Origin of the sequence: Ketobacter sp. MCCC 1A13808 (assembly GCF_009746715.1) — a bacterium.
In the GTDB taxonomy this organism is placed as follows: Bacteria; Pseudomonadota; Gammaproteobacteria; order Pseudomonadales; family Ketobacteraceae; genus Ketobacter.
In genome coordinates, this window is the sequence record NZ_VRKW01000006.1 from 173,014 (window position 1) to 230,684 (window position 57,671).

Genomic DNA, 57,671 nt, shown 5'->3' on the forward strand with positions numbered 1-57,671 from the left:
TCAAAAAGATTCCGTTCATCGATACCATTGACCTGCGTTACAACCATCACCTGAAGCAGCCTAAACCCACTTCAAAAGCCGTCATGTTTTGCCTTATGGATGTATCAGGCTCCATGAATCAGGCCATGAAAGACATGGCAAAACGTTTTTTTATTTTGCTGTATATGTTTCTGAAGCGGAATTATGAGCGCATTGAGGTGGTCTTTATCCGGCATCACACCAGCGCCAAGGAAGTGGATGAGGAAGAGTTCTTTTACAGCCGCGAAACCGGCGGCACCATCGTTTCCAGTGCGCTGAAGATGATGAAAGACATAATGCAGGAGCGTTACCCTGCAGACGAGTGGAACATCTACGGTGCCCAGGCATCGGATGGAGATAACTGGAACGACGATTCGCCTACATGCAGGGAAATACTGCTTAAGGACATATTGCCGCAAGTCCAGTATTACTCCTACATCGAAATCAACCCCCGCCGGCATCAGGCTTTGTGGCGTGAATATGAAACCATTGAAGCCACCTGCGAACATTTTGCCATGCAGCAAATCAGCGATCCGGGCGACATCTACCCGGTGTTCCGCGAACTGTTCCAGCGTAAGCAGGTGCAGCGAGCCAGTTAACACGGAAGGATGTCTATGACTGAACAAAACCCCATATCGACAGGGTCCGACTGGACGTTTGAACTGGTTCAGGAATACGATCGGGAAATCGGACGTATCGCTGAAGGATTCGGCCTCGACACCTACCCCAACCAGATCGAAATCATATCGGCTGAGCAGATGCTGGATGCCTATTCGTCAGTCGGTATGCCAGTGGGTTACAACCATTGGTCCTATGGTAAGCACTTTGTTTCCAACGAGCAGCATTACCGCCGGGGACAAATGGGTCTGGCCTATGAAATCGTTATCAACTCCGACCCCTGCATCGCCTATCTGATGGAAGAAAACACCATGACCATGCAGGCTCTGGTGATCGCCCATGCCTGCTATGGTCACAACTCTTTCTTCAAAGGTAATTACCTTTTTAAAACCTGGACCGACGCGACCTCTATCATTGACTATCTGGTGTTTGCCAAAAACTACATCATGAAATGTGAGGAACGCTACGGTGTCGATGAAGTGGAAGCGGTACTGGATTCTTGCCATGCGTTAATGAACTATGGTGTCGATCGGTATAAACGCCCTTATCCCATTTCCGCCGAAAAAGAACGTCAGCGGCAGCAGGAACGCGAGGAATACTTACAAAAGCAAGTCAACGAATTATGGAAAACCATCCCTTTAATGGGGGGCAAAAAGAGCAAACTCAGCACCAAGCGCTTCCCCGAGGAACCCCAGGAAAACTTACTTTACTTCATTGAAAAAAATGCCCCGCTGCTGGAGCCCTGGCAACGGGAAATCGTGCGCATAGTCAGAAAAATTGCTCAGTACTTTTATCCCCAGCGCCAAACCCAGGTTATGAACGAGGGCTGGGCCACATTCTGGCATTACACCCTGCTCAACAAGCTCTATGAGGAAGGTCGGGTCACAGACGGGTTTATGCTCGAATTCTTACAATCCCATACGTCTGTCGTATTCCAACCGTCATTTGATAGCCGCATGTACAGCGGCATTAACCCCTATGCACTGGGGTTTAATATGATGCAGGATATTCGACGTATTTGTGAGAATCCGACACAGGAAGATAAAAAGTGGTTCCCGGATATCGCTGGCAGTGACTGGAATAAAACCCTGCATTTCGCGATGCAGAATTTCAAAGATGAAAGCTTTGTACAGCAATTTATGTCACCCCGGATCATCCGCGAGTTTAAATTTTTCTCCATTCTTGATGATGACAAGGAACGCGACCTGGAAATTACCGCCATCCACGATGATCCCGGCTACCGGGATATCCGCGAATCCCTGTCAAAGCAATACAATCTGTCCATGAACGAGCCCAATATTCAGGTTTATAACGTCAATGTACGCGGCGATCGCTCTTTAACCCTGCGCCACGTACGGCACAACCGGCGCCCCCTGGACGAAGAGTCGGCACAGGAAGTGTTGAAACACCTGCGACGCCTCTGGAAGTTTGATGTCGTCATTGAATCTGTTCAGGGCGATGAAGTTATGGAAACCTTCAAATGTGGCAGTGAAGGCATTGAAGTCAATTCCATACACGATGACGAGCCCGGCCTGATCCAAAAAGTCTGAGCCAACACTCGAACTCCGGCAAAATGCAAAAGCACCGACTTATTGAATAGTGTCGGTGCTTTTTTTGGGTTACTCCCGATACCAGCTGCCGTCATCGCGCTTACGAATCCAGGTTTTAGAATACCAATGGTAACGGCCCTGCTGGCCTGCTACCGGCATCGTACAGTTATAACGGGAGCGCCCTACCGGGATGGCCGTATCCGACTGAATAGTGAATTCTTTGTCTGCGGTTTTAACGACGTTAATTTCACCCTGGTCACTGGCAAAGCAGGTCAGAGCGCCGTTAACCGCCGTCAAGGTGAGCTTAAGTTGCGGCTTCGCCGGCTTGCTCCAAACTATTGGCTCACTGCTCTCTTTTGCTATCGGCAATGGCAGGCTAGCGGCCTTTAATCTGAATGCCTTTTCATCAACATAGTGTTCATTGAAGGGGAACCGCGGGGCAATACCCGAGTTCAACAGCGCTTTATCCACCGCCCCAGACTGTTGACCGAAACCCAGAAAACCCCACTCCTGGATTTTTTTCAGCAACCGCTCGTTGACCTCGCCATAGGGGTAAGCGAAATATTTCCAATTCGCGCCGGTCTCTTCCGCTATACGCGCCTCTGATTGTTTGAGCTCACCTTCAATACGGGCGAGCCACTCCGATTCGGACTCCCCTTCCAATTTACGTAGCAGGTGCAAATGGCTTTGGGTGTGATTGGCTAACTGCGCACCTTGCTTTTGTAACTCCCGCAACTGATCCCAACTCATAAATCCACGCAGCTTTTGATCAACCGGATCGGTGCTGACAAATAGAGTAAACGGGTAGCCGAATTCGTTTAAAATCGGGGCTGCATTTTGATAAACATCCAGATAAGCGTCATCGATGGTGATCACTACCGTTTTATCCGGCAGCGCTTTGTCCTGTTGTAAAAATGCCACTAACCTGGCCAGCGGCCAGACATTGAAACCGTCTTCTTTCAAAATTTCCATATGACGCCGAAACGCCTTCGGGGTAACACGGGTCGATGCCGGTGCACTATCCGAAACGTGATGATATTGCAGAATTACCCCGTGCCGGACGTCACCTTGCGCCTGCACCGGGCCGCTATTCACCGCAATTAACAACCCGTTCACCAGAACCAACAAAGCAGATAAACATTGCATGACCATATAGTCGCCTGTTTTTGGGATTGGTATCATGGCAGTGTAACCTAAATTTCTGGTTCCTAATTCGACTCAACAACAATGATAATTAAGGTGTACCCATGCAATTTGATATTGAGAAAATAAACGAGCTGACTACCGGTTCCATTCCCCTGGCGAAATTCGCCGGCGCAGAGGTAATTGAGTTTGAACGGGGCTATGTGAAAATGAAGCTACCCTATGAACAAAATTGCAATCACATTGGCATGATGTACGCTGGCTCTTTGTTTACCATCGCTGAGCTACCGGGCGGCTCCCTGTTCTTCAGTGCCTTTGATGTCGCCAAGTGCTACCCGATTGTCACCGAGATGAGCATCAAGTTCCTGAAGCCTGCGAAAACCGCTGTCACGGTGGAATCCCGCATCAGCGAAGAAGAAATTGAGCGCATTAATCGCGAAGTAGAAGAAAAAGGAAAGTCCGTTTATATACTGGAACAGGAAATTAAAGATGAAAACGGAGAAATCTGCGCTGTGACCACTGCCCGCTACCAGGCACGGGCCCACGGACGATAAGGTTCATCACCCACACGGACCAAACCGGTGTTAGCGGCGACGCAGCTTGATAGCAGAGTTGCCGCCCGTTTGATTAAAGCGGTTAGCGATGGTATTGGGCACTTAGCTCATGCACCGCATCCACAAACACCTTGGCGTGATCCGGGTCTGCATCCAATGCGATACCGTGCCCCAGGTTAAATACGTGGCCTTCTCCAGAACCGAAGCTTTCCAGTATTCGTGCCACCTCCTTACGGATGCTATCAGGGGAGGCGTACAGTACCGACGGGTCCATGTTGCCCTGCAGTGCAATCTTGTCGCCGACTCTCTGCCTGATATCGCCCAGCTCAACAGTCCAGTCCAGCCCGGCCGCAGCGCAGCCAGTATCCGCGATCGCTTCTATCCACTGGCCACCGTTTTTGGTGAACAGAATGGAGGGCACCGCGCGACCGTCGTGCTCTTTTAGCAAACCGTCGACAATTTTTTTCATATAACGCAGGGAAAACGCCTGGTAATGCTGGCTACTCAACACACCACCCCAGGTATCAAAAATCTGCACGGCCTGGGCGCCGGCCAGAATTTGCTGATTCAGATAATCAATAACGCTGTCTGCCAGCTTCGCCAGTAATGCGTGCAGCACATCCGGCTGCGAGTACATCATGCGTTTGATGGTGCGAAAGTCTTTGCTGGAGCCCCCTTCAACCATATAAGTTGCCAACGTCCACGGGCTGCCCGAAAATCCAATCAAAGGCACGCGCCCAGACAATGCAGAACGGATGGTGCGCACCGCATTCATCACGTAGCCCAATTCGTTGGAAGCGTCAGGCACCGTCAATTGCTCGACATCCTGCTCGCTGCGAATGGTTTTGCGAAAACGGGGGCCCTCCCCTTCTTCAAAATACAACCCCAATCCCATCGCATCCGGGATGGTCAGGATGTCCGAAAACAAAATGGCCGCATCCAGCTCGAATCGCTCAAGCGGTTGCAGCGTGACTTCACAGGCCAATTCCGCATTTTTACACAGCGACAGAAAATCCCCTGCGTGGGCTCGTGTTGCCTTATATTCCGGAAGATAACGACCGGCCTGTCGCATCATCCAGACCGGAGTGACATCCACCGGTTGTTTCATCAGGGCTCGCAAAAATCGATCGTTTTTCAGTTCAGACATGTAATCCCTTTATTTTATTATGGTATTGCCGATTGCTGCGGACTTACACGTCCAGATAATCCAGTATACCCTCGGCGGCTTTGCGACCTTCCCAGATTGCCGTGACCACCAGATCTGATCCACGAACCATATCACCCCCGGCAAACACTTTAGGATTACTGGTCTGGAACGGAAATTCGGCTTGCTCAAGCGCCACTACGCGACCGCTGTCATCAATATTTACTCCCGACTGATCGAACCAGGGCTGGGGACTGGGACGAAACCCGAAGGCAATGATCACCGCATCGGCCGGCAGTATTTGTTCTGAGCCAGGAATCGGTTCGGGGCTACGACGGCCGCGGGCATCGGGTTCTCCGAGCCGGGTTTCAATGACTTTAACCCCCTGTACCCGATGATTATCCCCAATGATTGCAATTGGCTGGCGATTAAACAGGAACTCCACCCCTTCTTCACGGGCGTTCGTCACCTCCCGGCGGGAACCGGGCATATTGGCTTCATCGCGACGGTAAGCACAGGTTACCTGCTCAGCGCCTTGCCGAATTGAAGTACGGTTACAATCCATCGCGGTATCACCGCCGCCTAACACCACCACTTTTTTACCCGACATATCAATAAAGTCCGCCGGGTCTTTTTCGAACCCCATATTGCGGTTCACATTAGACACCAGGTAGGTCAGCGCTTCATGCACACCTTCCAGATCTTCGCCGGGAAAGCCGCCTTTCATATAAGTATAAGTACCCATCCCCATAAACACGGCATCGTATTCTTTCAGCAGGTCGTCCATGCCGATGTCTTTGCCAATTTCCGTATTTAGGCGAAATTCAATACCCATGCCTTCGAATACTTCGCGACGCAACTGAATCACCGGCTTTTCCAGTTTGAACTCAGGAATGCCAAAGGTGAGCAAGCCGCCGATTTCCGGATTACGGTCAAACACCACCGGTTTTACACCATTGCGCACCAACACATCGGCACAACCCAGCCCGGCAGGACCTGCCCCTATGATCGCCACTTTTTTGTCCGTCGCAATGACACTCGACATATCCGGCCGCCAACCCATAGCCAGCGCAGTATCGGTGATGTATTTTTCCACCGAGCCAATCGTCACCGCACCAAAACCGTCGTTGAGCGTACAGGCGCCCTCACATAAGCGATCCTGGGGGCACACACGGCCACAGACTTCCGGCAAGGTATTGGTCTGATGGCTTAATTCCGCGGCCTCCAGAATATTCCCTTCCGAGATCAGCTTGAGCCAGTTCGGGATAAAGTTATGAACCGGGCATTTCCATTCGCAATAGGGATTCCCGCACTCAAGACAACGGTGCGCCTGGGACGCCGATTGCTCCGGTTGAAACGGATTATAGATCTCAACATATTGAGAACGCCTTACCCCGATCTCCTTTTTGGCAGGATCTTGCCGGGATACATCCAGAAACTGGAAGTGGTTATTCAAACGCTCTGCCATTTTAAACCTCACTGCTAAAGACGAAGTCGGGAGCTCCGACCATGCATGACTGCAGGACTGACCAGGTTCCGGCCGTACTGCAGTTGTGCATGTTTGATTATTCGGGACGGTGCCGGATGCTGTTTAGTAGACGCTGGATACTGGCTGCTTTGGGCTTCACCAACCAGAACTGGCCTACATAATCATCAAACCGGTCGAGGATTTGCTTGCCCCAGTCACTCCCGGTTTCAGCTACAAACTCTTCGATGACACTCACAAGATGGGTTCGGTAACCTTCCATGTCTTCGCTGTGAATACGCTGAATCTCAACTAATTCATGGTTATATTTGTCGACAAAGGTTTTGTCTTCATCCAACACATAAGCAAAGCCACCGGTCATCCCGGCGCCAAAGTTATAGCCGGTTTCGCCCAATACGGTGATCAGACCGCCGGTCATATATTCACAACCATGATCCCCGACACCTTCTACAACCGCGTGTGCTCCGGAGTTACGTACGCCGAAACGCTCCCCTGCCTGGCCGGAAGCAAACAGTTTGCCACCGGTGGCCCCATAAAGACAGGTGTTACCAATAATGGAGGTTTCCTCGCTGCGGAACGGGCTGCCTTTAGGCGGATGAACAACCAACTTACCGCCGGTCATGCCTTTGCCGACATAATCATTGGCATCCCCTTCCAGGTACATGTACAGACCACCGGCATTCCACACGCCGAAACTCTGCCCCGCCGTGCCCTTGAACCGAATAGTGATCGGGCTATCAGCCATGCCCTGGTTACCATGACGCTTGGCAATTTCACCGGATAACCGAGCACCGATAGAGCGGTCACAGTTGGTGATACCGAAATCAAATTCACCACCACTTTTTGCATCGATCGCCGGTAGCATCGTGTCAACCATGCGCTCGGCCAACTCGCCCTTATCAAACGGAGCGTTACTGGCAACGGCACAGATTTGCGGTTTGTCATCGGAAACGTGACTGCTGGACAGAATGGGTGACAAATCCAGGTTTTTCTGTTTGTCGGTGATGCCTTCGAGCATTTCAAGCAGGTCGGTGCGGCCGACCAGTTCGGCCATAGTCCGCACGCCGAGGCGCGCCATCCACTCGCGGGTTTCCTGCGCCACAAAGCGGAAGAAATTCATCACCATTTCAGGTGCACCGATGAAAAACTCTTCGCGTAATTTATCCTGCTGCGTGGCGACACCGGTTGCGCAGTTATTGAGGTGGCATATACGCAGGTATTTACAGCCTAAAGCAATCATCGGAATGGTGCCAAAGCCGAAGCTTTCAGCACCCAGGATAGCCGCTTTCACCACATCCAGCCCATTTTTCAGACCGCCGTCGGTTTGCAGCCGGATTTTGTCGCGCAGATCGTTGCCACGCAGTGTTTGGTGCGCTTCACTTAAACCCAGCTCCCAAGGCGAGCCGGCGTAACGGATCGACGTGAGCGGGCTGGCGGCAGTACCGCCATCGTAACCGGATATGGTAATCAAATCCGCATAGGCCTTGGCTACACCCGCTGCGATGGTACCTACGCCGGGCTCAGACACTAGCTTAACGGACACCAGCGCCTGGGGATTAACCTGTTTCAAATCGAAAATCAGCTGCGCCAAATCTTCAATTGAATAGATATCGTGGTGCGGTGGCGGCGAAATCAATGTCACTCCCGGCACCGAGTAACGCAGGCGGGCAATCAGTTCATTCACTTTGCCACCGGGTAATTGCCCCCCTTCACCCGGCTTGGCCCCTTGCGCGACTTTGATTTGCAGCACTTCCGCATTCACCAAATAATGCGGAGTCACACCAAAGCGGCCGGAAGCAACCTGCTTGATCTTGGAAACGCGCTCGGTACCGAAGCGTGCGGGATCTTCACCGCCTTCACCGGAGTTACTGCGCCCACCCAAGCGGTTCATGGCCGTGGCAATGGCTTCGTGAGCTTCCGGGCTCAACGCACCGAGAGACATGCCGGCAGAATCGAAGCGCGGTAATATGGATTCCATCGGCTCTACTTCGTCCAAAGCAATTGCGCCGGCGGCACTGGTTTTCAAACCCAACAGATCACGAATCGCTGCAACCGGCCGGTCCTGAGTCAGAACGGCGTATTCACGATAAGCTTCGTAGTCGCCGGATTGAACCGCTTTATGTAACGCGCCTATCACATCCGGATTGAAGGCGTGGTATTCGCCGCCGTGGACGTACTTAAGAATACCGCCCTGTGCAATCGGTTTGCGCGCTTTCCAGGCGTCCAGCGACAACAGCTTGGCGTCATTCTCAAAGTCGGTAAATCCCGCACCCTGGATGCGACTCTGCACCCCGAGAAAACAGGTATCGACGACGTCCATGGCAATACCGACCGCTTCAAACAATTGCGCACCACGATAAGACGCCACGGTTGAAATCCCCATTTTCGAAAGGATTTTCAGCAGTCCTTTATCGATCGCCTTGCGAAAATTCTTCTGCGCGTCGATTGGATCCATCAGGATCTCGCCGGTACGCACCAAGTCACAGATCACATCAAAAGCAAGATAGGGGTAAACCGCTGTCGCGCCGAATCCGATCAGGCAGGCGAAGTGATGAGGGTCGCGGGCGCCCGCCGTTTCCACAATGATATTGGAATCGCAACGTAAACCTTTGCCGGTCAGGTGGTGATGTACCGCGCCGGTCGCCATAAGCGCGGGCAACGGGAGTTTTTTCTCATCGATGTCACGGTCGCTCAACACCAGAATAACTTTACCGGAGCGCACGGCTTCTTCCGCTTGCGTGCAGATATTTTCAACCGCTTGTCGCAAGCTGATCGCTGCATCGTAGTTCAGAGACAAACGCTGCACCTGGTATCCTTCACGGGTGATCGACAGCAGTTGCTGAAACTTACTGTGCGACAACACCGGCGAGGTCAATATGGCCCGGTCTGCATGCTCCGCCGTTTGCTCAAACACATTGCGCTCTGCACCCACGCAGGTTTCCAGAGACATCACCACAGCTTCCCTTAAGGGGTCAATTGGCGGGTTGGTTACCTGGGCAAATTGCTGCCGGAAGAAATCGTATAACGGCCGAACCTTGGCCGACAACACCGCCATTGGCGTGTCATCGCCCATGGAACCCACTGCTTCCTGACCACTTTCCGCCATCGGTCGAATAACCTGATCACGCTCTTCAAATGTAACCTGGAATAATTTCTGATAGGTCTTTATGGCTGCCGGATCGAGCTGCTCAATGGAACGGGTCTCGTCGGTTAACGTGTCCTGAATACGGATCACATTTTCTTTCAGCCATTGCTTGTAGGGCTGCGCCGACTTTAATCGCTGATCCACTTCATCGGTGTGCAACAGCTCTCCGGTTTCCGTGTCCACCACCAGGATCTGTCCCGGCCCGACCCGGCCTTTGGCTACCACATCATCCGGCTTGTAGGAGTAGACACCGATCTCCGACGCCAGCGTAATAAAGCCGTTTTTGGTGATCACCCAACGGGCTGGTCGCAGACCGTTGCGATCCAGCATACAGATTGCGTGACGGCCGTCGGTCATTACCAGACCGGCCGGACCATCCCAAGGCTCCATGTGCATGGAATTGTATTCATAGAACGCGCGTAAATCCGCATCCATGGTTTCCACGTTCTGCCAGGCAGGCGGCACCATGCAGCGCACCGCACGATAGATATCCATGCCACCGGCCAATAACAATTCCAGCATATTATCGAGACTGGAGGAGTCAGAACCGGTACGGTTTACCAGGGGCAGGATTTCATCCAGATTCGGTAACAGATCAGATACAAATTTGGGAGTACGCGCAACCGACCAGTTGCGGTTGCCCATGATGGTGTTGATTTCACCATTGTGCGCCAAATAGCGGAACGGCTGCGCCAAAGGCCAGCGCGGCAGGGTATTGGTTGAAAAACGCTGGTGGAACACGCAAATCGCAGTGCCCATTTCTGGGTTTGCCAGATCTTTATAAAAGGAAGGCAGATCCGCCGGCATCACCAGCCCTTTATAGGATACGACCGTGGCAGACAAGCTGGGGATATAAAAATCCTCGTCTTCCTGCAAGCGGGCTTCTGCACGACGACGTGCAAAGAAGAGCCGGCGATTAATCTCGGTATCCGAGATTCCGTCGGAATTCAGGAACAACTGCTCTATTAAAGGCAGGCTCTCCATCGCGATGCGTCCGCACACGCTGCTATCGAACGGCACTTTTCTCCAACCCACGACCTCCAGGCTTTGCCTGGAAACTTCGTCTTCCAGCACAGTCCGGGCGTGCTGCGCCTTAGCGGTATCCTGAGATAGGAACGTCATTCCCACCGCGAATTGCTTGCTCAGATCCTTACCAAAGGCTTCTTTTGCAACCGCGCGATAAAACTTATCCGGCATCTGCAGCAACAGCCCGCAGCCGTCGCCGGTTTTGCCATCGGCAGCAATTCCGCCGCGGTGAGTCATGCACGTGAGTGCCTCAATCGCAGTCTGCAATAATTCGTGGCTGGCTATGCCCTTCATTTGTGCAATTAAGCCAAAGCCACAGTTGTCTTTAAACTGGTCAGGATGGTAGAGCCCACCACTCTGTATTTTCATCACAAGCGAAAGCCCTTTTTCCAGTGAATTCAATAGGTTATTTGAGAATCTCGCGCCTGATATACGCAATCCAGGCAAAAATGGACAGCCATTTTACATGCGAACCCTCAATTGGACAAACGTATCTCCCTCTTCTGGTGCACGTAGCACGTCCAAAGAGAGGCACACCAGTAAAATACACGCAAAAAACAGTCCAGAAATGAATGAGTTAGGAATGACTCACTGGTTTTTTATTTCCTCTTGAATTGCCTCGGCTTTTCGGATCCAGGGCCCCTGCTTTTGCAGCGCTTGTGGTAATTTTGTGACAGCTGCACTTGCAGCGTCGTGATTCGGGTAACTTGCCTGCACCACCACATACCAGGGAGCACCATGACGCGCCATGCGATAATAAGCAAGATTCTTTACGCCAGAGTAGCGATTGACAAAGGTTTCGACCGTCTTCCACTCTTTGGCACCCAACAGCTGTATCACATAATCGCCTTTTGGAAGCGTGCCCAACCAAGCAGACCGATCACTCACACCCGCTACTGTTTTACCGACAACCCCGGCGCGTTCCGCCGGTTCGGGCACAGGCTGCTCGACAGGAGCACGCTGTTCTGGAGTCGGATCGATAACGCTCTCGGTTTCGTCCGGCTTATCCATAACCACCACCGGTTCAACCAGGCTCACCTGATCCTGGGCTTCCCGCTGATCTGCATCGGATGAAGCATCCGTCTCCGCACCGGCTTGCTGCGGTTCCGTTGCCGGCGCCTCTGTGATTTGCCCTGGGGCCAATACGACTGCGGGCGGGTCGCCAACGTCCGCAAAACCGGGTTGGACCTGCTCGGCGCGATCCGCCAAGTCCACTTTATCAGGCTCGGGCTGCTTGCTGCCGCGCATCAATATCAACAGCACAAGCACAACCGCCATGATTGCAAGCGCAGCCAGATGCATTTTGGGCAATCCGGATAGGGTCGCGGGCTTGGGCACCGGCGTTGGCATCGTCGCTGCCAATAAGTCACGCGCCATTTCATTAATTTGCTGGATATTACCCAACGTTTGATTGTGAATGTGCAGCAGCTGCTCATCATTAAAACGCACTTGACCGAGCCCGGCAGTGCGCAGTCGATAGGCCAAATATTCGCTGGTTTCTTCCGGCGTAAGCGGATACAGGGTCAGTTGAAAATTATCAGGCACCTGACTAATCAGTTCATATAGATAGCCGGCAGATTCAAGCTCAATTGCGTCCACCACCAAAAGAAATTTGACCGGAAGGCCAGCGGTGATCGCTAACAGTTCGCGAATAAGCAGACAGCTTTCCGGGCTTAGGTGTTGAGCCTGACGCACGACAGCCAACAATGTTTTTGACTCACTGTCAGCAGCTTGAGCCGTGGCCGTTAAAACCTGCTGCCGGTTTTCAAGTGTCAATTCCTGAGGACACCGCCAGGCAGTCGAAAGTGCTGATGATATGTCTTGCGGGCGATTCAGCACATTGGACTGAATCAACGCCAGATCAAACAATTCCGGATCCAGCATGGCAATCATGCGATTCACAAGAAAGTGTTTGCCCACACCGGCATCGCCATCCAGCACCAACAAGGCTGGGCCATAGCGTAATAAGTGCTGCAATTGCTCCAGTGTATCCTGGCGGCCTCCTCCGGGGAAAAACAGCCCGTCAATGCGGGCATCATCGAACGGATCCAGCACTGGCTGCGCTTCGGAGGATTCCGGCTGAGCAGTCTGCCCGTGAGTATCGGACAGGTTTTTATTCGTATCAGGCTGTGCAGTCATCCAATGTGGCCCGGAGATTGGTTTGATCAAAATTGGTCGTCACTACTGCATCCCCCAGGGCCTGCAATAACACCAGGCGAATCCGCGCATCAATATTTTTTTTGTCCACGGCCATTCGCTCTAAATAATCATTCTCTGTCATATTTGGGGGCCCGGCAACTGGCAAACCGGCCGCTTCAATAATTGCTTGGGTGCGATCAATATCAGCTTGGCTCAGATAGCCCTCTTTCTGGGATAACACTGCCGCCATAACCATACCCGCGCCCACAGCCTCACCGTGCAACCATTGCCCATACCCCTGATCCGCTTCAATCGCGTGACCGAAAGTATGCCCCAGATTCAGGATCGCCCGGACACCGCCTTCGCGCTCGTCTGCCGCGACCACTTCCGCTTTAATTTCACAAGACCGCTTGATCGCATACCCCAGGGCTTCGCTTTGATGCCCCCGCAGCAGACTCATATTACGTTCAATCCAATCCAAAAACTGGGTATCCCGGATTAATCCGTATTTTATGACTTCGGCCAGACCAGCCGAGAGTTCCCGCTCCGGCAGCGTCGAAAGGCAATCGGTATCGGCAATCACGGCCTTCGGCTGATGAAACGCACCGATCATATTTTTACCCAACGGGTGATTAACCCCGGTTTTGCCGCCGACCGACGAATCCACTTGAGAAAGCAGGGTTGTGGGTATTTGTATGAAATCAACACCGCGCTGATAGCTGGCTGCCGCGTATCCGGTAATATCACCCACCACCCCACCACCCAATGCGATTAATGTGGTGCTGCGGCTGTGCTTCCGCTCCAGCAAAGCAGTATAGATTTGGTTGAGGGTATCGAGGGTTTTGTATTGTTCACCGTCGGGCAATACCAGGCTTGATGCCTCGTATCCGTGCAATGCCGACTGGACTTTTTCGAGATACAGCGGTGCGATGGTGGTGTTGGTGACAACCAGCACTTGCTTGCCTGCAAGCTTGGGCAGCAATGCCCCGAGTTGAGCCAACAACCCACCGCCAATATAGATCGGATAACTGCGTTCACCCAATGCAACACTCAGGGTTTCCATCATAACTCCTCTTGCCAAATATTGGCCTATTGTAGCTACTAAGGAGTATCGGGTACACAGGTGAGAAGCGTTAGGGCTGGGTAATCAGGCGCGCAATTTCGCTGGCCACGTCCTTGATATTGGAAGCGTCGGTGTCCACCACATAATCAGCCACTTCCTGATAGAGCGGTTCACGGGTTTTCATTAATTCAGTGAGCACTTTACGCGGTTCAGCATGTTGCAACAGGGGCCGCTTACGATCCTTTGCCGTGCGCGTGAGCTGTTGTTCGATGGAGGTTTTGAGATAAACGACAATGCCCCGGGCAGAAACAACCCGGCGATTTTCCTCCCGGGTAACCGCTCCGCCACCGGTCGCTAATACGATTCCGTCCCGCAAGGTGAGTTGATCGATAACAGCCTGCTCGCGACGGCGAAAACCTTCTTCACCTTCAACGTCAAAAATCCAGGGGATATCCGCGCCGGTGCGGGCCTCGATTTCGTGATCTGAATCGACGAATTCGTAGCTGAGTAATTGGGCAAGCTGACGCCCGATGGTGCTTTTACCTGCACCCATCGGGCCTACTAAAATGACATTTCCGTGTTTTGACATTTACTTCTTATTGAGCAGAGAGTACATCGTTCATTATACGTGGAGTAATGAACACCAGTAGTTCCGCTTTTTGATTGGATTTAGTGGTCCGGCGGAACAAACGTCCCAGCACCGGAAGATCACCCAGGAACGGTGTTTTCACAACCGCTTCCACGTCTTCAGAGCGGAACACCCCACCTAATACCACGGTTTGCCCGTTATCTACAATAATACTGGTCTCAATTTCATTGGTATCAATGGAAGGTACACCGTTAAAAATCTCCCCCACTGAATCCTGGTTGACCTTAAGATCCATAATAATGCGGCCATCAGGCGTGATCTGAGGTGTTACTTCCAGAGACAATACCGCTTCTTTAAAGGAAGTGGAGGTTGCACCACTGGACGACGCCTCCTGATAAGGCACTTCGGTACCGGATTGGATTTTAGCAGTTTGCTGATCCGCAGTTAATACCTTGGGCGTCGATACTATATCGGCACGGCCATCGGATTCCAGCGCGGACAGCTCCAGATCAACCAAACCGTGATCGACGTCAAAATAACCCAGCGCAATCCGGCTGGCTTCACTGGAAACCACACCCAGATCCAATGCCAATGCACTGTCACCGATTTCGATGGCACCGTTATCCAGGGAATCACTGATACCGGCAGCGCTTCCGTTAACTACGGCGCCAGTAGACGATGTGGGTGGGTTGGTGTATTGAGATACGCCCCACTTCACACCCAACTCTTCCGCCGCATCCGATCGTGCAATCACCAAGCGAGCCTCGATCATTACCTGTTTAACCGGAATATCCAGTTGCTCAAGCATGAAGCGAACTTCATCTATATTGTCTGACGTATCCTGAATCAGCATCACATTGGTACGCTCATCCACAGTGATGGTCCCCCGCTCACTCATAAATCCGGATTGCGTGACCAGGTCGGCAACTTCTTTTGCTTTGGCGTAATTTACAGTCAGGTATTCGGTCCGTAACGGGGCCAGTTCCTTCACTTGTTTCTGGGATTCCAGCTCCAATTTTTCACGGGCTGCGATTTCATCTGCCGGGGCGACCAGCATAACGTTACCGACTTTACGCTTGTCCAGGCCTTTTGTTTTCAGTATCAAGTCCAGCGCTTGATCCCAGGGCACGTTTTGCAGACGCAGGGTGATGCGACCACGAACAGTATCACTGGCGACCAGGTTGAGTTCGGTAAAGTCCGCAATCAGCTGAAGCACAGACCGCACTTCAATATCCTGGAAGTTAAGCGATAATTTTTCGCCGGTGTACTGAAATTTCTCTTTACGTTTGCGATCCAGCTCAGCACCGGTAATGGGCTTAACACTGATCGTGAATGTCTGATCCGTCTGATACGCCATGTACTCGTATTCACCTGTCGGCGTTACTGCAATCCGGGCGTTACCGGACGATGAGCTGGCATCGATCAGTTTTACCGGCGTCGCGAAATCGACCACATCCAAACGACGTTGCAGGTTTTCCGGTAGTGTTACGCCACCGAAAACGGCGACAATTTTTCCACCCTGCTCGCTCAAATCCACAGGTGCATTGGGATTACTCAGGGTCACCACCACCTGACCTTCACCTTGGTCGCCGCGACGAAAATCGATTTCCTGAACGCCGTTTTCCGCCGCCGAACTTTTGCCGGCAGTGGATTGAGGCGCCATCATGGTAGAAGAAGCGGAGCTTTCACCACTACCGATGCGTACCAGGAGGTTGTTGCCAGAGACTTCGGTCGAATAGCCGGTCAGCGAGGTCATGCTCACGATCAGACGTGTGCGTTCGCCCGCTCCCATCACGGTCAGGCTGCGTACATTACCGCTACCCAGCGTGTGGTATTTCTCGGACATACCATTGCTGACTCCGTTCAGATCGAGCGCGATTCGCGCCGGTGAGTCAGTGGTGTATCCGGTGGGAGAAGGAGGTGCGCTATCAAATTTCAATTTGATCTCAATAGCATCACCAGGCAGCGCTGCAGACTCAACGCCGGTTAATTTGGCAGCCCACACGGGAGAGGATAATAGGGTCACCAGTAAACCCCAACACAACTTGAATTTCATTGCAGGTACCTGATTCCTTGTTTTTGTTCGTTTAAATTGGCGCAAACTATTCATTCACTTTCTCCCACGCATCAGTCATCACGCAATACCAGAGTGCGTGGACGCTCAACCCAACCGTCTTGACCGTCGGATACAATTTCAATTAAGTCTATTTTGTTCGAGTTAACAGCAGTTATCTTTCCGAAATTACGGCCAACGTGGTTTCCCTCTTTCACTCTGTGCAGTCCCATATCCGGTGTTTTGACCAGGGCGAAAAGCGTGCCGCCAGGCCGCATCAGCGTGCCCACCATCTGCAGTGAATCGACTCCGTATTGTTCGAGAACTTCTTTCGGCCGATTGAAATCAGGTTTTACATTGCTTCGTTTTTGCGGCAGCGCCGCCAATTCCACTTCAATTGGTTTTTCGAAAGGGCTTCGCAACGCAGCGGCACTGTAGGCAAAGGCTTTATATACCTTGAATTCCGGTGGCGGCTTAATCCGACCTTTAGGCCCGTTCTGAATTTCTGTCATCTTGGCCTTGATATCGTCATATTGCCCGTTTCCACCACAGCCCGAGACACAAAGCAACGTCATCAAAATTACGGTAAAACTTACGCTCTTCATATCAATTTTCCTTATAGCGATAAGTTTTGGCACGAATGCTCATGGTCAATTCATGATTCTGAGACTTACCGTCCGGCTTTATCTCAAAGTCATGCAACGTCACGATCCGTGGCAGCGATGCGACCGCACTAACAAAGGCACCGAAAGAGTGGAAACCGCCTTTTACTTCTATATCTATTGGTAACTCGACATAGAATTCCTTACTGGTTTCCGGCGCTAATTTTATGGTGTTGAACGTCAACCCGGCACTCAGTCCGGTATGGGAAATATCTTCCAGCAACCCAGGCACTTCAGTATCGCTGGGTAGTTGCCGCAGCAGGGCTCCGAAGGTACTTTCCATTTCCGTCATTTGTTCTTTATATGCATCCAGATTCGACGCTTGATAGGCTTTCTTTTCGTATTCCTGCATTAGCTGGGTTTCTTTTGCCGCTGTTGAATCCAGCTTGGCCAGCGAATCCGACAACAGGAAGTGATACACCAGAAAACCAGCGACGACACAAGCAGCCAACCACATTGCCAGCTTAACGGGAAACGGCCAGCCGCCGATGTTTTCCGGGTCGAGATTATTGAGTGATTCTATAAATTCTTTCGCGTCCATCCTATCAACCTTCCTTCTCACTAGCAGGTTTCTGGCGCTTAACTGTCAGGTCGAACTCATTAGCGGCCTGATCTTTGCTGCCAGATTGAACCTTCGACAAGTTGGGCGACTCAAATAAATCCGACGCATCCAGATTCCGCATCAGATTGGAAACGCGGTTGTTACTCTCTGCATAACCGGTCATGGAAATAACGTCCCCGTTGGAACGAAGGAGGCCGTAGAACACCCCGTCGGGAACGGTACGGGCCAGTTCGTCGAACACTTTTACCGCTTCTGGACGGTTGCCCTGCAAATCCTGGATAACCTGCATCCGTTCAATCAGAGACTCCCGCTTCTTCTCGAGTTCTTTTATTTCTTTGATCTGATCTTCTAGCTTCTTGGTTTCGTTCTGGATAAACTGGTTGCGTTGGGCCTGATACTCGGTCCGCGATTCCACATTCATATTGACCAGATAGACCGCGCCTGCTCCGATCAGCAGCGCACCCGCCAGCACAATAAAAAATTGTCGTTTCAGCTCCTGACGCCGCTCTTCGCGCCAGGGCAAAAGGTTAATCTTTGTCATCCGTCAAAACTCCGTAACGCCAGGCCGCAAGCGATCATCAACGATGGCGCGTCGGCGCTAAGTAACGATGCATTTACTTTCGAAGACAGCGCCATATCTACGAAGGGGTTGGCAATAGAGGTGGTGGTACCCACTTTGTCCTGCACCAACTCTCCTAAACCAATAATAGACGCTGTTCCGCCCGCGAGCAGAATATGATCCACATCGTTATATTGACTGGACGAAAAGAAGAACTGTAAAGATCGCGTTACCTGCTGAACTACCGCCTCTTTGAAGGGGTCAAGCACCTCGGTTTCATAATCATCCGGCAAGCCGCCCTGCTTTTTAGCAAGCCCGGCCTCTTCGAACGACAAACCATAGCGGCGCTGAATTTCCTCTGTCAGCTGCTTACCACCAAATAATTGTTCACGGGTATAGATAGTGCGGCCGTCGTGCAGCACGCTAAGAGTTGTCATCGTGGAACCGATATCAACGATCGCTACGGTTTGTTCTTCGCCACCGTCGATCTGATCCGCTACCAGACTGAATGCCCGCTCCATTGCATAAGCTTCCACATCCACTACTTTGGCGGTAAGACCGGCAATATCCAGGACATCGACCCGCAATTCGACGTTTTCGTTGCGACAAGCTGCCAATAACACTTCAACCTGGTCTGCAGAGCCCTCTACTGGCGCCTGCACCTCGAAATCGATTGCAACTTCATCAAGCGGATAAGGAATGTATTGATCCGCCTCGACTTTGATCTGGGATTCCATTTCATCATCTGATAAAGTGCCATCCATCTCGATGACTTTGGTAATGACGGACGATCCGGCGACTGCAACTGCGGCACCCTTAATCCCGGATTTCGCTCTGGCCACCACCCTGGCGATGGCCTCACCGACACCTTCAACGTCATTAATATTCTTTTCCACCACCGCATTTGCAGGTAGTGGCTCGACCGAATAGGCCTCTACTTTGTATCGATTTCCGCTACGACTGAGTTCAAGCAACTTCACAGAAGTTGAGCTGATATCGATACCTAATTTTGCGGTTGAAGCCTTCTTATTGAGGAAGGGCAGCATATCTTCCTGTCCTGTTTTGTCGTTCTACTGAAATTGTGAATTTTGTGCAGTTCTGCACACTTACAAAAACAATATGTCTAATTACATTAAATACCACAATATTAGAACGCGCAATTAGATCGCCCTAGATTATCGTCGTATAATTCACACTCTGAACAAAATTTTACCAATTTTAAAAACCCACTTTGACAAAGTTTGCGTCCAAAACATGCTGAAATCTCATCCAATCGTTCGCGTTACGCTATGGCTACTTTTACTGGCTTTTAGTGCAGGAATACTGATTTTTTCAGCAACCCTGCTTTACCTCGGCCCTAAACTGCCACCGGTTGAACAGATCCTTGAAATACAATTACAGACGCCTTTACGGATTTATTCCAGTGAACAGAAGCTAATTGCTGAATTTGGTGAGAAAAAACGTTCACCACTTCAATATTCAGAGATTCCTGAAGACTTTATTCAGGCAGTGCTGGCAGCTGAAGACGCTCGTTTCTTCAGTCATCACGGGGTTGATCTCAAAGGACTGGCGCGTGCGTCGTTGGAGCTGATTTCCACCGGCTCTATCAAAACCGGTGGCAGCACTATCACCATGCAGGTAGCCAAAAACTACTTTCTCACCCGCGAACGCACGTTTCTAAGAAAATTCAATGAGATACTTCTGGCCCTGGACATCGAACGCAAGCTGTCCAAAGAACAGATCCTGCAGCTGTATGTGAATAAAATTTACCTGGGTCACCGCGCCTACGGCATCCAGGCCGCGGCCCAGGTTTACTACGGAAAACCCGTGCAAGAGCTGAGTCTGGCACAGTTGGCCACCATTGCCGGACTCCCTAAGGCCCCCTCCGCTTTTAATCCGGTCACCAACCCATCCCGGGCCCACACTCGCCGCAACTGGATCTTGTCGCGCATGCTGGAGCTGGGCTATATCGATAAATCCGCCAAGGAGCAAGCCCAGGCCGAGCCCACCACGGCGGAGCTGCATGGCATTCCGGTGGAAGTCGAAGCACCGCACTTTGCTGAAATGGTAAGAAGGGACATGGTGGCGCGATTCGGGGAAAAAGCCGATACCGAAGGCTACCGGGTCTACACCAGCCTGAAAGCCGACTTTCAGAAAGCGGCCCACGAAGCCACGATCAAAGGCTTGATCGAATACGACCGTCGTCACGGCTATCGTGGCGAAGAAGCCAAACTGGAAATCAATCCTGAACTGGATACGCCGGAAACCCTGCAATCCCAATTGCGGAAGTTCCGAACGATCGACATCCTTGAGCCCGGCGTGGTGACCGCAATCGAAGAACAGTCTGCCACGGTACTCATCAAGTCTGGCGAAAGCGTAAACGTCCCCTTTGAGGGCATGAAATGGGCACGAAGTTATATCGACAATTTAGACCGCGGACCGGCCCCGAAAAAGCCGGAGGATGTGCTCGAGATCGGCGATGTCATTCGCATCATCAATGAGAAAGTGGAACAGAAAGACAGCAAGACGGGCAAAGTAACGACCGTGGGTGACTGGAGCCTGGCGCAGAAACCCATTGCCCAAAGCGCCATGGTCTCCATCGATCCTCACAACGGCGCCATTCTGGCGTTGATCGGCGGCTTCGATTTCCAAACCAGCAAATTTAACCGCGCGATTCAGGGGGGGCGCCAAGCCGGCTCCAGCTTTAAGCCTTTTATTTACAGTGCGGCTCTGGATTACGGCATGACGCCAGCCACCATTATCAATGATGCGCCGGTGGTATTTAAGGATTCCAGCCTGGAAAGCACCTGGCGGCCCGAGAATTCCGGCGGACGCTTCTATGGCCCGACCCGGCTCAGAAAAGCACTGTATCTGTCTCGCAACCTGGTCTCAATCCGGGTGTTGCGCCAAATGGGCGTGAAAAAGACCATCCGTTACGCCACTCAATTCGGTTTTAAAGCCAGCAAGCTGCCCAACAACCTGTCGTTGGCGCTGGGCAGTGCCGCTTTGACCCCTTGGGAAATTGCCACCGGCTATTCTGTTCTGGCGAACGGAGGCTTTATGATCGAACCCTGGTATATCGACTATATAGAAGATGAAGCCGGTAACCGGGTGTTTGAGAGCAATCCGGTTTTGGTTTGCAACGAACAATGCCAGCAAGAATTGGAATACGATCAGCTGCAAGCGCAATCCGATTCGGAGCTACCGGTTTCAGATCAAGCGGAGCCCAACAATACCGGAACGGCAGCGCAACCTGAGCCGCCAAAAGACAAACTGGACGCATTCGACGAAGACGCCCCGGAAGAGGCGACGACGCCTGAGCCCAAGCCGGTCCGCTACGCAGAACGCGTGCAGGATGAGCGGGTCAATTTTCTGATCACCAGTATGATGCAGGATGTGGTTAAACGGGGAACCGGTACCCGGGCGCGATCATTAAACCGGAATGACATTGCCGGTAAGACCGGTACCACCAATGACCAGAAAGACGCTTGGTTTTCGGGCTTCAATCGCGACGTTGTCGCCACCGTCTGGGTTGGCTTCGACCAGCCAAAAACACTGGGGCACAGAGAATATGGAGGCACAGCGGCTCTACCTATCTGGATTGATTATATGGCTGTGGCGTTGAAAGACTACCCGCAGTCTCCAATTCGAATTCCAGACGGCATCACGACTGTACGCATCGATCCGGAAACAGGAAAACGAGCCATTCCAGGGCAGGCCAATGGGATATTTGAATATTTCCGCGATGAAAATGCACCGGAGCAAAGTGCCGAGGAAGAGGTGCCAAATCCACACATGGAACAAGGCGAGTTGCCAGAACAACTATTCTGACAGCACGGACCACTCCAAACCAACGCCAATAAAAAGGCCGCTATTGATTACTCAATAGCGGCCTTTTTTAGCCTGCGTCTGAATCAATACTTTATATCGTCCAGTGTCATCAGCGGGTAATGAGCAGGATAAGGCCGGGTAGCAACACCGCTATCCACAGCCGCTTGCGCCACTGCCGCTGAAACCACCCCCAATAAACGCGGGTCCATCGGTTTCGGGATAATGTAATTGCGCCCGAACTCCAGCTCCACGCCATCATAGGCATCCCGAACCACCTGAGGCACTGGTTCTTTTGCCAATTGACTAATGGCGTGTACCGCTGCGATTTTCATTTTCTCGTTGATACGCGTAGCGCGAACATCCAAAGCTCCCCGGAAGATATAGGGGAAACCCAATACGTTATTCACCTGATTTGGATAATCGCTACGCCCGGTCGCCACAATAACATCGTCACGTATCTCGTAAGCCAGTTCCGGGCGAATTTCAGGGTCCGGATTAGCCAAAGCAAAGACAACCGGATTCGGCGCCATCAGTTGCAGCATGCCGGCTGTCAGCAGATTCGCACTGGATACACCGATAAACACGTCAGCTCCCGCTAACGCGTCTTCCAGAGTGCGCTTTTCTGTATCATGAGCAAAAGCGGCTTTGTATTGATTCAGATCGGTGCGCCCGGAGTGAATCACCCCGTTGCGGTCCAGCACATAAATATTCTCTTTTTTGGCACCCATTTCCATAATCAATCTGAGGGTTGCGACCCCCGCTGCACCGGCACCGATGCAAACAATGGAAATATCTTCGATCTTTTTATTCTGCAGCTCCAACGAATTCACTAACCCGGCCGCAGCGATAATCGCAGTGCCGTGTTGATCATCATGGAATACCGGAATATTACACTGCGCCACTAAGACCCGTTCGATCTCGAAGCACTCCGGTGCTTTGATGTCTTCCAGGTTAATGCCGCCGAATGTGGGAGAGATGCGGTTAACTGTATCGATAAATGCCTGCGGATTTTCTGCATCAACTTCAATATCAAATACATCGATTCCAGCGAAACGCTTGAATAGAACACCCTTACCTTCCATCACGGGCTTACTTGCCAGCCCACCCAGGTTGCCCAACCCCAAAATGGCCGAACCGTCACTGATAACCGCGACCAGATTGCCCTTATTCGTATAAAGATAGGCATTTTCCGGGTCTTTTGCGATCTCACGGACGGGTTCCGCTACACCAGGGCTATAGGCTAAAGAGAGATCCCGTGCAGTTTCAGTCGGCTTGGTCAGCTCGACACTGATTTTTCCGGGACGTGGCTTTAGGTGATACTCTAGTGCGGCTTTCTTTAAATCGGACATAAAATATGGCTTCCCCTGATGGGTTTGCGATTATTTCGCGGTACTTACTGCAGGCTACCAACTACATTACGAATTGAAGAACCCGCTCATCTCCTCTTACACTCAGCGACCAACTTTTAGTCTGCCAGCTATCGGACACTGCCCCCGGGAAACAGCTTTATAAAGGGGGGCTGTAGGATAGCGAAATCGACATACTCGCTCAATAAGAGATTGTTTCAATACAATACGCTCCCTGTACTATTGAGCCACCGTGTTATCTGCCGGCGACAGCAGACCACACCAGTCGGTGCTGTATATTAAGCTGAAAACGTTTGCGCTTACCCTGCTTGATCAGTTTAGGCATACTGCCTTTCCAGGATAGACGATCGGACATCCAACCGCGCGCTTCCAGCATTAATTCCGGTTTGGCTTGCGCATTACGCGACCTTGCCATGACGGCGTCCAGTACAGCTCCGGACACATAGTCAGAATATTTTTTATCAATTTTAAGGGTGACATCACCTTCCAGATCCACCCAGATTACTTTCTTTGTCAAACTCACCCGCTGCACAACACCGGTCACCCGAATGTAGCCCCCCTTCAAAGCGGTAGACGCACTGGATACCGGCTGGAAAAAAGGGTTACCCCAGACGCCCAACCCATTGCTACGCGCAAACAGCTCGGCTTCCTGGTAGCACTCCGACAGTCGGGTATTGGGTGGAATGACCACCGCAAATCCCGCGCCTAGCCGTAACAACTGTGCCGACACACTCTCGCCAGCGGCATCAAACACATGTCCCAGCACCCGGCCATAATGATCGTGAGCCTCTTTGCCCACCAATAAAAAAACCGGCCCTTTGCCCAAAATCTGTTTCAGCTGCTGACGGGACTGCTTGCCTAACGGTTCGGCTGGCTTTCCACCATGAGTCAATTCCGGGGTGTTTATGCCTAACAAACGAATACGGCGACCGTCTTTCAGGGTCAGAGTATCACCGTCATACACCTTTTTAACCTGCACCCTTTCGGCATCTGAGCGAAACGGTAACACCGAGCATTCTGTAGCTAACGCGGGCAGCGCACCAAACCCACAAAACAGCAACAGGGCAAAACGAAAAAAGGCACCTTCCGGTGCCTTTCTGATGCGCTCTAAACCGGGCCGCAACGTTATTTGCTGCGACGGACCGCCCCGAATCGCTGTTTAAACTTATCGATCCGGCCACCGGTATCCACTACTTTTTGCTGACCGGTATAGAAAGGGTGGCAAGCTGAACACACATCCAGGTGCAATTCACCTTTCAGTGTCGAGCGGGTTTCAATAACGTTACCGCAGGTGCAGGTTGCTTTAATAGTGTCGTAATCGGGATGAATGCCTTGCTTCATGATGCTCACCTAATGTTTTATTCACGCCGCTACCCGATCTTGTGCCGGGCACCGCATGAAATACGATGGAATACGCAATACGAGTACCGTATATAAGGCCGCGAATCATACCAAAGTGTGGCAAATTGGCAAGCAAAGCATTACAGTTGATCGGTACTATTTTCTAACTGGTTGGAAATTCAGGCCTTTTTATGATTAATCTCCCGTGTTAACCCAGCCATCACACACCATAATTCAGGTTGCGCTCCCCCTACCCTTGCGCCGCACCTTCGATTATTTAGCCAAAGCCGACATCCCGGCCGACCTGCTGCAACCCGGTGCCCGGGTTAAAGTTCCCTTCGGCAAACGCCAGATGATCGGCATCATCCATTCCACCAGCCTTCATTCGGAGTTCAGCGCTGCGAAACTGAAAACCATCAGTGCCGTGCTTGACGACGAGCTTGCCATTCCACAACCCCTGATGAAACTGTGCCAGTGGGCTGCGGAATATTATCGGCACGGAATCGGTGATGTATATAGCCACGCCCTTCCCACACTGCTGCGAAATCAGGACAATTCCTGGCATGAACGCACCGAACTGTGGCGAATAACGCAAAAAGGGCGATTGATCGGGCTCGATCAGTTGCGCCGTGCTAACCGGCAGATACAAGCCCTGGAGCTGCTAAGGGAACATCCACAAGGACTGCATCAACCGGTGTTAAAAGGGTTGGGAGTTGAACGGGCCACCCTGAACGCACTGCATAAAAAAGAATTAGCGGAACCGCTTCAGGATCAGCAGCAACGAACCCCCTGGCAGCGGGAAATTTTGCTAGCCGAAAGCGCACTGACCCTGAACCCGGAGCAACAACACGCGCTGGACCAGATTCGACTCAGCAATGCGTTTGCTCCGGTTTTACTCGAAGGGGTGACCGGGAGCGGGAAGACAGAAGTGTATCTGCAGGCCATTGCCGACTGTTTGAAACGCGACCGGCAGGCGCTGGTGCTGGTGCCTGAAATAGGGCTCACACCTCAAACCCTGCATCGCTTCCAGCAGCGATTTGCCGTTCCCGTGGTTAGCATCCACTCCAATTTGAGCGAAAGGGAACGTCTGACCAGCTGGCGCAAAGCCCGGTTTGGCGAAGCAGGTATTGTTCTGGGAACACGCTCGGCATTATTCGCCCCCTTTGAAAAGCTGGGACTGATTGTAGTCGATGAGGAACATGACCTTTCCTATAAACAACAGGAAGGATTTCGCTACCACGCCAGGGACCTGGCTATCATCAGGGCCAAACAGGAAAATATCCCGGTCATCCTGGGCAGCGCCACTCCCGCTCTGGAAACATTGCACAATGCCCGCAGTGGACGCTACCTGCATTTATTATTAACCAGGCGCGCGGGTTCCGCAGCGGCCCCGCAGTTCCGGGTTATGGACATCCGCCAAAAAGCGCTGACCCATGGCATGTCGCCGGAACTGCTGTCTGAAATCAAACAACGCCTGAAAGCCAAGCAGCAAGTATTGATGTTTATTAACCGGCGCGGGTTTGCTCCGGTGCTTATGTGCCACGATTGCGGCTGGTTTAAAGAGTGCCCGCACTGCGACCATCGCATGACCTGCCACTCCAGTCCGGCCCGTTTGCATTGTCATCATTGCAACCATCAACGGGCCATTCCGCGCCTTTGCGAGCATTGTAAAAGCACCGATCTAAGACCCATCGGGATGGGCACCGAACGCTTGGAAGACAATCTAACTGCGTTGTTCCCGGATACACCGGTGATCCGGATTGATCGTGACACGACACAACGCAAACACGCCCTTGGCCGGCAACTGGATCGCATTGCCAGTGGTGAGCCCTGCATTCTGGTAGGCACACAGATGCTGGCCAAGGGACACCACTTCCCTAAGGTGACATTAGTCGCCGTCTGTGACATTGATTCGGGTTTGTTTGCCGCCGATTTCCGCGCCACCGAACATATGGCTCAACTATTAATACAGGTCGCCGGCAGAGCGGGCCGTGGTGATGATAAAGGTCTGGTATTTTTGCAGACACATCAACCCGGGCACCCGTTGCTGCAAACCTTAATCGCACAAGGCTATGGGCCTTTTGCTACCGAGTTGCTGCAGGAGCGACGCCTGATGGGCATGCCACCTTACGGCCATCTGGCCCTGATCCGGGCAGAGAGCACTAACCCGAAACAAGCATCGGATTTTCTGCACCAGGTTTCAGTGGCGCTGCAAGCCACAGCCGAACAACTTAACGTGGAAATCTGGGGGCCTGCTCCGGCTTTGATGGCAAAAAAAGCCGGTCGATTTCGCTTCCAGTTGATGTTAAGGGCAACACTCCGGCCTAATCTACAGAATATGTTGCGCTTTTCCATTCAGCAGGTGGAGGACAATGCGGGGCATCGTATTAAGTGGAGCCTGGATGTCGACCCCGTGACCCTGGATTAATCAAGCCAGAAGCCGATAAATCCCGCTTATGCGGAGTGCTAGGTGGGCTCACACACTGATCCGCTGCTGCCTGCAACCGCTGAGCATGAACTTGGAGGGCTGGCAATACAAACGCCGCCACCAACCGAGCGTAGTCAGATCCGCTTTCGGCTGTAGCCCGTGGTGCCCTGATCGCAACCGCGATGATGTCTTCCGTTAGCCTCCCCGCTGAATCCATATCCGATAACGCCGTCTCGGTTTCATCGTGAAAGGTTCGCTGTCGGTAACGTTCGATCCAGCACAGCAGCGCGGTTCGCAGATGCGGGTCTGACAGGCTGTTTATATATTCCAGCGCACACAGCGCAATTAACATCGGGCAACTGACATCCGCGGTTAAATGATCCAGGGTGGGATTGTTGCCTTTGCTGAGGGCTCCGTCTTCATCAATCAGCGCCTGCAACACTCGATAAGTGGCCAACAATCGCTTTTGTTGGCGGGGGTTTTTGAAACCGAAATAGGCGACCCATTTATCAAAACGCTGCCGTATTTCAGCAACCTCGCCGGCATCCGGCTGAAGCGGAAGTTGCCCCGGATAATGGTGTTGCGTTGCATCCAAAAGATCCAGGTTAACAGAAACATCAACCAGCCTTGCCAGCTGCGCTCTTGCCTGCTGTTGCACATCGACATAAAGCTGCCCACCATTCAGCTCTTTATAAAGTCCGGCAAATGCCGCCAACGCAACGTCGGCATCCAGGGCATAAATCACCGTTACCGACTCAGGCAATGCGTGCAGGGAATGAAGTATCGGGGGCAAAGCCAACCCTTCGACGGCATGAAACTCATCTGCTACCAGGATCATCCGCCGGCGATGCCCCCACAACGGGTTTAATCGCAGGCGACACAGTTCGTTTAAATGCGAGAGGGACACATCCGAATCGCTGATGACCAATAGCTTTTTACACTGCCTCGCCATCAATACCAGCAACAAAGCCAACCCGCAAAGACCAACAGTTTCTGCCAACGTTATTTGGCCAGCACTAAACTGTGTGATTGCGCCGGGGGCAACCCAAAGCAACAAACACGACAGGAACGCAAAGGCGAACAGTAAAAAAAACCACCCTGCTTTCTGCGTTGCCAGGCTAAAACGGAACAGCAGGAGTAACCTGGCGCAAACACCGGAATGCAGGAAAACCAAACTGTTCGCGCCCTGGCTGTTTGCAGAATCGATGTGTTGAGCGGTCAGCAAAGATTGGAACAAGGCCGGGAGTACGCAGGAACGCCGGGCTTGAATGGGCGGCCGGAATTGCGCAACCAGCCAGGATTGCGACGAGTCCAGCACAACTTGCCGGCACAGCGAGCGGCAGAAAGTGGAACGACCGGAACCGCTCCCACCCAACACCCCCACATTGAACCCGTCGCAGTCCGCGTTTTTGGCAATCTGGCTGGCAAGCGCAAAAGCAAGGTCTGCCTGAGTTCTGCTTGAACCTGTCACCGTAGCCCCCATCACCTGCCTCAATCGTGAATAACTTAATTAACCTTATACCAGGGCAGGCAACTTTCCCAATAGAGCAACTGTGTATGGCAACGAACTTAAATAACCGGGCTACGTTGGGGGGCCATTATCGCAACCGACGGCGACCAACGATCAACCCAAGCAACCCGATCAACACCAACAGTGCCACCGGTGGTTCCGGCGCACGATCGTAGTGCACTGCATCCGGCTGCGGGTACATTGGATTTGCAACCGGTGCATCCTGCAAGGGTGAGGATGCCACCAAGCGGGAAGAGCCTGACTCCAAGGTTGCCAAGGTAAATCCCCCGGACTCAGCAGTGGGAGCAGCGTTATCGCCAGCAGATTTGGACGCGATGGCCTGTTCAACGCCGACCGTAGAACCGGCTTCCCCGCTCTGTGCCCGCACGGTAGTCACCGCAACACTGCATACCAGCAGACATAATAATGAACGTATGAAAGATTTGTGCTTCATCCATTTGCACCTTAGGAAAATTTTTTCGATGCGAATCCGCGCGCATCTGTCTCAACTTAACAGTTCGATGACGATGCTTAAGATTCACGAAAACTGAAACAATTTAGTTTGGGAAGCGCTGTAAAACGACTTACACCAATTTGAATGCAGTCTTAATGCCAGCTCTGCTATCGTCTAAAGATTCAAACGCTTAAACAATCGCTACCAACAGCGAAAATCAGAATGTGTAAAACTATTCGACGATTGCCGCATCCGAAAACGTCGCTCGGGGTACCAGCTGCATCGCGGCTACCCGGTTGCGCCCCTCTTCCTTTGCCTTATATAAATAATCATCCGCTAGTTTGAGCCCCCTTGCCCCGTCTCCGTTATCTACCTGGGCCACACCGATGCTGAACGTAACCTGGAAGCTTTCTTCTGCATTACCAAAGATATGATGACTCAAATGCTGACGGATTTTTTCTGCGACTCGCTTCGCCTGCGGCAAATGCATATTCGCCAGGAGCACTGCAAACTCCTCGCCGCCGATGCGCGCCGCAACGTCGTGATGCGATCTCACACTTTGATTGAGAATATTGCCAATTGCGCGCAACACGTCGTCCCCCATCGCATGGCCCCAGGCATCATTCACTCTTTTAAAATTATCCACATCGCACATTAGAATACACATAGGCAAATCTTTGCGGGCGTGCCTGCGCCCTTCGATTTCCAAGCGCGCCATAAAATAGCTGCGATTGGAGATACCCGTTAACGAATCCGTAATGGCCAATTGCTCCAAAGCCCGCTTTTCTTTACGCATGAAATAACCATGAATAAAAAACAGCGCGACCATCGGCAATGCGATCAACACAAAAATGATCCGCAACCAAAAGCTCCACCAGGGTAGTAAGTCCGCTCCGGTGTAAATAGGTGTTCGCAGAATCGGCGCATAGCTCAATGAACCAGTCCAGAATCCCACCTCTGCCGCCCCAAATAGAAACAGCAACACAAATACCATCGGTTTGTAAATTTTGGGCTTAAATAAAGCCCTTACAAGAATCATCATGCCCAAACCGAGCAACATTAGGGGCGAATCTTTATAGCCATAGCTGTAATTTAAGGTAAAGATCGCCGTCAAACTGATGCAGACCGTGAGCGCGGTGAGCGCCGGAAAGTCACGCTGCGAAAAACGACGAAGCCAACTGAACAGGGCAATCCCGGTCAACACTAACGCACAGGCAACTAACACCACCTGAACCATGACCACCGTGTTCCACACATAGATTGAACGCCATTCCGGATGACGAAGTGCAAACCAGGGCATGAAAATAAACAGCAGCAGCATGGGCAGTGTCATCGTGGACATGACCAAGCAGGCTACTACATCACGCTTTTGCCGAAACCAGGTCTCAAGCCAAAGGAGCACTTCTTGCATTGTATGCTAAGCCCTCTTCAACTGTTGACACGATGCCATTACGCCCCTGCGCTTTCGCTTTGAACAAATTGGCATCGGCCAAGTGCATTAAGGCACCGGCATCCAATCCATTGCTTTCGACAATACCCATACTCAGCGTAACGTAAAAGGCATGGCCGTCGGATTGAAAGGCTTGGTTTTCCAGGCGCTGCTCAATACGCCGGCAAACCTGCAAAGCGCCTTGCAAGCCGGTTTCGGGCAGCAAAATGGCAAACTCTTCGCCACCAATCCGGGCAGGCAAATCGGCCGGTACCCGCATAACCTCTGTTAGCACTCCGGCAATACCTGCTAATACACTGTCACCGGCGATATGACCGTAACGATCATTCACCGATTTGAAATGGTCCGCATCCATCATCACCAAACTCAACGGCTGGTCAATGCGGTTCTGTCGCTGGCATTCTTCTTCCAGTCTTTGCATAAAATTACGGCGATTGGACAAGTTGGTGAGCGGATCGGTACGCGCCAGGCGTGATAAATGCGCGCGCTGATAGTCGTATTGGTCGAACAGAATCCAGGTAATGACTCCGTAAGCGACCAGGCTAATATAAAGGGTACCACTGCGCAGCATCTCGGCTATCAGCTGGTGCTGACCATCCACAAATGCCTGATCTCCATAACCCGGGGCGTAATCAAGGAAACCCGCATAGGTTGCCATATCGTTCGCCCAGAACAGTGTCACTCCCATCACGAACGCAAGCCCCACCGAGCGCAAATCCAGCAGCATTATGCCAATCGGGATAATACCCACAATCACCAGACCGGCTGGATAGGTCATCGGCCCCAGAAGTATCGCCTCTACCGTAAACGCCAGCCCCAGAACGGAAGCCACGAACGCGTATGTTTTGGGAAGCGGCCGGGTATTCATACGGTTGCGCCAGAGCAAGGCAATGACCAGCCAACCGATTGCAATACAAACCAGCAAAACAGCGTTCGCCATAACAACGTATCCCGGCACCAGCATCGCCCGCCAGTCGGGCACAAATAAGCCAACGCTTTGTGTCATGATAAACAGCAATAAAAAAGGGGTGCAAAGCACAATCGCTGCGATACACCGCTGTGAAGGTGTCGCCCGACTAAGCCAGCTGCGGATCACATGAATCATATTGGTCCATCAATTGGTTTTATCGTTATTCCTGATGAGCTGTAAATGTTGCATACCCCTGCGCCAGACACCAGAGCAGGCAACCACAAGCTTACCAACCGTTACTAAATGCTACTTAGACGTACACTGTGCAAACAACTGGCAGTGCAACTGGAAAAGCCGCCCCTAACACGCCATAATACGCCGCTATTTCCCCGTCAAAACGTCACTTTTCCTGACCATTAACCTTATAGTGCAACCTGAATGAAAGAAACTCTGTTAAGCCTGCTGGAAACCACATTTGATAACCTGATTAGCAAGGGCATCATTCCGGACACCACCCCAAGGCGAATCCAGGTGGACCGCACCAAAGACAAATCACACGGCGATTTCGCCTCCAATCTGGCCATGGTGCTGGCAAAACCGGCAGCACAAAAGCCTCGCGATCTGGCTCAGCTTATAATTGAAAACCTGCCCGCCAATCAAACCATCACCAAAACAGAAATAGCCGGGCCCGGTTTTATTAATTTTTTTATTAATGACCGCGCGCGCTACGCAGCTGTAGCGCAGGCACTGAACGATGTTAATGGGTTTTCCTCCCCCAACGTCGGTGGCGGTGAAAAAGTGCTATTGGAATATGTATCGGCCAATCCCACCGGCCCCATGCACGTCGGTCACGGGCGTGGCGCCGCCTATGGTTCGGCTTTAGCCAATTTGCTCAGTGCCACCGGGTATGAGGTGCAGCGGGAGTACTACATTAACGATGCCGGCCGGCAGGCCGATGTATTGGCCGTTTCCGTGTATATGCGTTACCTGGAAGCCTGTGGTGAAAGTATCCGGATTCCGTCGCGGGCCTATCCGGGCGAATATGTGCAAACCTGCGGTGAAGCACTATTTAAACAAGCCGGGAAAAACTACTTCCACACCTACGCCAGCGTGATCGATGGCGTACCGGAAGACCCGGAGGGCGAAGGCGATGAGATTAAAATGGCCAAAGAGCGCCACCTGGATGCCTTAATCAATCGGGTGCAAAGCCTGCTCGGCGATGACTACCGAACCGTGCAGGATTTTGGTTTGGACACCCAAATGGCATCCATTAAAGCCACCCTGAACGCGTTCAATGTGCACTTTGATCACTGGTTTTCGGAACGCAGCCTGGCCACCAGCGGCGCTATCGACAAAGCGGTCAATCGGCTCAAACAACGCGGACACGTTTATGAAAAAGACGGAGCCACCTGGTTACGCACTTCGGATCTGGGTGACGAAAAAGACCGTGTCCTGATTCGGGACAATGGCTTACATACCTACTTTGCTGCCGATGTCGCCTATCACCTGAACAAACTGGATCGCGGTTTTGAAAACCTGATTGATGTCTGGGGCGCTGATCACCACGGGTATATCGCCCGGGTGCGTGCGGCCATTGAAGCCCTAACCGGCAAAGGCGATTTATTCCACGTTGCTTTAATCCAGTTTGTCACGCTCTCCTCCGGCCGCATGGGGAAACGCTCGGGCAACTTTGTCACCTTGTCCCAACTGATCGACGAAGCCGGTAATGACGCCACCCGCTTTTTTTATCTGACCCGGTCACCGGAACAGCATTTGGAATTTGATATTGACCTGGCACGCTCACAAACCGCCGACAACCCGGTGTTCTATTTGCAATATGCCCACGCCCGCGTGTGCAGCATGATACGGGAATTGGGCGAGCGCAATCTGAGCTACAATCAAGAGGCAGGTCTGGCCGCATTGGCCCAGCTACCGGAGAGCAACATCGAAGATCTGGCGAAACGTCTGGCTGCCTGGCCGGAATCGGTTGCCAACGCCGCCCGCAACCGGGCACCGCACCAATTAACGTATACATTGAGGGACCTGGCGCAGGATTTTCACACCTGGTACAACAGCAACAAAGTTCTGGTGGACGATGACACTCTTCGCAACGGTCGCATGGCCATGGCGATCGCAGTGAAAAACGTGATTGCCAACGGGCTCAGGTTGCTGGGTGTGAACGCTCCCGAAAAAATGTAGTTCTGCGGACAGGAAACGGTGCCGCTGATATCGGCACCGACAACTAAAAAAACGGAGACTCTTTTGGCAAAATCTGAATCCGGTATACCACCTTGGGTATGGCTGTTCACCGGTGTTATCACCGGCCTGTTTCTGGCATTTCTGTATTATCTCACCGGCGTCAAACCCACCGAGCAACAGTTACAACAGGTGGAGATGAAAGCCCCCACCCTGAACGGCAAAGGCAAAAGCAGCCCGAAATTTGATTTTTATACCTTACTGCCCGACCGCGAAGTGGTCGCACCAGAGGCCGCGGCAGAACCCAAGGCCGGCAAGAACAGCAACACCAAAGCCATCAAAGGTGAGACTTTCATCATCCAGACCGGGTCCTTCCGCTCCGCTGCAGAAGCGGATCACCGCAGGGCCGAAATGATACTAATGGGGCTCGATGTGCAAATCCAGAAAGTGGAACTGAACCCGGGTGAAAGCTGGCACCGCGTGCAAATAGGCCCCTTCGACAACCCCTCTGCTCTTGAAAGCGCTAAAACCACTCTGGCCAACAACCATATCGAACACATTGTTTTACGCTTGAAAAAGTAGAACCCGCCCCCAATAACAGTAACCATCGAATGCCGCCAGGCGGTACGACGTATACAATCTTGGCAAAAGGATCTCCTGTGGAACAATATCGAGGCACCACCATTCTTTCGGCCCGCCGCAACGGCAAAGTCGTAATCGGCGGCGATGGTCAGGTCAGCATGGGCAATACCGTGATGAAGGGCAACGCGCGCAAGGTTCGGCGCCTGTACAATAACAACGTGTTGGCGGGATTTGCCGGCGGTACTGCTGACGCGTTCACGCTATTTGAACGTTTTGAAGCCAAGCTGGAAAAGCATCAGGGCAACCTCACCCGCGCCGCGGTGGAGTTGGCCAAAGACTGGCGCACCGAACGCGCGTTGCGCCGCCTGGAAGCGCTACTAGCCGTTGCTGATAAGGACGCCTCCCTGATTATCACCGGCAACGGCGATGTGATTCAGCCGGAAAACGACCTGATCGCCATTGGTTCCGGCGGACCGTTTGCCCAGTCCGCCGCCCGCGCCCTGCTGGAGAACACCGAACTCTCTGCCCGCGAAATAGTCGAAAAAGGGCTCAACATCGCCGCAGATATCTGCATATATACCAATCACAACCAAACTATTGAAGAACTGGATTGCGCCTAATGTCCAATATGACCCCCCGTGAAATTGTCGATGAATTGAACAAACACATTATTGGCCAGCAGGACGCCAAGCGCGCGGTTGCCGTTGCTCTTCGTAATCGCTGGCGCCGCATGCAGCTTGACAGCGAACTACGTGCGGAGATATCACCCAAAAACATTCTGATGATCGGCCCCACCGGGGTCGGTAAGACCGAAATCGCACGACGCTTAGCGAAGCTTGCAAGAGCCCCATTCATTAAGGTTGAAGCAACCAAGTTTACCGAAGTCGGCTATGTTGGCAGGGATGTCGAATCCATAATCCGTGATTTGGCCGACAGCGCCATCAAAATGATGCGCGAAGAACAAATGAACCGCATGCGTAGCCAGGCAGAAGATGCCGCCGAAGACCGTATCCTGGATGCATTGATCCCCCCCGCCCGGGATCAATGGGGCAACAACGACGAAAAGCCGGATGAATCGTCCACCCGCCAGATGTTTCGTAAAAAACTGCGCCAGGGTGAACTGGACGAAAAAGAGATTGAGATAGAAGTATCGGCTGCCTCCGTCGGTGTTGAAATCATGGCACCGCCGGGCATGGAAGAAATGACCAGCCAACTGCAAAATATGTTTTCCAATCTCAGTACCGGCAAAAAGAAAAAGAATCGCATGAAAGTGGCCGACGCCTATAAAATCGTGCGCGACGAAGAAGCCGCCAAGCTGGTCAACGAAGACGAGCTCAAAGCTAAAGCGGTGGAAGCCGTTGAACAAAACGGCATCGTGTTCCTGGATGAAATCGACAAGGTGGCGAAACGCTCTGAAACCTCCGGCACCGATGTGTCACGGGAAGGGGTTCAGCGCGACCTGCTGCCGCTTATCGAAGGTTGTACCGTCACCACTAAATACGGCCAGGTGAAAACCGACCATATTCTGTTTATCGCCTCCGGCGCATTTCATCTTGCCAAGCCCTCGGACTTAGTACCGGAATTGCAAGGCCGTTTACCGATCCGCGTTGAACTGCAGGCGCTGACTGCCGATGATTTCGAGCGCATCCTGATCGAGCCGGACGCCTCACTCACCGAACAATACAAAGCGCTGATCGAAACCGAAGGTTTGAATATCAATTTTGAAAAAGACGCGATCCGGCGTTTGGCGGAAGTGGCCTTTCAGGTCAATGAAACCACCGAAAATATCGGTGCGCGGCGCTTGCACACCGTGATGGAACGCTTGCTGGAGGAAATCTCTTTCACGGCATCGGACATGGCCCTGAGTAGCGGTAAGAATCCGTTTATCATCGACGCTGCGTACGTCAATGAACGCCTGGGCAACCTGGCCGGCGACGAAGATTTAAGCCGCTACATTCTCTAATCACAGACTCAGGATCATCATGACCCCCACGCCCTCTGAAATAAAGCTACATACGGAATCCAAGGAAATGGAGCTGGTGTACGACGGCGAAAGTCATCGCCTTAGCTACGAAATGCTGCGGGTGCTGTCGCCCTCTGCAGAAGTCCAGGGCCATGGCCAACCCATTTTGCAACATGGCAAAAAAATGGTGACTATCCGCAATATCGAGCCTATCGGTAATTACGCAATCAAAATCACGTTCGATGATGGTCATGATTCCGGGTTGTACTCGTGGAGTTATCTGCACAAACTGTGCGTTGAGAAAGCACAGCTTTGGGCAGATTACCTGAACCAGTTGGAAAAAGCCGGAAAGTCCAGGGGATCTGCGGTTATCGGTAGCTGGAAGCCCGATTGAATCCAGGACCGACCACAACCGAAATCAACACCGCCACCCTCAAGCGGTGCCGTTCAGAATTGAGTTTCTAACCTAAGTCACTGTCAGACATGTAATGTGTCCGGCATTGTCAATAACCTTGCTTTGCCCTCCAGCCGACCGTACAATCGAAGCCGCTACGATTTCGACTTAACAGTCACGCTCAATCCCAGTAGCATCATCAAGCTAACCTGGGTCTTATCGGGTGAATTTTCGTCAGCAGGCTACAATGGCGATAAGTACTTTAGATTTTTCTTAAAACCCTTTCTCAATCCGATTAGTTGTATCGAATCATGCTGCCCAAAACCGTTCTCCTGCCCTGGCAGGCGCTGAAATCCAATACCCGCTCGGCCTTTATCCGACCGGCCAACAATGTGGACTACATTGACGGATTGCGCGGTTTATCCTGCCTTGCCATCCTGCTTTACCACAGCTTTTTTCTGAGTTCGATTTACCTGCCCTTCGAGGAATTCGACCAATTCGTCAAAAGCACTCCGGGTTATCTCACCTGGATCTGGGGGCTGGATAAATCGGTCGATGTGTTTTTTACCATCAGCGGTTTTCTGATCGGGCGATTGTTGTTTCTGGAATATCGCAAGCACTCGACTCTGGACCTGAAGACATTCTATTGGCGTCGCTATCTGCGGCTAACACCGGCTTACCTATTTGCAATAGGGGTATTTTATCTTCTGGCACCCGCGTCCATGTCGGCCAACCTCTGGGCCAACTTACTGTATGTGAATAATTTTTTGCCATTGGAAACCATGTCCATGAGCTGGACCTGGACACTGGCCGTGGAAGAACAGTTTTATCTACTTTTCCCTTTGCTGTTGCTGTGGCTGATCCTGCCTTCCGGACGCCCCTTATTCTGGCTGTTGGTCCTGTTTTTGAGTTCCTCGCTGATCATCGCGGTGGTGAGTTTCCTGGATCAGAGGATCTGGCATTGGACCTACGCCGAAGCCTTTAGCAGCAAAGAAAACATCGTTCATTATTTCGATCGTATCTACGTCAACATCTACACCCGATTCGGGCCGCTGGTCGCGGGTGCCATCGTCGCCTATCTACACGTTCACCACAGCCCTGCCGTTGATCGTTTTTTACAAAACAGGGGACGCAAGACCACACTAACCCTAATCGCCCTACTCATTATCGTGGTCGGCATCTTTATGAACGGGAACAAACACTGGCTGGGGGATTCTGTCTGGTTAAGCCGGATTCAGCAACTTACAGACCGCAACCTGTTCGCTATCGCATTGTGCTGGATAATCGTGATCTGCGGCGATGCCGGGTTGGCTGGCCGGACTTTCCGCGCCTTGCTGGGTGCGCGCCTCTGGTATCCGTTTGCCCAATTTTCCTACACCCTGTATTTGTTCCATTACATGCTGGCGATCCCCCTGGTCGGTTCGGTAATCAAAACCGTTCAGGCCAATCTACGTACGGAAGGCATGGTCGACCACCATTGGATGCTACTGACCTTCGCAGTGCTCCTCCTGTGTACTTTGCCCATTTGCTATATCACCTATGTACTGATTGAAAAGCCGTTTATGAATCTGCGGGGCAAAGGCAAGCAGCAAAACAAACCGGCCCGCTCCGTTGCGGCACCTTCAGAATAGACCTTGTGTGCGTTTGTATCCTCGGCAACGCCGCGCCGGGGCTAGTCTACGGAAACGCGATAGGTCTTAAGCAAGCCGCCAAAAGTGAGCACCACCCGGGCCAGAGAAACAAAAGAGTTGGGTATAGTAACGCGCAGATCGCGCATTTTATCCATCACCAGCGCCAATACATCAGTGGCTTCGTGGTTACGCAGGTTTTCTTTCAGCACCAGCTCTGCGACTTCTTCAAACACCTGCTGATCCCGGGCAACAAAACCGGCTTTACGGAATAACTCGCTTAACGGCTCATCCACCTGGAGCTTGCCGAACAACACCTGCAGCAGCACTGCGTAATTCTGTGTTTCTTCCGGGGTAAGTTCGCCAATGGCCCCGTAATCCAGTACCGCCACCCGATCATCCTCCATAACCAGAAAATTACCCGGATGCGGATCCGCATGGTAAATACCGAACACGGTGATCTGCTGGACATAGCAACGCAACATCTCCCGCAATAACCCTTCCGCTTTCGCCGGATTCTTATTCAGATAATCCGTCAGACGTGTGCCATCGATCCATTCCGTCACCAACACACGGCTCGTACTGAGCTGCTTGTGCATCGCAGGAACATGAATCAACGGAGGGTGCGGTAAGGCAGCAAACTTTTGCAGATTGGCTTCCTCTGTCAGGAAATCCAGCTCGCGCAGAGTCATGGAAACAATCTGATCTATAACCTGTTTCAAATCAAACTGGCTGACCAGAACTGAACCAAAAGTGCCCAAGGCTTTGAACACCATTGAATCCTGTTTAAACAATTTTCGTGCTTGCGGTAACTGCACTTTCACTGCAACGGCCTCGCCGGACTTAAGCACAGCCTTGTGCACCTGGGCGACCGATGCCGCCGCGACCGGTTTATCGCTGAACTCTGCAAACTGATCCCGCCAGCGAGGCCCCCATTCGCGTGTCAACACCTGATCAATTTGGTCAAACCCAACGGGCTTCGCGTCGTCTTGCAGCTTCTCGAGTTCGGCAACGTATTGCATTGGCAGAATATCGGAGCGAGAGCTAAGAAACTGGCCGAATTTAACCCAGATTGCGCCATTATCATGGAACAACTTCGTCAATTTCTGCGCGCCTTTAAAATGGGTTTGAGCCAGGAGTTTACGCTGTTCAAGAGGAGGCAGGTCAGTCGCCTGATTGCGGTAACTGCGGTAGGATTGCTCAATTTCGAACCCCACCCGGGTGGCCGTCAAATACCGTTCACTGCCGGTGACCACGGAATTAAACCTGCTGTATAGATCATTTAGCATAAGCACTGTGATTCTTTATTCTTATGGTTTGCACGGAATATAACGAATCTACGGCAATTATCTAGGGATTAATAGTGTCTGTTTGTATAGCCTTAGACGGTTAGCTTGGGCGCTGATGGTGCTGCCAGCCTTGCTTCTGATTCGCGAATCCGCGAAGATAGCTTCCGCAGCTGGAGGCCCCTGATGTCTAACGAAAAAACCACTCATTTCGGCTATAAAACCGTTCCCACCCAAGAGAAGCAAAAATTCGTGGGTGAGGTCTTTCACTCCGTCGCAGGCAAGTACGATCTAATGAACGATCTGATGTCGATGGGCGTGCACCGGTTATGGAAGCGCTACACCATAGAAATGAGCGGAGCACGACCAGGGCAGACGATACTGGATCTGGCCGGCGGCACCGGCGACCTGACCATGAAGTTTTCGCGCATCGTGGGCGATTCCGGCAGAGTGGTGTTATCCGACATCAACTCGTCCATGCTACAGGTCGGACGCGACAAGCTGCTTGACCACGGTTACGCCGGCAATATCGAATATGTGCAGGCCAACGCCGAAAGCCTGCCCTTCGCGGACAACAGCTTCGACTGCATAACCATCGCCTTCGGTCTGCGTAACGTCACCGACAAACAAACCGCCCTGGAATCCATGACCCGGGTACTCAAACCAGGCGGCCGCTTACTGGTGCTGGAATTTTCCAAACCCACCAACCCCACCTTTGAACGCATCTATGATCGCTACTCGTTTAGCGTACTGCCCTTTATGGGGCGACTGGTGACTAACGACGCCGAAAGCTATCGTTACCTGGCGGAATCGATCCGCATGCATCCGGACCAGAAGACGTTGAAACACATGATGCGCAAAGCCGGGCTCGACCGGGTCGATTACCACAACCTGACCGGCGGCGTCGTGGCTTTACACCGGGGCTTCAAATACTAATGGACCCCCATCGCCAGTCACTGATACCGGTATTTCTGACACAACAGTTAGAGCGCACGGCCAATCGCACTTTAATGTATGCCCCCGTTACCCGGATGCAGTTGGTAAAATTAAAAGGGAGAACACTGGCCCTGGAGCTGGAAAAGCCGCACTTCCCTCTTTATTTGGAGGTGGGAAAGCGCCAACTGCGCTTTCAAAGCCGATGGGATGCCCCTGCAGATGTTACGATCCGGGGCCCGGCCTTATCGTTATTGCGGCAAATGAGCCACCAGGACAATACCCCTGCGGACCTGATGAAACTGGGCATAGAGATCGACGGTGACCAGCAACTAGCGCAACAATTTCTGGTGATCCTGCGGGATCTGGATATGGACTTCGAAAGCCTGCTGGGCGATGTAGTCGGCGATGTCGCTGCCCACCAGATCAGCACCGTGGCGCGGGTCGGGTTAAGCTGGTTTCGCAGTACCGCCAAAACCGTACTGCAGCAATCCAGACACTTACTGGTCGAAGAACAGGAGTGGCTGATTTCACCGCAGCTATTTCGCCGCTTTCGCAGCGATGTGGAAGAGCTTAGAGAGGGCAGTGACCGACTCCAGGCACGCCTAACACGCTTTCAAAGCCGCCTGCAAAGCAGAAACGAGAACCCGCTAAACCAGGACAAAGCCGACTCTTGAGACGATTATTCCGATTACTCACCATATATGCCGTGTTCGCCCGCTATCGACTGGATGAATTGCTGCCCGACCACGCTGCCAGCGGAATCGTAAAATTCTTCATTCGCTTGCACCCTGCAGCCTGGACGGCGTCCACCCAAGTTCACCCCTGGGGCAGGCTAAGGCTGGCGCTGGAACAACTGGGGCCGGTGTTCATTAAATTCGGCCAGCTGCTGTCCACCCGTCACGACTTACTCCCGGAAGAAGCCATAGGCGACCTGGCCAATCTGCAGGACAACGTGCCCCCGTTCGGCGAACAAGCGGCTTTTGACATCATTGAAGCTGAGCTGAAAGGCACGACAGAAGCGCTTTTCGGGCATCTGGAACGCACACCGCTGGCCTCAGCCTCGGTAGCCCAAGTCCACGCAGGCAGCCTTAAGGACGGCCGGGAAATTGTCGTTAAAGTAATCCGCCCCGGTATCGAAACGCTGGTGCAGCGAGATCTGGCACTGTTACTGACCGGCGCACGCTGGCTGCAAAAAATAGTCCCGGAAACGAAACGTTTTCACCCGGTTCAGGTGGTCACGGACTACCGACATATTTTATTAGGGGAATTGGACCTGGGGCAGGAAGCCGCCAACGGCGCCCAGTTCCGTCGCAACTTCGCAGACTCACCGGTCCTGTACGTGCCGGAAGTGCACTGGAATTTGAGTACCAACAAGGTGCTTACCATGGAGCGGGTTTACGGTGTACCCGTATCCGACACCCAGTCCATGCTGGCTGCCGGAGTCAGCCTGGAGCATCTGTCTGAGCTTGGCGTAGAGATCTTTTTTACCCAGGTATTCCGGGATAATTTCTTTCATGCGGACATGCATCCCGGCAATGTTATGGTGTCCCTGAAAGATCCGCAGAACCCACAATATCTGTCCCTGGATTGCGCCATTGTCGGCTCCCTCAGCAAACAGGAGCGCTTCCTGCTGGCCCGCCAGCTCATGGCACTGCTGGATAAGGACTACGAACAGATTGCCATTTTAATGGTGGAAGCTGGCTGGGTGCCGCAGTCTACCCGCATCCATGAATTCCAGAATGCGCTGCGAACCGTGCTGGAACCGGTATTGGAAAGGCCACTCAATGAAATCGAATTCGGCCCCATTCTGATTCGCCTGTTCCAGACCGCCAGACGCTTTGAAATGCAGGCCTTACCCCAGTTCATGCTGTTGGAGAAAACCCTGATTCATGTAGAAGGATTGGGGCGGCAGCTATACCCGGAGCTGGATATCTGGGAAATCGGCCGCCCTTTGCTGGAACAATGGCTCAGGGATCAAATCGGCCCCGGCGCCATAATGCAGACCATCAAGCGGAACGGCCCGGCCCTGATCGAACAAATTCCGCATATTCCGAAATTAGCCTGGGATGCGCTGCAAGAGATGCGTAAACTCAGTGAGAACCAGCAAAAGTTGCTGCAGCAAGTTGAACAAGGCCACCTGAAACAGCTGCGCCGTGATCGCATCATCACATTGCTCGGCCTGATTGGCTTAGGCGCAGGACTGAGTTGGGGCTTTAATCCGCATTGGTCTCTGAGCTGGAGTGAGATCCCGCTGGGGGCCTGGGTGATATCAGCCCTGGGGGCGTCCCTGATTCTGACCCGCTTGCGGTCCAACCCTGATGATTGATAACGTATTGGCCAAAGAGTGACGTTGGTCCAACCAATCCATTGACTTCCCTTGTAATATATCTATGAATGACATACTAGTGGCACTGGACAAAGTGCTCGAAGAACGAAGACAATCCGAACCGGAAAGCTCCTATGTATCCGGGCTCTATCATAAAGGCCTGAATAAGATACTGGAAAAAGTCGGAGAAGAAGCAACTGAAACCCTGCTGGCGGCAAAAGACGCCGAACTCAGTCAATCCTATGACGATGTGATCTATGAAACCGCAGATCTTTGGTTCCATAGCCTGGTCATGTTGCATAAGCTGGGACTGTCTTCCACGGATATAATGAAAGAACTAGAGCGGCGCTTTGATCTATCCGGTTTAGCCGAGAAAGAAAGTCGCTCAAAATAAAACAAATAAGACAGGAGTAACCCCATGGGTTTTGGCGGAATCGGAATTTGGCAATTATTAATCGTATTGGCAATCATCCTGCTGATCTTCGGCACCAAACGTCTACGTAATCTGGGTGGCGATCTGGGTGGTGCAATCAAAGGCTTCAAAAGCGCCATGAGTGACGAAGAGAAAAAAGCGGAAGAAGCCCGGCAAATAAAAGAAAACGCTGAGGGTGACGTGATTGACGCCACCGCCGAGAAGAAAAAAGACCAAGTCTGACTGAGTAACCGACACGATGTTTGATATTGGCTTTTTTGAATTGGTGCTACTGGGCATCGTTGGCCTGCTGGTGCTGGGCCCTGAGCGCCTGCCCCACGCCATCCGCATGGGCAGCGCCTATATGGGTAAAATCCGCCGCGCAGTAATGAACGTGCGGGAAGAGTTTGAGCGTGAAGTCAACATGCAGGAAATTCAGCAACGCATCAAACAACAAATGGATGAGTCCGGTATCACCGAGGCCCATAAATCCCTACAGGATCTGAAATCCGGTGTAGAAAGCCAGCACATCCTGCCACCGGATCCAAAACCGGCGGCGGCCAAAGCAGAAACAGACCCTGATACCGCACATAATCCGACGCGGCCCGAAAACGAAGCGGAACCGTTACCGGAAACCACCCCACCCCGTCCGGACAAAGAATCCCCCAAAGCATGAAGAAGTTACCGCCTCCCGACACCACCGACTCCAACCTGACGTTGATCGGGCATCTGGTAGAACTGCGCCAGCGGGTGATGAAATCGCTACTCGCGATATTGATTGTGTTTCTGGCACTGATTTATTTTTCCAATGACATTTACGAACTGGTTTCCAAGCCAATTCGCGATCAACTGCCAGCCGGCACCACGATGATCGCCACGGACATCACATCAACGTTTTTCGCTCCGTTCAAACTGACGTTGGTGGTCGCCTTCTTTTTAGCAATGCCGGTTGTGCTGGGCCAAGCCTGGCGCTTTATTGCTCCGGGGCTGTACGATCATGAGCGCAAATACGCCGTGCCGCTGCTGGCCATGAGCGTGTTGCTGTTTTACGGCGGCATTGCCTTCGCCCACTTTGTTATTTTTCCGCTGATTATGAATTTCTTTGTTCTGGCGAGCCCGGAAAACGTCACCGTGGCACCGGATATTGCGTCTTACCTGACCATCGCCCTGAAGTTATTCTTCGCCTTTGGCCTCGCCTTCGAAATTCCGATTGCGACCATGCTGTTAATTTGGAGCGGCATCACGGATGTCCAGGATTTATCCAAAAAACGGCCTTATGTCATATTATTCTGTTTTGTCTTTGGTATGTTACTGACTCCACCGGATCCGTTTTCACAGTCCATGCTGGCTATTCCCATGTGGTTACTGTTTGAGGTTGGATTATTGCTAGGCCGTGTGGTAAAAAAGCGCGGTAACGAAAGTGGCAATGAAAACGACGATTTTATTGAAAACAAATCCGATTAAAAGCAGGGTTCTGAATAGTTGAAGCACCGAACACGGCCGCCCTATAAAATTCTAATACTGCTATTAGGCTTCTGGCTGGTGTCTGCCCAGACGCTGGTGCTCGCGCACGATTCCACCCACGCTGTTCATATCCACAAACAAATTTGTGACGATCTGGGGGCCATCGGCGGCAACCTGCTGGGTGTCGCCCCCGACTTCACGCTGCCCGATCCGGAACCAACCCCTCCGTTATACATCCTACCCCCTGAGTATCTTAGCGGCTATCAACTCACACTGGCTTACCAATCCAGAGCGCCACCGTCCTTCACATAAGTCACGACATCCTGCGGGCTCAAACCCGCCATAACGTTGCTTCCATTCAAAAGGCAACACACTCTTATATGTGAAGGAGCTTCTCATGCTCAAGTTAAACACTGCCGGCTATTCGGCGGCTGCACTTTCCTGCGCCACTTTTTTCTGCCTTGATATCAATGCCCACGCCGAAACCGGCAACATCAGCGGCAATCAATTTAACCCTGCCATCAGTTTGATTCTGGACGGCCGCTACAGCCAATATCACGATGATTTTGAATTACCCGGTGTGATTGTGGGTCCCGAAGCGGAATTGCCTGCCAACGGCTTCAGCCTGGGGCACTCGGAGCTCACCATCAGTGCCAATGTCGATGATGTGTTCTATGGCAGTACCAGCCTGGCGTTTCACGAACACGATGGCGAAACCGAAGTGGAACTGGAAGAAGCCTACCTTGAAACCCTTGGGCTCGGGCACGGTGCCAGCATTAAATTTGGGCGCTTTCTGTCGAACATCGGCTATATGAACAGCCAGCACGAACACGCCTGGACTTTTTATGACGCCCCCCTTATCTACAACGCCCTGTTCGGAAAAGCGTTGTATGACGACGGTGTGCAACTGCGCTGGCTGGCACCCACTGACGTCTACCTGGAATTCGGCGCTGAGTTCAGCCGAGGCGAACGCTTCCCGGGGGGCACCAGCACCAAAGGCAATCAGGGCCGTGCCCTGTTCGCTAAAATCGGCAGCGACCTTGGCAATAACGCCAGCTGGCAATTGGGGTTGTCATCCTATACCACCGCCTATGATCAACGTAGCAGCGAAGACCACCACCACGAGGAAACCGATCACGAAGCGGAATTTCTGCTGCAAAACGGCGACGTACAGATCAGCGGAGTAGATGGTGTATTCAAGTGGGCGCCCACCGGCAACCCGCAACACCAACAGTGGGTATTGCAAGCAGAATACTTTGAAAAAGACGAAGAGGCCGAGGCCCGGCTGGAGGAACACTCCGATGCCGGAGACGCGTCTATTCTCAATCAATACGATGGCGTACTGTCAGGCTACTATGCCCAAATCGGCTATCGGTTTCACCCGCAATGGCGCACCGCCATACGTTATGAAGCGATCGAACCCGATAATCAATTCACTGTTTTGCAAAGCGACGGTATCGATCCGGATGAGTTTCTGGAAGAAACGGAACTCGGCAGCGACGAGACCATCACCCGCAACAGCATCATGCTGGAATACAATCACAGCGAATTTTCCCGCATACGTTTGCAGTATAACCACAGTGACTGGAGCGAGGATCGCGACGATCTATGGTTAATTCAATACACCATGAGCCTGGGCAGCCACGGCGCTCACCAATATTAACCGTGCAGACCGTTGCGCAACGACCAATTAAGCAAGGAAACCGCACAATGAAAACGTTGATTGTATCGATCTGCCTGCTACTGCCATCAATGGCCTGGGCAAAATTAAATGTATTCGCCTGCGAACCTGAGTGGGCTTCACTAACACAACAGCTGGGCGGAGAGCGGGTGAACGTATACAGCGCCACCACGGCGCAGCAGGACCCCCACCACGTAGAAGCACGCCCTTCGCTGATTGCTAAAATACGCAACGCCGATCTGGTTGTGTGCAGCGGTGCAGAGCTGGAAACCGGTTGGTTACCGTTGCTACTGCGGCGATCCGGTAATCCAGCGGTTCAGACCCGACAACCCGGTTATTTTGAAGCCGCCATGCAGGTAGAAAGACTGGAAATTCCGAAAGCCTTGGATCGCTCAATGGGGGATGTACACGGTGCCGGTAGCCCGCATGTGCACCTGGACCCGAACCGTCTGCATACCATTGCAGCAAAGCTATCCCAACGTTTGGCGCTGATCGATGAAGCCAATGCAGCGGCTTACCAGGCGCAGTGGCAAGAGTTCTCGCAACAATGGCGACGCAAGATCAGCCAATGGGAGCAACAGGCAATAAAATTGTCCGGCAAGAAAGTCGTGGTTTATCACCAGGATTGGGTGTATCTGAATCATTGGTTGGGGATACAACGGGTCGCTACCATCGAACCCCGGCCGGGGGTGCCACCCAGCGCTGCAGACCAAAAGCGTTTGCTTGAGCAATTACAAACGCAACCCGCGGATGCAATTGTCATAGCCGCTTACCAAAATGACAAAGCAGCACGCTGGCTTGCCGATAAAACCGGGTTGCCGGTGATTCAGCTGCCCTACACCGTAGGCGGCGACGAGCAAAGCACGGATCTCACCGCATTAATGGATCGTACTGTAACGCTGCTGAACGGGATACAGCGGTGAACCTAAGCGATTGGACTTTTCTAATGCCGGTGTTTCTCGCCGGCATTGTGGTGGTCTTATCCCACGTGCCGCTGGGACAAGAAGTGGTAAAGCGCGGGATCATTTTTATTGATCTGGCGATCGCCCAAATTGCCGGAGTCGGCGTTATTGCCGCGCGGCTGCTGGATGTGGACAGCGCCTGGGGTACTCAACTTTTTGCTGCCGGTGCCGCCCTGATTGGTGCGCTTATTTTGGTGTTCACCGAGCGCAAACTGGGACGCTACCAGGAACCCCTGATCGGCATCCTGTTTGTGCTCGCTGCCAGCCTGGGATTGTTGCTGTTGTCTCATGATCCCCACGGCGGTGAAGCCTTAAAAGAAATGCTTTCCGGCCAGATTCTGTGGGTTACCTGGCAGCAGGTCGCTGTCAGCTCCGCTGTTCTGATGTCGATTAGTGTGGTCTGGATGCTATTCAGAAAACGCCTGGGCCACGCGGGTTTCTATCTGCTGTTCGCCCTGACAGTGACCACCAGTGTGCAACTGGTCGGCGTCTATCTGGTGTTCGCCAGCCTGGTGATCCCGGCTTTAGCCATGCGCAATGTCGCTGAACGGAAGTGGCGCGCCGGGCTCTATTGGGGCTGGGGAATCGGCATACTTGGGTACGGGGCCGGGCTCACACTGTCTTATCACTTTGACATTGCGACCTCGCCACTGATCGTTTGGGCGTTGGCAGTATGTGCTTTGGCAGGCTTTTTTATCAGTTCAAACAGCGCTAGGTTTCCAACAAAAAAGTGACAGGACCATCGTTCGTTAACGCAACTTTCATGTCTGCTCCGAATTGACCACAGGCTACCGGGCTCATCGCGGCACGAGCCGTGTTAACAAAATATTGATACAGCGCCTCGCCCGAACCGGCAGAGGCGCCACCAGAAAACCCGGGGCGCAATCCTTTGCGGGTATCGGCAACCAAAGTAAATTGCGACACAATCAGTAAACCGCCACCCACCTCCAACAATGAGCGATTCATTTTGCCGTTATCGTCATTAAATATTCGGTAGTGCGTGATACGGTGCAGCAACTTATCGGCTCGGGCTTCGTCGTCGTTTTTCTCCACCCCCAGCAGCACCAATAGGCCCTGATCAATGGCGCCTATTGTATTGCCCTCGACTTCAACGGATGCCTGTGACACCCGCTGGATCAAACCTTTCATAACGCTCCTGCTCGGGCACTGCATCAGACCATCATCACCGTGCGCTGCTTACCTACGCCCGGCTGTTTTGTTTACGTGCCATTTCATCGGTTGCTTTGATCAGGGCATCGACGATGCCCGGTTCCATACTGGCATGGCCCGCATCACGAATAATGCTGAGCTCTGAATTTGACCAACTCTGATGCAGCTCCACCGCTTGTTCGATGGGGCAAATCATGTCATAGCGGCCATGCACAATGATCGACGGAATATGGTCGATCTTAGGCATATTTTGCAGAATTTGGTTTTCCTCAATAAATCCGTTGTGCCTGAAATAATGCACTTCCATTCTGGAAAGGCTCAATGCCGTATGACCATCAACAAAAAGCCCTTTCATTGCCGGGTTAGGCCGCAAAGTAGCGCACGCCCCTTCCCACGCCGCCCAGGCTTTTGCTGCCGCCATGCGCTGCAGTTCGTTATCGCCGTTCAACATCTTGTCGTAAGCTTGCAGAATATCGTCACCGCTGTTCAGCCGGAGCGCCTTCAGCAATTCATTCCACTGATCGGGGAATATCCGGTTGGCGCCATCGCGATAGAACCAATCTATGTCGCGTTTACGACATAAGAAAACACCTCGCAGGATCATTCCCGCTACCCGCTCTGGATGAGCCTGGGCGTATAGCAGCGCCAAAGTGGAACCCCAGGAACCGCCGAACAAAACCCAGCTTTCAATACCCAGCAATTCACGGATGGTTTCTATGTCATTGACCAAATCCGGAGTGGTGTTGGTCTTCAGGCTGGCATGGGGAACCGAGCGCCCGCAGCCGCGCTGATCAAACAGGATGATCCGGTATTTTTCAGGATCGAAGAAACGCCGGTGATAAGGCTCACAGCCGGCGCCGGGGCCGCCGTGCAGAAACAGCACCGGAATCCCTTGCGGGTTGCCGCACTCCTCCATGTGGATCCGATGAGGCATGTCGACAATGATGCTATGTTCTTTATAAGGTTTTATGTCAGGGTACAGTACCTGCATTCAAATCTACTCCACCAGGGTATTGCCCTACTGTAGCTGAATGGGGCAATTGCTGAAAGCAATTAGCCCGGGGAATGGTCACAATGCGGACAAATCCCTGACTGCATCACAGTGTAATGGCGCTGGATAATCTAAAATGCCCCTACTCAGGCATCCCGAGTTCCTTGATGACAATCGAATCCGGCGCTTGCTAAACCGGCCAAAAGCTATCTTAGTATGCCCGAAACCGTTAATCGGTCTGGTACGAAATGTCGGGCCAATTTACATTCGATTCAATCAGAGGTTCTGCTCCCTGACAGCACGCCGCTTTGTATAACAACCGGAACTATCTATTATAAAAACCCACTAACAAGCCGTCGTCAGGATGCCTGATTCACACACCTCAAAGATCAAGACCGGAGAACACCCCATGGTTACAGCTTTACGTTCCATCGCTTTGTTTACAGCGACCTGCCTATTATCGACGGCTGCACTGGCATTTAACGATGATCCGGAACCAACAGTACCAGCAGATCCATCACCCCCGTCCAGCGGAGACTCTGCATTCCCGGCGGTGATCGACTTTTCCGCTGACGGCCCCTATCGCACCACAAAATCCAGCGGTGGAGACTGTACTATCTATCATCCGCGCACCTTGAGTGAAAACGGCGTCCGCCACCCTATTATTGTCTGGGGAAACGGAACCGGAGGAACACCGGACACTTATCGGGAATTATTAAGCCACTTTGCCAGTCACGGTTTTGTTGTTGCAGCAGCCAATACTGAAGACGCTGGCTCAGGCGAAGAAATGATCGATTGCCTGAACTACCTAACCGAGCAGAATGCGCGCAATTCCGGCACCTTTGCCGGCACCCTGGATTTAACCAAAGTGGGTGCGGCCGGCCATTCCCAAGGGGGCGGTGGCACACTCATGGCGGGGCGGGATTCACGTATAAAAGCCACAGCGCCATTTGAACCCTATGTGCTGGGCCTGGGCCATGACGCGACCTCGCAAGATCAACAACATGGCCCCATGTTCCTGATGGGTGGCAGTTCCGACACCCTGGTAAACACAGACCTGAATCAGGATGTCGTTTTCCGGGTCACTAACGTGCCTGTGTTCTACGGTATTTTGCAGGGTGCCGGCCACTTTGTTCCGGTTGGCGATGGCGGCGATTTCCGCGGACCAGCAACCGCCTGGTTCCGTTATTATCTGATGAGCGACCAGAATGCAGCTGCGTTGTTCTTAGGCGATAATTGCCAACTGTGCATCGACCGCAACTGGGAAGTTCGCAAAAAAGACCTCGATTAAGGAGTTTTGTACCCGGAGAGGATCGCACGTACCCGGGCACAAACCGATATTAAGATTCAGGATGGATCGCTTAACGCTATGAACTCAAGTACACACCAAAAACAATATAAACTACTTATTCTGGCTCTTACCGCATTAATGACGATGGCTTTGCTGGCCCTCACACTGTGGCCCGCATCACCCGAGCCGGGCAAGAGCGCGGAGCCACTAGCCGAAAGCCCGGACCCGGCAGCCCCGGTGGTTGCTGACTACTGGCAAGACAACGCGGAGGTTGAGACCCTGGCCGACGCTGCTGATGCGCCAGCTACAGCGTCCGCTTCATCCGAGCGAATGGACTTGCCCACCCTGGACCCCATTTCAATTCAGCAGCAATTGTTGAAAATCAAAGTGGATGAAAACGGCGATGTTATTCTGGATCGGGACGCCAGCAACCGTCTTGCAGCCGGCTTTCAGAATGTACCCCTTCCACTTGACCCAAAACTGGTCAAAGACCTCGAGCACACCATCACTCAATCTCTGCCCTCTCCCCTTGGCGAACAAGTAGCCGAAATTGTTGCGGATTATCATGATTATCTGGTCGCCATGGAAAACGAATCCGCCATGTTCGGGACCCCTCAAAATATTGAAGAACACCAACAACGCCTGGAGCAAAAGATAGAACTTCAGGCCGTCATCCTGGGTGAGGCAAACGCACGCAAGCTATTCGGTCAGGAAAATACCGATCAGATGTTTATGTTAAAAGGCATGGAACTCGCCACCAACCGGGAACTGACACCCGAACAGCGTAAGGCCTCTCTGGATGAGCTTGCTGACCAGCGACAACAGATAAAACCCGCTATCAATAACTGGGACGCGCGCTACGAGCAGTTCGAACGCAACCGGGAAGCAATCCAGGCAGCCGCCCTTTCCGGCATCGATAAAGCCCAGCAAATTAAATCTCTTTATAAGCAATCCTTCGATTTGGCCGAACGTGCACGCATAGAAGAGCTGGGAACACTGAGCCTGAAGTAAATTTGGGTTTTTGACATAAAACAGCCCGAAAGGAGCCAAATTCGTGGCAGTTTTCTCACTCTGTGAATAGTTTACAAACTGAAGAATATTTACACATTTCTCCGTATACCCAACTAGAAAATTACCCAGTAGTATGACAAAGTGCTTGCTTTGCCGAAGCTGGTGTTTATTGGGGCTCCCCTGGAGCAAACATCAGATGAGAGGGATTACTGCAATCCCCCCGGCTTACATAGAATCTATAAATCAAGCGCGCACGCTTGTATACCGGCCCGATAAAAATCGTCGTGTGGGTCGTGTAGTACTGCAACCGGATTTGCATCAGATTGCAGCTAGGCAGAGGACTAAACGCCTGATCGCTGCTTTGTGCCAGGCAAGCCTTTGAACAATTAATTACCTCCAGAGCAACTTGGTATGAAACATATCGATCTGACCGTGCAGAGCCGCATGCTGAACACTGCGGGCCAAAAACGACGCCTTGCCTTTCGGCATTGCCTGACCCGCATGGGCGCATTGTTACTTTGGCTGTGCCTGTCAACAAGCACCCAGGCCCTCACTTTTGAACAGCCGGTTAGCGGGGATGGCACCATTGCCATAGATGCCGAGAATTTCAGCGAAGTCATTGCTTCCCACGACAACGCGCTGTGGATGGTCAGCAGCACTGCCGAGGCCATTACAGGTAGTACCGCTCAGGCACCACTGAGCGCGCAATCACACGCCGATTTCGCCAACAACAATGCCCGCATTGATTACAATATCAACTTCACACAAACCGGCACCTATCATTTATGGATGCGCGGCTACGCCGCCAATGGCACTTCCGACACTCTGTACGTTGGCTTGAACGGAGCGCCGCTTTCAAGCGCCTTTTTCCGTTTCCTGCCCTATAAAACCTGGATATGGACCGATCTGAAACAGGGCGGCAGCTATTTCAGTATCGACATTAATAACCCGGGAGTGCACACGCTTAACCTATGGATGCGCGAAACAGGCACCATGGTAGACCGCATCGTGCTCAGCAAAAATTCAAACTCAACCCCTGCCGGCGACGGCCCCGCCGAAACACCGCACGACGGCGCTGGCAACCCGGACCCTGAGCCGGACACCGTTGCCACTCCCCAGATCGTCCCCAATGGTGGTCTCTTCCAGGGTAGCGTTGAGGTCAGTTTGGCCTCCAGCACGTCGGGTGCTGCCATTTATTACACCCTGGATGGCTCTCAGCCGGATGCCGGGGCTATCGCCTATAACGCCCCGTTCACCCTGATCGATAGCACCCAGGTCCGCGCTATTGCGATACGGGATGGCTACCTCAACAGCGAACAGGTTAGCGTCCAATTCGCCGCGACCGTGAATCAAGCGCCGACCCTGGAATCAATCAGCAATCAAACCGTGCAGGCGGGTAATACAGTCCGCTTCTCAGCCCAGGCCAGCGATGCCGATTCCGGTACTCCGCACCTAGCGGCAAGCGATTTGCCCGCAGGCGCTAGTTTTACTGATCAAGGCAATGGAACCGGGTTCTTTGAGTGGACGCCATCGTCCAGCGACACCGGCCAACACCTGATCACCATTACGGCAACAGACGCGGCTGACGCCGCCCTTGTCGGTCAAACACAGACAACGATCACAGTCGAAACGCCGGACACGGGCACTGGCAATACCGAAGGCGCGGTATTCAACGAATCCGGCGGGCTTGTGGTTATGGAAGGCGAGCACTTTACCAACGTGGCAACGTCGCATGACAACGTTTTCTGGAACCCGATAAATACCACAGAGGCGATCGCCAACAGCGCTGTGCAGGCCCCGCTGAGTGCGCAATCCACTTCGGATTTTGCCAACAATCACGCCCGTGCCGATTACGACATCAGTTTTACTCAAACCGGCACCTATCATTTGTGGATGCGTGGTTACGCTGCTAACGGTGCTTCTGACACCCTCTATGTCGGCTTAAACGGGGCGCCGCTCTCCACCGCCTTTTTCCGTTTTCTGCCCTATAAAACCTGGATATGGACTGATCTGAAACAAGGCGGAAGCTATTTCAGTATCGATATAGAAAATCCAGGGGTGCACACGCTTAATCTATGGATGCGCGAGACCGGCACCATCGTTGACCGCATTGTACTCAGTAAAGATTCCGCACTGACGCCATCCGGAGACGGTCCCGCCGAATCCAGTCGGAACGGCGGGACGGATCCCGCCCCCGATGTTGTAGCTACCCCGACAATCAATCCGGATGGCGGCAGTTTTCAGGGAAGTATCGACGTCAGCATCGCATCCAGCACCCCGGGCGCCACTATTTATTACACCTTGAATGGCAGCCGGCCGGGAACGGGCTCCACCGCGTACAACGCCCCCTTTACTCTCACCGAAAGTGCTCAGGTCCGCGCCATCGCTGTAATGAGTAATTACCAGGACAGCGAAGTGATCAGTGCGCAATTCACCGCGACCATTAATCAAGCTCCGACTCTGGCGCCCATCAACGACCTATCCGTGGTAGCTGGCAACACGATCAACTTTACCGCTCAGGCCAGTGATGTTGACTCTGCTACGCCCACCCTTTCAGCCAACAACCTACCGGCCGGGGCTACCTTCACCGACCTTGGCAACGGGAACGCGCAGTTTGAATGGACGCCCACCGCCAGTGATGTCGGATCGCACCAGATTACCATTATTGCAACCGATGCCACCGATTCCGCACTAACCAGCCAGATACAGACCCACATTCTAGTTGAAGCGCCCGATCCGGGCACCGGCGGTAGCGCAGGCATGACCTTCAATGAATCAGGTGGTCTAGTGGTAATCGAAGGTGAACATTTCAGCAGCGTGAACGCGTCTCATGACAATGTTAATTGGAATGCCATTAATAATAATGCAGCGGTTGAAAACAGTGCCGTCCAGGCTCCACTGACAGCACAATCGACTTCTGACTTCAGCAGCGATCACGCCAGAGTCGATTACAATATTAACTTTACCCAAACCGGTACCTACCACTTATGGATGCGCGGTTACGCTCCGGACGGCGCATCCGATACGCTCTATGTGGGTCTCAACGGTACACCACTGTCGACTGCCTTTTTCCGTTTCCTACCCTACAAAACCTGGATCTGGACGGATCTGAAGCAAGGCGGAAGCTTTTTCAGTATCGATATCAACAGCCCCGGCGTGCACACCCTCAACTTGTGGATGCGCGAAACCGGGACCATTGTTGATCGCATTGTTCTTAGCAAAGACTCCGCAGTAACCCCCTCCGGCGACGGCCCTGCCGAATCGACTCAAAGCGGAAGCACAGATCCCGACCCGGATCCGCAGCCGGAAACGATCCCAGGCGTAACCCACTACTGGCAATTCAATGACACCAGCAGCACCGTATTTTCAAATCGTGCGGGTGGTTCGGCGCATTGCTCGGATTGCCCTTCCGGCGAGTCTGGACCTTTTGAACAAGCGCTTAGCTTCAACGGCTCCGGTGACATCCTCACAGCCGATTACGATAGCCGGCTGGCCTGGCAAGCAAACAGCAGCATCACGCTCGAGGCCTGGATCAAGCACTCATCCAGCTGCTTAACGGCAGAAACCGTAATCGGACGCAATGATAACCTCAGCGGCATGAGCTGGTGGTTGGGTTGTGACGATGGCAAAGCCGCTTTTTTCATGTCGGATTCGTCCGGCAACAATAGCGGACTATTAAGCGGCACCAGCACCATCGATGACAACCAATGGCATCATATCGCCGTTGTTAAAGATGGCTTTGACCAGGAAAACCGGCTCTACGTTGACGGCCAACTGGAAGCCATACAAAGTGCCTCGTATGCCACCACGTTCATGGGCAACAGCACGCCGCTCACCGTGGGTGGCCTGCTGAACGCACAATCCAACGCTTATTTTTCCGGTCAAATAGACGAAGTTGCCATCCACAACCGTGCTTTGCCACCGAAAACCCTGAGCCAGCATCATGCCGATGGCGATATCGGTTTACAGCGGGGGCTGATCGGCTGCGATGGCGGCATCGATGTGATGCCCCTGGGCGACTCCAACACCCGGGGCAATGGTTCAATTCCCCGCTATAGCTACCGGCCCTACTTATATAACAGCCTGGATGTAGCAGGCTATGATCTGGATTTCATTGGCAGCTTGAGCGAGAGCTATCCCGTCGGTTTTCAATACGATCACGACCATGAAGGGCACAGTGGCTTCACACCAAAACAGATTGCCAATAATGTAATCAACTGGTTATCGCTTGCTACACCGGACGTCGTTTTGTTGCACATTGGTACAAATGAGCACAATGTCCCAGATGTCGAAACGATTTTGGATTACATTGACCTGGTTGACGAGGACATCATCGTTGTACTGGCCAAAATTATTAACGAATCGGTTTACAATCCGGCCACCAGCGAGTTCAACAATCAACTTGAAGCCATGGCGCTGGCCAGAACCCACGATAAGATTTTAATAGTGGATCAAGAGCCCGCGCTGAATTATGTCGATGATATGGACGATAACCTGCACGCGAACAATGCCGGGTACGCAAAAATGGCGGACGTTTGGTACCAACCGCTGAGTGAATTTCTTCCAGTCTGCAAGCCCACGATCCCGCAGGTATCATCAGCCAGTACCCATACCGTCGATATAGGCGAAACGCTGACTCTGGCGATGGATCACGTAGGGTATCCGCAGCCGACTTTCAGCCTGCAAACACGTCCGTCAGGCATGAAAATCAATCCGGATACAGGGGTGATCAGCTGGACACCCGCCGCTAGCGGAAGTTATGCGGTGGTAGTGAAAGCAGAGAACGGTGAAGGTCAGGGTTCGGTAGGTTTTTCAATCGTTGTAGAGTAAAATTGCACGCCCTGAAAAAGGGGCTTTTTTTTGATGGCACGCGGCGTTAGTCAACCGCTGTGACGCTACAGTAGTGATTTTTTTGAAAAGGTCAGGTCCGGAAACATTATGTATTATTTGCAAAATGGAACAGCATTTAAAGCGGTATTATCTGCAAAATTAAAATTCATCATTTTAATATTAGCCGGTACTCTGGCACTGGTTGGCTGTAAGGACAGTGTCGAGCCCAGCGGAACGACCAATCCGCCCCCTAAAGACACCGGCAACGAAACTGTGGCAACCCCGGTTATTAATCCAGGCAGTGGCAGTTTCGAAGGTAGTGTTGAAGTCACGATCACCTCGACTAACACCATCGCAACTATCTATTACACCCTGGATGGCACCACCCCTTCCACAGGGTCTAGTGTTTATCGCAATCCGATCACCTTGACCGAGAGCGCTACAATCAAAGCTATGGGGGTTATGACCGGAGCGAACAACAGCAATGTGGCGACGGCGAGTATCACGGTGACACCGGTCGACCCTGAACCCACTCCGGACAACAACCCACCAACTCTTTCGGCCATTCCTAATCAATCAGTGCAAGCTGGCGCCACCATCGCTTTTACGGCCCAGAGCGCAGACCTGGATGGAACCATCCCCGCACTAACCATTAGCGGCGCTCCTACTGCTGCAGTATTTACTGATCTGGGCAATGGCAGTGCAAGCTTCGAGTGGGTGACCACAACCAGTGACGTTGGTGACTACACGGTTACCGTCACAGCAACCGATGCGACCGACCCGACTCTCAAAGCGACAACAACCGCAACACTCAACGTAACTTCGGATCCGGTGACCACCGTCAGCCCGCCCACAATCAACCCTGATGGTGGCGAGTTTACTGATACCGTTGATGTGGCCTTAACATCCTCAACTTCCGGAGCAGCCATTCGCTACACGTTGAATG

Annotated in this window: 48 protein-coding genes (2 of these 48 only partly in view); 26 read left to right on the forward strand and 22 right to left on the reverse strand. The window is 52.5% G+C overall.

Going from position 1 to position 57,671, the window contains the following annotated elements; translation table 11 throughout:
- Both FT643_RS13255 and FT643_RS13260 read left to right on the forward strand, forming a co-directional pair.
- Positions 1-617, forward strand: partial view of a YeaH/YhbH family protein gene (locus FT643_RS13255; RefSeq protein WP_317622024.1) — the 3' portion only. Its footprint begins 670 nt before the window's first position; the window shows 617 of its 1,287 coding nt (coding positions 671-1,287); the start codon falls outside the window, past its left edge; its stop codon occupies positions 615-617.
- Between the two features lie 15 nt (positions 618-632).
- Positions 633-2,186: a SpoVR family protein gene (locus FT643_RS13260; protein ID WP_156871880.1), complete on the forward strand. Its 1,554-nt coding sequence runs from the start codon at positions 633-635 to the stop codon at positions 2,184-2,186.
- Between the two features lie 69 nt (positions 2,187-2,255).
- Here the strand turns inward: FT643_RS13260 and FT643_RS13265 are convergent, their stop codons facing one another.
- Positions 2,256-3,338 carry a polysaccharide deacetylase family protein gene (locus tag FT643_RS13265; protein ID WP_198043526.1) on the reverse strand — a complete coding sequence of 361 codons (1,083 nt, stop codon included), beginning with the start codon at positions 3,336-3,338 and terminating at the stop codon, positions 2,256-2,258.
- Between the two features lie 95 nt (positions 3,339-3,433).
- On the opposite strand from FT643_RS13265, the gene FT643_RS13270 reads away from it, so the two are divergent.
- Positions 3,434-3,883, forward strand: coding sequence for a PaaI family thioesterase (locus FT643_RS13270; RefSeq protein ID WP_156871882.1), 450 nt, complete (start codon positions 3,434-3,436; stop codon positions 3,881-3,883).
- 82 nt (positions 3,884-3,965) lie between these two features.
- Here the strand turns inward: FT643_RS13270 and hemE are convergent, their stop codons facing one another.
- The 11 genes from hemE to FT643_RS13325 all read right to left on the reverse strand — a co-directional run bounded on the left by hemE (position 3,966) and on the right by FT643_RS13325 (position 19,357).
- Entirely contained in the window at positions 3,966-5,030 is a 1,065-nt protein-coding gene (gene hemE / locus FT643_RS13275; protein WP_156871883.1) for a uroporphyrinogen decarboxylase, read from the reverse strand.
- A gap of 43 nt (positions 5,031-5,073) precedes the next feature.
- Positions 5,074-6,495 carry an FAD-dependent oxidoreductase gene (locus tag FT643_RS13280; RefSeq protein WP_156871884.1) on the reverse strand — a complete coding sequence of 474 codons (1,422 nt, stop codon included), beginning with the start codon at positions 6,493-6,495 and terminating at the stop codon, positions 5,074-5,076.
- Positions 6,496-6,592: 97 nt separating this feature from the next.
- Positions 6,593-11,053, reverse strand: a complete 4,461-nt coding sequence (gene gltB, locus FT643_RS13285; RefSeq protein WP_156871958.1) for a glutamate synthase large subunit — start codon at positions 11,051-11,053, stop codon at positions 6,593-6,595.
- 219 nt (positions 11,054-11,272) lie between these two features.
- Complete coding sequence (locus tag FT643_RS13290) at positions 11,273-12,823, reverse strand: SPOR domain-containing protein (RefSeq protein ID WP_156871885.1); 1,551 nt, start codon at positions 12,821-12,823, stop codon at positions 11,273-11,275.
- A complete protein-coding gene (gene aroB, locus FT643_RS13295; protein ID WP_156871959.1) occupies positions 12,807-13,886 on the reverse strand; it encodes a 3-dehydroquinate synthase in 1,080 nt (359 codons plus the stop codon). The genes FT643_RS13290 and aroB overlap by 17 nt, the downstream gene beginning before the upstream one ends.
- 70 nt (positions 13,887-13,956) lie before the next feature.
- Positions 13,957-14,475, reverse strand: a complete 519-nt coding sequence (gene aroK / locus FT643_RS13300; RefSeq protein ID WP_156871886.1) for a shikimate kinase AroK — start codon at positions 14,473-14,475, stop codon at positions 13,957-13,959.
- Positions 14,476-14,482: 7 nt separating this feature from the next.
- A complete protein-coding gene (locus FT643_RS13305; protein WP_156871887.1) occupies positions 14,483-16,531 on the reverse strand; it encodes a type IV pilus secretin PilQ in 2,049 nt (682 codons plus the stop codon).
- A gap of 71 nt (positions 16,532-16,602) precedes the next feature.
- Positions 16,603-17,133 (reverse strand): pilus assembly protein PilP, encoded by a 531-nt coding sequence (locus tag FT643_RS13310; RefSeq protein ID WP_156871888.1) that lies wholly within the window; start codon positions 17,131-17,133, stop codon positions 16,603-16,605.
- Between the two features lies 1 nt (position 17,134).
- A complete protein-coding gene (locus FT643_RS13315; protein ID WP_156871889.1) occupies positions 17,135-17,731 on the reverse strand; it encodes a type IV pilus inner membrane component PilO in 597 nt (198 codons plus the stop codon).
- A 4-nt stretch (positions 17,732-17,735) separates the two neighbouring features.
- A complete protein-coding gene (locus FT643_RS13320) occupies positions 17,736-18,293 on the reverse strand; it encodes a PilN domain-containing protein (RefSeq protein ID WP_156871890.1) in 558 nt (185 codons plus the stop codon).
- A complete protein-coding gene (locus FT643_RS13325; RefSeq protein WP_156871891.1) occupies positions 18,290-19,357 on the reverse strand; it encodes a pilus assembly protein PilM in 1,068 nt (355 codons plus the stop codon). Before FT643_RS13325 ends, FT643_RS13320 begins: the two co-directional genes overlap by 4 nt.
- 208 nt (positions 19,358-19,565) lie before the next feature.
- Between FT643_RS13325 and FT643_RS13330 the strand changes: the two genes are divergently transcribed.
- The gene (locus FT643_RS13330; RefSeq protein ID WP_156871892.1) at positions 19,566-22,142 is read left to right on the forward strand and encodes a penicillin-binding protein 1A; all 2,577 of its coding nucleotides are present in this window, start codon (positions 19,566-19,568) and stop codon (positions 22,140-22,142) included.
- Positions 22,143-22,225: 83 nt separating this feature from the next.
- Here the strand turns inward: FT643_RS13330 and FT643_RS13335 are convergent, their stop codons facing one another.
- The 3 genes from FT643_RS13335 to rpmE form a co-directional block, all read right to left on the reverse strand.
- Positions 22,226-23,491, reverse strand: a complete 1,266-nt coding sequence (locus FT643_RS13335; RefSeq protein ID WP_156871893.1) for a malic enzyme-like NAD(P)-binding protein — start codon at positions 23,489-23,491, stop codon at positions 22,226-22,228.
- A gap of 253 nt (positions 23,492-23,744) precedes the next feature.
- Entirely contained in the window at positions 23,745-24,632 is an 888-nt protein-coding gene (locus FT643_RS13340; RefSeq protein WP_156871894.1) for a thermonuclease family protein, read from the reverse strand.
- Positions 24,633-24,634: 2 nt separating this feature from the next.
- Positions 24,635-24,850: a 50S ribosomal protein L31 gene (gene rpmE, locus FT643_RS13345; protein ID WP_156871895.1), complete on the reverse strand. Its 216-nt coding sequence runs from the start codon at positions 24,848-24,850 to the stop codon at positions 24,635-24,637.
- A 205-nt stretch (positions 24,851-25,055) separates the two neighbouring features.
- Here rpmE and FT643_RS13350 point away from each other — a divergent pair, with 205 nt between their 5' ends.
- Positions 25,056-27,278 carry a primosomal protein N' gene (locus FT643_RS13350; RefSeq protein WP_317622025.1) on the forward strand — a complete coding sequence of 741 codons (2,223 nt, stop codon included), beginning with the start codon at positions 25,056-25,058 and terminating at the stop codon, positions 27,276-27,278.
- Here FT643_RS13350 and FT643_RS13355 read toward each other — a convergent pair.
- The 4 genes from FT643_RS13355 to FT643_RS13370 form a co-directional block, all read right to left on the reverse strand.
- The gene (locus tag FT643_RS13355; protein ID WP_156871896.1) at positions 27,238-28,749 is read right to left on the reverse strand and encodes a hypothetical protein; all 1,512 of its coding nucleotides are present in this window, start codon (positions 28,747-28,749) and stop codon (positions 27,238-27,240) included. The two genes, FT643_RS13350 and FT643_RS13355, sit on opposite strands and share 41 nt — an antisense overlap.
- 127 nt (positions 28,750-28,876) lie before the next feature.
- Positions 28,877-29,242, reverse strand: coding sequence for a hypothetical protein (locus FT643_RS13360; protein ID WP_156871897.1), 366 nt, complete (start codon positions 29,240-29,242; stop codon positions 28,877-28,879).
- A gap of 232 nt (positions 29,243-29,474) precedes the next feature.
- Positions 29,475-30,653 carry a GGDEF domain-containing protein gene (locus FT643_RS13365; RefSeq protein WP_156871898.1) on the reverse strand — a complete coding sequence of 393 codons (1,179 nt, stop codon included), beginning with the start codon at positions 30,651-30,653 and terminating at the stop codon, positions 29,475-29,477.
- Complete coding sequence (locus FT643_RS13370; protein WP_156871899.1) at positions 30,628-31,797, reverse strand: GGDEF domain-containing protein; 1,170 nt, start codon at positions 31,795-31,797, stop codon at positions 30,628-30,630. Before FT643_RS13370 ends, FT643_RS13365 begins: the two co-directional genes overlap by 26 nt.
- A gap of 243 nt (positions 31,798-32,040) precedes the next feature.
- On the opposite strand from FT643_RS13370, the gene argS reads away from it, so the two are divergent.
- The 6 genes from argS (at position 32,041) to FT643_RS13400 (ending at position 38,368) form a co-directional block, all read left to right on the forward strand.
- The gene (argS, locus tag FT643_RS13375; RefSeq protein WP_156871900.1) at positions 32,041-33,801 is read left to right on the forward strand and encodes an arginine--tRNA ligase; all 1,761 of its coding nucleotides are present in this window, start codon (positions 32,041-32,043) and stop codon (positions 33,799-33,801) included.
- Between the two features lie 63 nt (positions 33,802-33,864).
- Positions 33,865-34,380: an SPOR domain-containing protein gene (locus tag FT643_RS13380; protein WP_156871901.1), complete on the forward strand. Its 516-nt coding sequence runs from the start codon at positions 33,865-33,867 to the stop codon at positions 34,378-34,380.
- Between the two features lie 29 nt (positions 34,381-34,409).
- A complete protein-coding gene (hslV, locus tag FT643_RS13385) occupies positions 34,410-35,000 on the forward strand; it encodes an ATP-dependent protease subunit HslV (RefSeq protein WP_156871902.1) in 591 nt (196 codons plus the stop codon).
- Positions 35,000-36,343, forward strand: coding sequence for an HslU--HslV peptidase ATPase subunit (gene hslU, locus FT643_RS13390; RefSeq protein ID WP_156871903.1), 1,344 nt, complete (start codon positions 35,000-35,002; stop codon positions 36,341-36,343). The genes hslV and hslU overlap by 1 nt, the downstream gene beginning before the upstream one ends.
- A gap of 19 nt (positions 36,344-36,362) precedes the next feature.
- Positions 36,363-36,737, forward strand: a complete 375-nt coding sequence (locus FT643_RS13395) for a gamma-butyrobetaine hydroxylase family protein (protein ID WP_156871904.1) — start codon at positions 36,363-36,365, stop codon at positions 36,735-36,737.
- A gap of 311 nt (positions 36,738-37,048) precedes the next feature.
- Complete coding sequence (locus FT643_RS13400; RefSeq protein ID WP_156871905.1) at positions 37,049-38,368, forward strand: acyltransferase family protein; 1,320 nt, start codon at positions 37,049-37,051, stop codon at positions 38,366-38,368.
- Positions 38,369-38,409: 41 nt separating this feature from the next.
- On the opposite strand, the gene FT643_RS13405 is transcribed toward FT643_RS13400, so the two are convergent.
- Complete coding sequence (locus tag FT643_RS13405; RefSeq protein ID WP_156871906.1) at positions 38,410-39,654, reverse strand: ABC1 kinase family protein; 1,245 nt, start codon at positions 39,652-39,654, stop codon at positions 38,410-38,412.
- A gap of 183 nt (positions 39,655-39,837) precedes the next feature.
- On the opposite strand from FT643_RS13405, the gene ubiE reads away from it, so the two are divergent.
- The 11 genes from ubiE to FT643_RS13460 all read left to right on the forward strand — a co-directional run bounded on the left by ubiE (position 39,838) and on the right by FT643_RS13460 (position 48,166).
- Positions 39,838-40,587: a bifunctional demethylmenaquinone methyltransferase/2-methoxy-6-polyprenyl-1,4-benzoquinol methylase UbiE gene (gene ubiE / locus FT643_RS13410; protein WP_156871907.1), complete on the forward strand. Its 750-nt coding sequence runs from the start codon at positions 39,838-39,840 to the stop codon at positions 40,585-40,587.
- On the forward strand, positions 40,587-41,261 hold the full coding sequence (locus FT643_RS13415) for a ubiquinone biosynthesis accessory factor UbiJ (protein ID WP_156871908.1): 675 nt from the start codon (positions 40,587-40,589) through the stop codon (positions 41,259-41,261). Before ubiE ends, FT643_RS13415 begins: the two co-directional genes overlap by 1 nt.
- Positions 41,258-42,913 (forward strand): 2-polyprenylphenol 6-hydroxylase, encoded by a 1,656-nt coding sequence (gene ubiB, locus FT643_RS13420; RefSeq protein WP_156871909.1) that lies wholly within the window; start codon positions 41,258-41,260, stop codon positions 42,911-42,913. Before FT643_RS13415 ends, ubiB begins: the two co-directional genes overlap by 4 nt.
- 64 nt (positions 42,914-42,977) lie before the next feature.
- A complete protein-coding gene (locus tag FT643_RS13425) occupies positions 42,978-43,307 on the forward strand; it encodes a phosphoribosyl-ATP diphosphatase (RefSeq protein ID WP_156871910.1) in 330 nt (109 codons plus the stop codon).
- Positions 43,308-43,331: 24 nt separating this feature from the next.
- On the forward strand, positions 43,332-43,568 hold the full coding sequence (gene tatA, locus FT643_RS13430; protein WP_156871911.1) for a Sec-independent protein translocase subunit TatA: 237 nt from the start codon (positions 43,332-43,334) through the stop codon (positions 43,566-43,568).
- Positions 43,569-43,584: 16 nt separating this feature from the next.
- Positions 43,585-44,001, forward strand: coding sequence for a Sec-independent protein translocase protein TatB (tatB, locus tag FT643_RS13435; protein ID WP_156871912.1), 417 nt, complete (start codon positions 43,585-43,587; stop codon positions 43,999-44,001).
- The gene (tatC, locus tag FT643_RS13440) at positions 43,998-44,789 is read left to right on the forward strand and encodes a twin-arginine translocase subunit TatC (RefSeq protein WP_156871913.1); all 792 of its coding nucleotides are present in this window, start codon (positions 43,998-44,000) and stop codon (positions 44,787-44,789) included. Before tatB ends, tatC begins: the two co-directional genes overlap by 4 nt.
- Positions 44,790-44,807: 18 nt before the next feature.
- Positions 44,808-45,101, forward strand: coding sequence for a hypothetical protein (locus FT643_RS13445; RefSeq protein WP_156871914.1), 294 nt, complete (start codon positions 44,808-44,810; stop codon positions 45,099-45,101).
- An 85-nt stretch (positions 45,102-45,186) separates the two neighbouring features.
- Positions 45,187-46,452: a porin gene (locus FT643_RS13450; RefSeq protein ID WP_156871915.1), complete on the forward strand. Its 1,266-nt coding sequence runs from the start codon at positions 45,187-45,189 to the stop codon at positions 46,450-46,452.
- Between the two features lie 47 nt (positions 46,453-46,499).
- Positions 46,500-47,393 (forward strand): metal ABC transporter substrate-binding protein, encoded by an 894-nt coding sequence (locus FT643_RS13455; protein ID WP_156871916.1) that lies wholly within the window; start codon positions 46,500-46,502, stop codon positions 47,391-47,393.
- Positions 47,390-48,166, forward strand: coding sequence for a metal ABC transporter permease (locus tag FT643_RS13460; protein WP_198043527.1), 777 nt, complete (start codon positions 47,390-47,392; stop codon positions 48,164-48,166). The genes FT643_RS13455 and FT643_RS13460 overlap by 4 nt, the downstream gene beginning before the upstream one ends.
- Here FT643_RS13460 and dtd read toward each other — a convergent pair.
- Positions 48,144-48,581: a D-aminoacyl-tRNA deacylase gene (gene dtd / locus FT643_RS13465; RefSeq protein WP_156871917.1), complete on the reverse strand. Its 438-nt coding sequence runs from the start codon at positions 48,579-48,581 to the stop codon at positions 48,144-48,146. The two genes, FT643_RS13460 and dtd, sit on opposite strands and share 23 nt — an antisense overlap.
- 52 nt (positions 48,582-48,633) lie before the next feature.
- Positions 48,634-49,593: a prolyl aminopeptidase gene (gene pip / locus FT643_RS13470; protein ID WP_156871918.1), complete on the reverse strand. Its 960-nt coding sequence runs from the start codon at positions 49,591-49,593 to the stop codon at positions 48,634-48,636.
- A 409-nt stretch (positions 49,594-50,002) separates the two neighbouring features.
- Between pip and FT643_RS13475 the strand changes: the two genes are divergently transcribed.
- The 4 genes from FT643_RS13475 to FT643_RS13490 form a co-directional block, all read left to right on the forward strand.
- Positions 50,003-50,884, forward strand: a complete 882-nt coding sequence (locus tag FT643_RS13475) for an alpha/beta hydrolase family protein (RefSeq protein ID WP_156871919.1) — start codon at positions 50,003-50,005, stop codon at positions 50,882-50,884.
- A gap of 78 nt (positions 50,885-50,962) precedes the next feature.
- Positions 50,963-51,895 carry a lipase secretion chaperone gene (locus tag FT643_RS13480; RefSeq protein WP_156871920.1) on the forward strand — a complete coding sequence of 311 codons (933 nt, stop codon included), beginning with the start codon at positions 50,963-50,965 and terminating at the stop codon, positions 51,893-51,895.
- Between the two features lie 411 nt (positions 51,896-52,306).
- Positions 52,307-56,725 (forward strand): chitobiase/beta-hexosaminidase C-terminal domain-containing protein, encoded by a 4,419-nt coding sequence (locus tag FT643_RS13485; protein ID WP_156871921.1) that lies wholly within the window; start codon positions 52,307-52,309, stop codon positions 56,723-56,725.
- A 108-nt stretch (positions 56,726-56,833) separates the two neighbouring features.
- Positions 56,834-57,671: the 5' end (the start) of a chitobiase/beta-hexosaminidase C-terminal domain-containing protein gene (locus FT643_RS13490; RefSeq protein ID WP_156871922.1), read on the forward strand. 1,799 nt of this gene lie beyond the right edge of the window; the window shows 838 of its 2,637 coding nt (coding positions 1-838); its start codon is at positions 56,834-56,836; its stop codon lies beyond the right edge, outside the window.

Excerpts from the sequence above, each read along its gene's own strand:
- FT643_RS13260 (WP_156871880.1), top strand. The coding sequence starts at position 633 with ATGACTGAACAAAACCCCATATCGACAGGGTCCGACTGGACGTTTGAA.
- FT643_RS13265 (WP_198043526.1), bottom strand. The coding sequence starts at position 3,338 with ATGGTCATGCAATGTTTATCTGCTTTGTTGGTTCTGGTGAACGGGTTG.
- FT643_RS13270 (WP_156871882.1), top strand. The coding sequence starts at position 3,434 with ATGCAATTTGATATTGAGAAAATAAACGAGCTGACTACCGGTTCCATT.
- hemE (WP_156871883.1), bottom strand. The coding sequence starts at position 5,030 with ATGTCTGAACTGAAAAACGATCGATTTTTGCGAGCCCTGATGAAACAA.
- FT643_RS13280 (WP_156871884.1), bottom strand. The coding sequence starts at position 6,495 with ATGGCAGAGCGTTTGAATAACCACTTCCAGTTTCTGGATGTATCCCGG.
- gltB (WP_156871958.1), bottom strand. The coding sequence starts at position 11,053 with ATGAAAATACAGAGTGGTGGGCTCTACCATCCTGACCAGTTTAAAGAC.
- FT643_RS13290 (WP_156871885.1), bottom strand. The coding sequence starts at position 12,823 with ATGACTGCACAGCCTGATACGAATAAAAACCTGTCCGATACTCACGGG.
- aroB (WP_156871959.1), bottom strand. The coding sequence starts at position 13,886 with ATGGAAACCCTGAGTGTTGCATTGGGTGAACGCAGTTATCCGATCTAT.
- aroK (WP_156871886.1), bottom strand. The coding sequence starts at position 14,475 with ATGTCAAAACACGGAAATGTCATTTTAGTAGGCCCGATGGGTGCAGGT.
- FT643_RS13305 (WP_156871887.1), bottom strand. The coding sequence starts at position 16,531 with ATGAAATTCAAGTTGTGTTGGGGTTTACTGGTGACCCTATTATCCTCT.
- FT643_RS13310 (WP_156871888.1), bottom strand. The coding sequence starts at position 17,133 with ATGAAGAGCGTAAGTTTTACCGTAATTTTGATGACGTTGCTTTGTGTC.
- FT643_RS13315 (WP_156871889.1), bottom strand. The coding sequence starts at position 17,731 with ATGGACGCGAAAGAATTTATAGAATCACTCAATAATCTCGACCCGGAA.
- FT643_RS13320 (WP_156871890.1), bottom strand. The coding sequence starts at position 18,293 with ATGACAAAGATTAACCTTTTGCCCTGGCGCGAAGAGCGGCGTCAGGAG.
- FT643_RS13325 (WP_156871891.1), bottom strand. The coding sequence starts at position 19,357 with ATGCTGCCCTTCCTCAATAAGAAGGCTTCAACCGCAAAATTAGGTATC.
- FT643_RS13330 (WP_156871892.1), top strand. The coding sequence starts at position 19,566 with ATGCTGAAATCTCATCCAATCGTTCGCGTTACGCTATGGCTACTTTTA.
- FT643_RS13335 (WP_156871893.1), bottom strand. The coding sequence starts at position 23,491 with ATGTCCGATTTAAAGAAAGCCGCACTAGAGTATCACCTAAAGCCACGT.
- rpmE (WP_156871895.1), bottom strand. The coding sequence starts at position 24,850 with ATGAAGCAAGGCATTCATCCCGATTACGACACTATTAAAGCAACCTGC.
- FT643_RS13360 (WP_156871897.1), bottom strand. The coding sequence starts at position 29,242 with ATGAAGCACAAATCTTTCATACGTTCATTATTATGTCTGCTGGTATGC.
- FT643_RS13365 (WP_156871898.1), bottom strand. The coding sequence starts at position 30,653 with ATGCAAGAAGTGCTCCTTTGGCTTGAGACCTGGTTTCGGCAAAAGCGT.
- FT643_RS13370 (WP_156871899.1), bottom strand. The coding sequence starts at position 31,797 with ATGATTCATGTGATCCGCAGCTGGCTTAGTCGGGCGACACCTTCACAG.
- argS (WP_156871900.1), top strand. The coding sequence starts at position 32,041 with ATGAAAGAAACTCTGTTAAGCCTGCTGGAAACCACATTTGATAACCTG.
- hslV (WP_156871902.1), top strand. The coding sequence starts at position 34,410 with ATGCCGCCAGGCGGTACGACGTATACAATCTTGGCAAAAGGATCTCCT.
- hslU (WP_156871903.1), top strand. The coding sequence starts at position 35,000 with ATGTCCAATATGACCCCCCGTGAAATTGTCGATGAATTGAACAAACAC.
- FT643_RS13395 (WP_156871904.1), top strand. The coding sequence starts at position 36,363 with ATGACCCCCACGCCCTCTGAAATAAAGCTACATACGGAATCCAAGGAA.
- FT643_RS13400 (WP_156871905.1), top strand. The coding sequence starts at position 37,049 with ATGCTGCCCAAAACCGTTCTCCTGCCCTGGCAGGCGCTGAAATCCAAT.
- FT643_RS13405 (WP_156871906.1), bottom strand. The coding sequence starts at position 39,654 with ATGCTAAATGATCTATACAGCAGGTTTAATTCCGTGGTCACCGGCAGT.
- ubiE (WP_156871907.1), top strand. The coding sequence starts at position 39,838 with ATGTCTAACGAAAAAACCACTCATTTCGGCTATAAAACCGTTCCCACC.
- FT643_RS13415 (WP_156871908.1), top strand. The coding sequence starts at position 40,587 with ATGGACCCCCATCGCCAGTCACTGATACCGGTATTTCTGACACAACAG.
- FT643_RS13425 (WP_156871910.1), top strand. The coding sequence starts at position 42,978 with ATGAATGACATACTAGTGGCACTGGACAAAGTGCTCGAAGAACGAAGA.
- tatA (WP_156871911.1), top strand. The coding sequence starts at position 43,332 with ATGGGTTTTGGCGGAATCGGAATTTGGCAATTATTAATCGTATTGGCA.
- tatB (WP_156871912.1), top strand. The coding sequence starts at position 43,585 with ATGTTTGATATTGGCTTTTTTGAATTGGTGCTACTGGGCATCGTTGGC.
- tatC (WP_156871913.1), top strand. The coding sequence starts at position 43,998 with ATGAAGAAGTTACCGCCTCCCGACACCACCGACTCCAACCTGACGTTG.
- FT643_RS13450 (WP_156871915.1), top strand. The coding sequence starts at position 45,187 with ATGCTCAAGTTAAACACTGCCGGCTATTCGGCGGCTGCACTTTCCTGC.
- FT643_RS13455 (WP_156871916.1), top strand. The coding sequence starts at position 46,500 with ATGAAAACGTTGATTGTATCGATCTGCCTGCTACTGCCATCAATGGCC.
- dtd (WP_156871917.1), bottom strand. The coding sequence starts at position 48,581 with ATGAAAGGTTTGATCCAGCGGGTGTCACAGGCATCCGTTGAAGTCGAG.
- pip (WP_156871918.1), bottom strand. The coding sequence starts at position 49,593 with ATGCAGGTACTGTACCCTGACATAAAACCTTATAAAGAACATAGCATC.
- FT643_RS13475 (WP_156871919.1), top strand. The coding sequence starts at position 50,003 with ATGGTTACAGCTTTACGTTCCATCGCTTTGTTTACAGCGACCTGCCTA.
- FT643_RS13480 (WP_156871920.1), top strand. The coding sequence starts at position 50,963 with ATGAACTCAAGTACACACCAAAAACAATATAAACTACTTATTCTGGCT.
- FT643_RS13485 (WP_156871921.1), top strand. The coding sequence starts at position 52,307 with ATGAAACATATCGATCTGACCGTGCAGAGCCGCATGCTGAACACTGCG.